48 protein-coding genes (1 of these 48 running past the window's edge) are annotated in these 57,671 nt (G+C 48.6%); 23 read left to right on the forward strand and 25 right to left on the reverse strand.

Annotated features, from left to right (window positions below; translation table 11 throughout):
- Together ACO0K2_RS17065 and alkB are read left to right on the forward strand one after the other, a co-directional pair.
- A partial coding sequence (locus tag ACO0K2_RS17065) for a hypothetical protein (protein ID WP_423021036.1) occupies positions 1-180 on the forward strand: 180 nt, incomplete at its 5' end.
- Positions 181-365: 185 nt separating this feature from the next.
- A complete protein-coding gene (alkB, locus tag ACO0K2_RS17070) occupies positions 366-1,016 on the forward strand; it encodes a DNA oxidative demethylase AlkB (protein ID WP_423021269.1) in 651 nt (216 codons plus the stop codon).
- 75 nt (positions 1,017-1,091) lie between these two features.
- Here the strand turns inward: alkB and ACO0K2_RS17075 are convergent, their stop codons facing one another.
- Positions 1,092-3,404, reverse strand: coding sequence for an NADP-dependent malic enzyme (locus ACO0K2_RS17075; protein ID WP_423021038.1), 2,313 nt, complete (start codon positions 3,402-3,404; stop codon positions 1,092-1,094).
- Between the two features lie 374 nt (positions 3,405-3,778).
- Between ACO0K2_RS17075 and thiL the strand changes: the two genes are divergently transcribed.
- The 3 genes from thiL (at position 3,779) to ACO0K2_RS17090 (ending at position 5,852) form a co-directional block, all read left to right on the forward strand.
- Positions 3,779-4,747 carry a thiamine-phosphate kinase gene (gene thiL / locus ACO0K2_RS17080; RefSeq protein WP_423021040.1) on the forward strand — a complete coding sequence of 323 codons (969 nt, stop codon included), beginning with the start codon at positions 3,779-3,781 and terminating at the stop codon, positions 4,745-4,747.
- A 26-nt stretch (positions 4,748-4,773) separates the two neighbouring features.
- On the forward strand, positions 4,774-5,268 hold the full coding sequence (locus tag ACO0K2_RS17085; RefSeq protein ID WP_423021042.1) for a phosphatidylglycerophosphatase A: 495 nt from the start codon (positions 4,774-4,776) through the stop codon (positions 5,266-5,268).
- Between the two features lie 98 nt (positions 5,269-5,366).
- A complete protein-coding gene (locus tag ACO0K2_RS17090; RefSeq protein ID WP_423021044.1) occupies positions 5,367-5,852 on the forward strand; it encodes a CinA family protein in 486 nt (161 codons plus the stop codon).
- A gap of 64 nt (positions 5,853-5,916) precedes the next feature.
- On the opposite strand, the gene ACO0K2_RS17095 is transcribed toward ACO0K2_RS17090, so the two are convergent.
- Positions 5,917-6,651, reverse strand: a complete 735-nt coding sequence (locus tag ACO0K2_RS17095; protein ID WP_423021046.1) for a flagellar basal body-associated FliL family protein — start codon at positions 6,649-6,651, stop codon at positions 5,917-5,919.
- A 300-nt stretch (positions 6,652-6,951) separates the two neighbouring features.
- Between ACO0K2_RS17095 and ACO0K2_RS17100 the strand changes: the two genes are divergently transcribed.
- Positions 6,952-7,977, forward strand: a complete 1,026-nt coding sequence (locus tag ACO0K2_RS17100) for an acyltransferase family protein (RefSeq protein ID WP_423021048.1) — start codon at positions 6,952-6,954, stop codon at positions 7,975-7,977.
- 172 nt (positions 7,978-8,149) lie between these two features.
- Here the strand turns inward: ACO0K2_RS17100 and ACO0K2_RS17105 are convergent, their stop codons facing one another.
- The 9 genes from ACO0K2_RS17105 to ACO0K2_RS17145 all read right to left on the reverse strand — a co-directional run bounded on the left by ACO0K2_RS17105 (position 8,150) and on the right by ACO0K2_RS17145 (position 17,250).
- Positions 8,150-8,749, reverse strand: a complete 600-nt coding sequence (locus ACO0K2_RS17105; RefSeq protein ID WP_423021050.1) for a lysophospholipid acyltransferase family protein — start codon at positions 8,747-8,749, stop codon at positions 8,150-8,152.
- A gap of 191 nt (positions 8,750-8,940) precedes the next feature.
- Entirely contained in the window at positions 8,941-9,552 is a 612-nt protein-coding gene (locus tag ACO0K2_RS17110; protein ID WP_423021052.1) for an AAA family ATPase, read from the reverse strand.
- A 112-nt stretch (positions 9,553-9,664) separates the two neighbouring features.
- On the reverse strand, positions 9,665-10,387 hold the full coding sequence (locus ACO0K2_RS17115) for a pseudouridine synthase (RefSeq protein ID WP_423021054.1): 723 nt from the start codon (positions 10,385-10,387) through the stop codon (positions 9,665-9,667).
- A gap of 94 nt (positions 10,388-10,481) precedes the next feature.
- A complete protein-coding gene (locus ACO0K2_RS17120) occupies positions 10,482-12,470 on the reverse strand; it encodes an ATP-binding protein (protein WP_423021056.1) in 1,989 nt (662 codons plus the stop codon).
- A gap of 24 nt (positions 12,471-12,494) precedes the next feature.
- Positions 12,495-13,316 carry a substrate-binding periplasmic protein gene (locus tag ACO0K2_RS17125; RefSeq protein ID WP_423021058.1) on the reverse strand — a complete coding sequence of 274 codons (822 nt, stop codon included), beginning with the start codon at positions 13,314-13,316 and terminating at the stop codon, positions 12,495-12,497.
- A gap of 394 nt (positions 13,317-13,710) precedes the next feature.
- Positions 13,711-14,904 carry a PLP-dependent aminotransferase family protein gene (locus tag ACO0K2_RS17130; protein ID WP_423021060.1) on the reverse strand — a complete coding sequence of 398 codons (1,194 nt, stop codon included), beginning with the start codon at positions 14,902-14,904 and terminating at the stop codon, positions 13,711-13,713.
- Positions 14,905-15,026: 122 nt separating this feature from the next.
- On the reverse strand, positions 15,027-15,485 hold the full coding sequence (locus ACO0K2_RS17135; protein ID WP_423021062.1) for a RidA family protein: 459 nt from the start codon (positions 15,483-15,485) through the stop codon (positions 15,027-15,029).
- 234 nt (positions 15,486-15,719) lie between these two features.
- Positions 15,720-16,613: a DMT family transporter gene (locus ACO0K2_RS17140; RefSeq protein WP_423021064.1), complete on the reverse strand. Its 894-nt coding sequence runs from the start codon at positions 16,611-16,613 to the stop codon at positions 15,720-15,722.
- Positions 16,614-16,653: 40 nt separating this feature from the next.
- Positions 16,654-17,250, reverse strand: a complete 597-nt coding sequence (locus ACO0K2_RS17145; protein WP_423021066.1) for a LysE family translocator — start codon at positions 17,248-17,250, stop codon at positions 16,654-16,656.
- A gap of 249 nt (positions 17,251-17,499) precedes the next feature.
- On the opposite strand from ACO0K2_RS17145, the gene ACO0K2_RS17150 reads away from it, so the two are divergent.
- Positions 17,500-18,924 carry a PLP-dependent aminotransferase family protein gene (locus ACO0K2_RS17150; protein ID WP_423021068.1) on the forward strand — a complete coding sequence of 475 codons (1,425 nt, stop codon included), beginning with the start codon at positions 17,500-17,502 and terminating at the stop codon, positions 18,922-18,924.
- An 11-nt stretch (positions 18,925-18,935) separates the two neighbouring features.
- Here the strand turns inward: ACO0K2_RS17150 and ACO0K2_RS17155 are convergent, their stop codons facing one another.
- Complete coding sequence (locus tag ACO0K2_RS17155; protein WP_423021070.1) at positions 18,936-20,018, reverse strand: GGDEF domain-containing protein; 1,083 nt, start codon at positions 20,016-20,018, stop codon at positions 18,936-18,938.
- Positions 20,019-20,491: 473 nt separating this feature from the next.
- Here ACO0K2_RS17155 and cysS point away from each other — a divergent pair, with 473 nt between their 5' ends.
- Both cysS and htpG read left to right on the forward strand, forming a co-directional pair.
- Positions 20,492-21,865: a cysteine--tRNA ligase gene (gene cysS / locus ACO0K2_RS17160; RefSeq protein WP_423021072.1), complete on the forward strand. Its 1,374-nt coding sequence runs from the start codon at positions 20,492-20,494 to the stop codon at positions 21,863-21,865.
- Between the two features lie 305 nt (positions 21,866-22,170).
- Positions 22,171-24,078, forward strand: a complete 1,908-nt coding sequence (gene htpG / locus ACO0K2_RS17165; protein WP_423021074.1) for a molecular chaperone HtpG — start codon at positions 22,171-22,173, stop codon at positions 24,076-24,078.
- Between the two features lie 170 nt (positions 24,079-24,248).
- On the opposite strand, the gene ACO0K2_RS17170 is transcribed toward htpG, so the two are convergent.
- The 4 genes from ACO0K2_RS17170 to ACO0K2_RS17185 all read right to left on the reverse strand — a co-directional run bounded on the left by ACO0K2_RS17170 (position 24,249) and on the right by ACO0K2_RS17185 (position 27,033).
- Positions 24,249-25,013, reverse strand: a complete 765-nt coding sequence (locus tag ACO0K2_RS17170; protein ID WP_423021076.1) for a carbonic anhydrase — start codon at positions 25,011-25,013, stop codon at positions 24,249-24,251.
- A gap of 209 nt (positions 25,014-25,222) precedes the next feature.
- Positions 25,223-25,624: a hypothetical protein gene (locus ACO0K2_RS17175; protein ID WP_423021078.1), complete on the reverse strand. Its 402-nt coding sequence runs from the start codon at positions 25,622-25,624 to the stop codon at positions 25,223-25,225.
- Between the two features lie 304 nt (positions 25,625-25,928).
- Complete coding sequence (locus tag ACO0K2_RS17180) at positions 25,929-26,441, reverse strand: DUF3016 domain-containing protein (protein ID WP_423021080.1); 513 nt, start codon at positions 26,439-26,441, stop codon at positions 25,929-25,931.
- Between the two features lie 133 nt (positions 26,442-26,574).
- The gene (locus ACO0K2_RS17185; protein WP_423021082.1) at positions 26,575-27,033 is read right to left on the reverse strand and encodes a hypothetical protein; all 459 of its coding nucleotides are present in this window, start codon (positions 27,031-27,033) and stop codon (positions 26,575-26,577) included.
- Positions 27,034-27,293: 260 nt separating this feature from the next.
- On the opposite strand from ACO0K2_RS17185, the gene ACO0K2_RS17190 reads away from it, so the two are divergent.
- From ACO0K2_RS17190 to ACO0K2_RS17200, 3 genes are all read left to right on the forward strand, one after another.
- On the forward strand, positions 27,294-27,797 hold the full coding sequence (locus ACO0K2_RS17190; RefSeq protein ID WP_423021271.1) for a DNA-deoxyinosine glycosylase: 504 nt from the start codon (positions 27,294-27,296) through the stop codon (positions 27,795-27,797).
- Between the two features lie 143 nt (positions 27,798-27,940).
- Entirely contained in the window at positions 27,941-28,759 is an 819-nt protein-coding gene (locus ACO0K2_RS17195) for a methyltransferase domain-containing protein (protein ID WP_423021084.1), read from the forward strand.
- 81 nt (positions 28,760-28,840) lie between these two features.
- The gene (locus ACO0K2_RS17200) at positions 28,841-30,628 is read left to right on the forward strand and encodes a GspE/PulE family protein (RefSeq protein WP_423021086.1); all 1,788 of its coding nucleotides are present in this window, start codon (positions 28,841-28,843) and stop codon (positions 30,626-30,628) included.
- On the opposite strand, the gene ACO0K2_RS17205 is transcribed toward ACO0K2_RS17200, so the two are convergent.
- Positions 30,603-31,535: an SDR family oxidoreductase gene (locus ACO0K2_RS17205; RefSeq protein WP_423021088.1), complete on the reverse strand. Its 933-nt coding sequence runs from the start codon at positions 31,533-31,535 to the stop codon at positions 30,603-30,605. The two genes, ACO0K2_RS17200 and ACO0K2_RS17205, sit on opposite strands and share 26 nt — an antisense overlap.
- Positions 31,536-31,547: 12 nt before the next feature.
- Here ACO0K2_RS17205 and ACO0K2_RS17210 point away from each other — a divergent pair, with 12 nt between their 5' ends.
- Positions 31,548-32,573, forward strand: a complete 1,026-nt coding sequence (locus ACO0K2_RS17210) for a CDP-6-deoxy-delta-3,4-glucoseen reductase (RefSeq protein ID WP_423021090.1) — start codon at positions 31,548-31,550, stop codon at positions 32,571-32,573.
- 452 nt (positions 32,574-33,025) lie between these two features.
- Complete coding sequence (locus tag ACO0K2_RS17215; RefSeq protein ID WP_423021092.1) at positions 33,026-34,216, forward strand: acetylornithine transaminase; 1,191 nt, start codon at positions 33,026-33,028, stop codon at positions 34,214-34,216.
- Positions 34,217-34,308: 92 nt separating this feature from the next.
- Here ACO0K2_RS17215 and ACO0K2_RS17220 read toward each other — a convergent pair whose 3' ends face one another.
- Positions 34,309-36,084 carry a glycoside hydrolase family 44 protein gene (locus tag ACO0K2_RS17220; RefSeq protein WP_423021094.1) on the reverse strand — a complete coding sequence of 592 codons (1,776 nt, stop codon included), beginning with the start codon at positions 36,082-36,084 and terminating at the stop codon, positions 34,309-34,311.
- A 265-nt stretch (positions 36,085-36,349) separates the two neighbouring features.
- Between ACO0K2_RS17220 and ACO0K2_RS17225 the strand changes: the two genes are divergently transcribed.
- Positions 36,350-39,721, forward strand: coding sequence for a S41 family peptidase (locus ACO0K2_RS17225; protein ID WP_423021096.1), 3,372 nt, complete (start codon positions 36,350-36,352; stop codon positions 39,719-39,721).
- A gap of 213 nt (positions 39,722-39,934) precedes the next feature.
- Positions 39,935-41,866: an AI-2E family transporter gene (locus tag ACO0K2_RS17230; protein ID WP_423021098.1), complete on the forward strand. Its 1,932-nt coding sequence runs from the start codon at positions 39,935-39,937 to the stop codon at positions 41,864-41,866.
- A 1,161-nt stretch (positions 41,867-43,027) separates the two neighbouring features.
- Here the strand turns inward: ACO0K2_RS17230 and ACO0K2_RS17235 are convergent.
- The 4 genes from ACO0K2_RS17235 to ACO0K2_RS17250 all read right to left on the reverse strand — a co-directional run bounded on the left by ACO0K2_RS17235 (position 43,028) and on the right by ACO0K2_RS17250 (position 47,538).
- The gene (locus ACO0K2_RS17235) at positions 43,028-43,852 is read right to left on the reverse strand and encodes a DUF2189 domain-containing protein (protein ID WP_423021100.1); all 825 of its coding nucleotides are present in this window, start codon (positions 43,850-43,852) and stop codon (positions 43,028-43,030) included.
- A 228-nt stretch (positions 43,853-44,080) separates the two neighbouring features.
- Positions 44,081-44,656, reverse strand: coding sequence for a TMEM175 family protein (locus ACO0K2_RS17240; RefSeq protein ID WP_423021102.1), 576 nt, complete (start codon positions 44,654-44,656; stop codon positions 44,081-44,083).
- A gap of 129 nt (positions 44,657-44,785) precedes the next feature.
- Positions 44,786-45,385 (reverse strand): response regulator transcription factor, encoded by a 600-nt coding sequence (locus ACO0K2_RS17245; protein ID WP_423021104.1) that lies wholly within the window; start codon positions 45,383-45,385, stop codon positions 44,786-44,788.
- On the reverse strand, positions 45,382-47,538 hold the full coding sequence (locus ACO0K2_RS17250) for an ATP-binding protein (RefSeq protein ID WP_423021106.1): 2,157 nt from the start codon (positions 47,536-47,538) through the stop codon (positions 45,382-45,384). Before ACO0K2_RS17250 ends, ACO0K2_RS17245 begins: the two co-directional genes overlap by 4 nt.
- Positions 47,539-47,747: 209 nt before the next feature.
- Here ACO0K2_RS17250 and ACO0K2_RS17255 point away from each other — a divergent pair, with 209 nt between their 5' ends.
- On the forward strand, positions 47,748-49,121 hold the full coding sequence (locus tag ACO0K2_RS17255) for an MFS transporter (RefSeq protein WP_423021108.1): 1,374 nt from the start codon (positions 47,748-47,750) through the stop codon (positions 49,119-49,121).
- A gap of 84 nt (positions 49,122-49,205) precedes the next feature.
- On the opposite strand, the gene ACO0K2_RS17260 is transcribed toward ACO0K2_RS17255, so the two are convergent.
- Together ACO0K2_RS17260 and ACO0K2_RS17265 are read right to left on the reverse strand one after the other, a co-directional pair.
- The gene (locus tag ACO0K2_RS17260; protein WP_423021110.1) at positions 49,206-50,396 is read right to left on the reverse strand and encodes a lactonase family protein; all 1,191 of its coding nucleotides are present in this window, start codon (positions 50,394-50,396) and stop codon (positions 49,206-49,208) included.
- Between the two features lie 450 nt (positions 50,397-50,846).
- On the reverse strand, positions 50,847-51,227 hold the full coding sequence (locus tag ACO0K2_RS17265; protein ID WP_423021112.1) for a tautomerase family protein: 381 nt from the start codon (positions 51,225-51,227) through the stop codon (positions 50,847-50,849).
- A 200-nt stretch (positions 51,228-51,427) separates the two neighbouring features.
- Here ACO0K2_RS17265 and ACO0K2_RS17270 point away from each other — a divergent pair, with 200 nt between their 5' ends.
- The 6 genes from ACO0K2_RS17270 (at position 51,428) to ACO0K2_RS17295 (ending at position 57,230) form a co-directional block, all read left to right on the forward strand.
- Positions 51,428-52,348, forward strand: a complete 921-nt coding sequence (locus ACO0K2_RS17270; protein WP_423021114.1) for a substrate-binding periplasmic protein — start codon at positions 51,428-51,430, stop codon at positions 52,346-52,348.
- A gap of 224 nt (positions 52,349-52,572) precedes the next feature.
- A complete protein-coding gene (locus tag ACO0K2_RS17275) occupies positions 52,573-53,241 on the forward strand; it encodes a hypothetical protein (RefSeq protein ID WP_423021116.1) in 669 nt (222 codons plus the stop codon).
- Entirely contained in the window at positions 53,238-53,915 is a 678-nt protein-coding gene (locus tag ACO0K2_RS17280) for an ABC transporter ATP-binding protein (RefSeq protein ID WP_423021118.1), read from the forward strand. The genes ACO0K2_RS17275 and ACO0K2_RS17280 overlap by 4 nt, the downstream gene beginning before the upstream one ends.
- Positions 53,912-55,144, forward strand: a complete 1,233-nt coding sequence (locus tag ACO0K2_RS17285) for an ABC transporter permease (protein ID WP_423021120.1) — start codon at positions 53,912-53,914, stop codon at positions 55,142-55,144. The genes ACO0K2_RS17280 and ACO0K2_RS17285 overlap by 4 nt, the downstream gene beginning before the upstream one ends.
- Before the next feature lie 13 nt (positions 55,145-55,157).
- Positions 55,158-55,913: an outer membrane lipoprotein-sorting protein gene (locus ACO0K2_RS17290; protein ID WP_423021122.1), complete on the forward strand. Its 756-nt coding sequence runs from the start codon at positions 55,158-55,160 to the stop codon at positions 55,911-55,913.
- Positions 55,914-55,916: 3 nt separating this feature from the next.
- Positions 55,917-57,230 carry a hypothetical protein gene (locus tag ACO0K2_RS17295; protein ID WP_423021124.1) on the forward strand — a complete coding sequence of 438 codons (1,314 nt, stop codon included), beginning with the start codon at positions 55,917-55,919 and terminating at the stop codon, positions 57,228-57,230.
- Between the two features lie 13 nt (positions 57,231-57,243).
- On the opposite strand, the gene ACO0K2_RS17300 is transcribed toward ACO0K2_RS17295, so the two are convergent.
- Positions 57,244-57,671, reverse strand: partial view of an HD domain-containing phosphohydrolase gene (locus ACO0K2_RS17300; RefSeq protein ID WP_423021126.1) — the final stretch only. It continues 682 nt past the right edge of the window; only the last 428 of its 1,110 coding nucleotides appear in the window; its start codon lies off the right edge, out of view; the stop codon is at positions 57,244-57,246.

A 57,671-nucleotide genomic window follows, 5' to 3' on the forward strand; every position in this document is an offset into this window, starting at 1 on the left:
ACGAAGCGTTGTGTTCGTTTGCAGCAGAGAAGCGAGATTATGCAGCACTTTATTTACCCTGTCAACTCCCTGACTGCTTTTGCTGTTCTTTCTGATCAATCTTGTCGCTTTCGCGACAACTTCATCACTCAGAACAACCGGAGTTGCTGGCTGCTGCTTTCTTCTAACTTCCCGTTTTAGCGGGAGGCGAACTATAGCAAAGTCCGCCCCGTTTAGGCAAGTGAAATTTGAAAATCATTTACCACAATGATTTTCAAGACCAACACGCCTTGGTCAAAAATAAATGCGCCTCCAGCGGCATTCCTCAACTTCCTCTACCATATGAAAAGACATATTCCCTTCGTAACGCTATGACATCCACACCTATCACGCATTCGCTTTTTGATGAAGAACCTGATGCTTCGCGGACGGAGGTTTTATTTCCCGGAGCAGTACTCTTGCATCGTTATGCACTCAAGCTAGAAAGAACATTTCTAGATGAGTTAGACACATTAACGAAGATATCCCCCTTCAGACAAATGCTTACGCCGGGCGGAAGGAAGTTCGGCGTGCACAATACGAGTTGCGGAGAAGTTGGTTGGATATCCGATGCACGGGGTTACCGCTATGTCTCAATAGATCCTTTGAGTGAACAACCCTGGCCGACGATGCCGCAGGAATTCCAGCAGCTAGCAACGGACGCTGCCGAAGAGGGTGGGTTTAAGCATTTTATTCCGGATAGCTGTCTCGTTAATCGCTATGCACCTGGTATTAAGATGTCCCTGCACCAAGATAAAGATGAAGCCGATTTTTCGCAGCCAATCGTTTCTGTTTCCCTCGGCATGTCCGCCACCTTTGTGTTTGGAGGTTTGCAGCGAAGCGATAAGCTAAGGCGCATCGATTTACACCATGGCGATGTACTGGTCTGGGGCGGTCCAGCTCGCTTATTATTTCATGGCATTCAGTCAATCAAAGATCAACCGCATCCAATCATGGGGGCACAGCGCATCAATCTCACCTTCAGACGCGCAAAGTAATCAACCCGTCTCCATCAAAAAAATAAAGCCGGAGCGCACTAAGCGACTCCGGCTTTTTATGGCATCTCGTCGAAATTAACGCTGCGCTACAGCATCAACAACGCACAACGCTGTCATGTTAACGATGCGACGTACCGTCGCTGACGGAGTGAGAATGTGAACAGGTTTTGCACAGCCAAGCAAAATTGGGCCGATTGCTACGTTGTTACCGGCTGTCGTTTTCAGCAGGTTGTAAGCAATATTAGCCGCATCAATATTTGGCATGACCAGTAAGTTTGCATCACCTTTGAGGTTGGAATTTGGCATCATTTTTTTACGGTATGCCGCATCCAACGCCGTATCACCATGCATTTCACCATCCACTTCCAAATCCGGTGCATCACGTTGGATGATCGCTAACGCAGCACGCATTTTCTGTGCGGATTCGCTGTTGCTTGAACCAAAGTTAGAGTGCGACAGTAACGCTGCCTTTGGCAACAAACCAAAACGACGCATTTCCTCAGCGGCCAGAATCGTAATCTCAGCGATCTGTTCTGCTGTTGGGTTCTCATTCACGTGCGTGTCGACCAATACCAACTGACGATCAGGCAAGACCAAGCCATTCATTGCAGCGTAGACATTCACACCTTCACGCTTGCCTAATACCTGATTGATATAGTTCAGATGCAAGCCTGTTGTACCGAATGTACCGCAGATCATGCCGTCAGCATCGCCTTTATGGATCATCATCGCACCGATTAAGGAGTGACGACGACGCATTTCGAGTTTTGCATACTGCTCGGTAACACCTTTGCGGCATGTCATCTCGTAATACGCTTGCCAGTATTCACGATAACGCGGATCAAATTCAGGATTGATCACTTGGAAATCAACGCCAGGACGAATACGCAGACCGAATTTTTCGACGCGCTGTTCCAGAATATGTGGACGCCCGACCAAAATCGGTGCCGCCAGTTTTTCGTCAACAATTACCTGTACCGCACGCAATACACGCTCTTCTTCACCTTCAGCAAACACGATGCGCTTACGTTCCATCGGTGCTTTTTTTGCGATTTGGAACAATGGCTTCATGAATGTGCCGCTGTGGTAGACAAACTGCTGCAGTTTTTCTACGTAGGCTTGCATGTCTTTGATCGGACGCGCTGCAACACCGCACTCTTCCGCTGCTTTTGCAACAGCTGGTGCGATTTTGATCATCAGACGTGGGTCAAATGGTTTCGGAATCAGGTATTCAGGACCAAAAGACAGGTTACTGATGCCATACGCTGAAGCAACGACGTCCGATTGCTCCGCCTGCGCCAATTCAGCAATCGCATGAACAACAGCAATTTCCATTTCACGGGTAATCGTAGTTGCACCACAATCGAGAGCGCCACGGAAAATATACGGGAAGCACAGTACGTTATTGACCTGATTAGGGAAATCAGAACGCCCTGTCGCCATGACAGCATCGTCACGGACTGCCTTGACTTCTTCAGGCAAAATTTCTGGTGTCGGATTGGCCAATGCCAAGATCAGAGGACGGTCCGCCATTTGTGCGACCATATCCTGCTTGAGGACGCCAGCAGCCGACAAACCGAGGAAAATATCTGCACCCGGAATAACTTCACGCAACGTACGCGCTGGCGTGTCTTGTGCAAAGCGCTCTTTATCTGGATCCATCAGTTCTGTACGACCTTTGTACACGACGCCAGCCAAATCGGTGACGAAGATGTTTTCGATCGGGAATCCAAGATCAACGATCAAATCCAGACACGCTAAGGCAGCAGCGCCAGCGCCGGAGACAACCATTTTTGCTGTTTTGACGTCTTTTCCAACCACCTTCAGACCATTCATGATGGCCGCGCCAACGATAATCGCTGTGCCGTGTTGGTCATCATGGAAGACAGGGATGCGCATACGTTCGCGCAATTTACGTTCGATGTAGAAACATTCTGGCGCTTTGATATCTTCCAGATTGATCCCACCAAAAGTAGGCTCCAACGAAGCAATGATATCAACAAGCTTATCTGGATCGGGTTCATTGATCTCGATATCGAATACATCGATACCAGCAAACTTCTTGAACAACACGCCCTTACCTTCCATCACTGGCTTAGAAGCGAGTGGTCCAATATTGCCCAAACCCAATACCGCCGTACCGTTAGTGATGACGCCCACCAGATTACCGCGCGCTGTGTATTTAAATGCAGCAGCTGGATCGGCGACGATTTCTTCACAAGGTGAAGCGACGCCTGGAGAGTACGCTAGTGCCAGATCACGTTGATTCGTCAATTGTTTAGTCGGTGTAACACTAATCTTGCCCGGTGTCGGAAACTCGTGATATTCGAGTGCTGCCTGACGCAATTGTTGACGTATTTGTTCTTTTTGATCTGCTGACGAATCCATGAAATAGGCCTTTTTTCTATTTTGCTGACAAAAACTGTAGTTGGTTTGTGATTCTATCAGAGGGAATCTTCTAACTTTATACGTATTTGTACGGTTTCTATGCTTTTAGTGCATAAGAATATGCATCTGGGTACATACATGATTATCAAATTTATCATAAATAAGCACCGAGTTCGTATGAAAGCCGACGCGCTGCGAACCCTTGCCGGTCCCCCTTCAACAATCCAGCGCTTACGCCACCTACCGAGGAGCACTATTTAAACACAGACTAGTGACAGCAGTTTTACGTATGAAACGAAACAGAGTCCACTTTTTTCGGTTGAATCCTAAAATCAGTCTCTGGACACAGCGACTTCCTTGAGTACAATGCCTGCATGCTCTCCGAATTCGACTTAATCAAGCGCTATTTTGCGCAACACAACGCGCCAGACAATCATTTAGCCCTCGGGATTGGTGATGATTGCGCCCTGCTCCATATGACGCCAGGTATGCACATGGCGATTTCCAGCGACATGCTAGTGTCTGGCAGACATTTTTTCCCAGATGTGGATCCATACACATTAGGGCACAAGTGCCTAGCGGTCAATTTATCCGATATCGCCGCCATGGGAGCGAAGCCCATTGGGTTTACGCTGGCCTTCTCCCTACCAGAAGCTGATCCAGCATGGCTCGAACAATTCTCACAAGGACTCTTTGCATTAGCGGATGAGCATCAATGCCGCCTCATCGGTGGAGATACAACCAAAGGTCCACTTACTATTTGCATTACGATTTTCGGTGAGCAACCTTTAACGACAGCACTCCGTCGGGATGCAGCTCAGCCTGGGGATGACATCTGGATCTCAGGGACGCTGGGTGACGCACGACTCGCTCTGGCTGGATACTGGCGCGAGCTAGAGTTAAGCCAAGAAGATCATGTTCGCGCTGCAAAAAGGATGCATCTACCAACACCCCGAGTGGCGTTGGGCATGGCATTACGTGGCATTGCGCACGCAGCGTTAGATATTTCCGATGGTCTCGTCGGCGATCTCGGACACATTCTGGAGCGCTCGCATGTCGGTGCGACATTGTTTATTGATTCGCTGCCAACTGGTCCCGTACTACAACATTTTCCGATTGCATTACGTCGACAGTTCACGCTTGCTGGCGGAGATGATTATGAACTTTGCTTTACAGCACCACCTGAGCATCGAGCTGCGGTGATTGCTGCCGGCGTTTCGTCCCACACCGAGGTGACGCGCGTTGGACGTATTGACGCCGAGCATGGACTACGCTTCCTTGATAGCCAGGGCAGTCTGGTGTCGATGTCACTTCAATCATTTGACCATTTTCAAAGCCCATGACAACGTCTACTACGCAACTACGTCCAATGATTCGCAAACCTTCAATCGGCTTCATGCTGAAACATCCGGCCCACATCTTGGCACAGGGATTTGGTAGTGGTTTATCACCGGCGGTGCCCGGCACGAGTGGTACGCTGCTTGGTTGGTTAATGTTCGTCGTATTTACTCAGCGTTGGCCATCGTTCTTTACTGCAGGCCATTGGGGCTGGATTATTTTTGTTGGTTTCTTTATTGGTGTCTGGGCTTGTCAAATTACAGGTAAGAATCTCGGCACACCGGATCACGGGAGTATGGTGTGGGATGAAATCATCGCCATGTGGCTGGTGCTTCTTTTGCTCATGCCGTGTAACTTCACCACCCAATGCTGGGCCTTCTTCGTATTTCGTTTTTTTGATATGGTAAAACCACCGCCAATCCGCTACTTTGACCAACGTTTTAAAGGTGGTTTCGGTGTGATGTTTGACGATATTGTGGCTGCTTTTTTTACCTTGCTTTGCTTTGCCTTATGGCGACAGGGGTAAGACTGGTCACCACGTTTGGAGTGAACAAGACTTTAAATGCAACACACATGGTGGTAAAGTAAGTCAGCCCATCCAATAACAACGACAGGAGAGACATCATGCAGAAAGCTACTGAACTCGCAACCCAGATCGGTGAAGTACTTAAGTCAAAAAAACTCCTGCTTGCGGTTGCAGAGTCTTGTACAGGCGGCGGAGTTGCTTACGCTATTACTGAAGTAGCAGGCTCATCCGAGTGGTTTGATTGTGGCTTTGTCAGTTACTCTAATTCGTCGAAGACAGAATTACTTGATATTCCAGCAGCACTGATCGCACAACATGGTGCTGTCAGTGAAGAAATCGCTGCTGCCATGGCGGAAAGCGCGATTGCGCATTCCGAGGCAAAGGTCTCGCTATCGACCACAGGAATCGCAGGTCCAACAGGTGCAGTCCCCGGCAAACCTGTCGGTACCGTTTGTTTTGGCTGGGCGGTCGGCGGTATCACACACACAGAACGACTCGTCTTTAGCGGTGATCGTCATGCCGTTCGCGAACAAACGATTGTGCATGCGCTGGACAAATTACTACGTTACGTCAAAGCGTTATAAGTTCTGCCCTGTCAATCTGGCGGCGCTCAGCGCTGCCAGGTATCCTCAGCCAAAAAAGCGCTTACTACTCTCGGGTCTGGGTGAGTAATTGATCCATTAATACGGACTGAATTTTATCCGTCTTCATTTCTCGGTTTAATTCCGTGCGTAGCTTTTCACGAACAGACTCAAATCCCTTTTCAGAATGCAGATCATTGGGATCGATTCTGGTTAAGATAATAGGGAATAATTCGATCAATTTTGCCTTATTGTCAGCAAGCCAGTCTCGATCTTTACGTTCAACCTGGATCGTCACTTTGATACGGATCACCTGTCCATCAAAATTTGTCACTTGCTCTGGCAACATCAGATAACTCGGTGTATTGGTGCTGTCCCGCACTGCGCCTACATAAAAAATCACACCAAAAACCATCAAAAATCCAGCGAGCGCCACCAAAGCTGCATAGAAGGCGAAATTATCTTTTTTCTGACCAGTTTTGGACTTACTCTTATTGTCTCTTGAACGACTGACGAGTGGCTCGGCAGAAGAAGACACACCTGAAGTAACAGGCGTCGTGCTCGGTGTCACTGGAGATTCCACTACTTTCGAGGGCGCAATGGAAGACACCGCCGATGCCCCGGCTTCCTCAGTAGGGAGCGGAGGCGAAGGCAAGTAAGCATCAAGCAAATCAGGCTGCGCTTCAACATCAAAATCAAGATCGAAGAAATCGACAGGTTCCGCTTTTGACGACGTGAACTTGACATTTTCAAAGTCTAATTTCGAGCTCAGTAATTCGCTTTTATTTTGATCATTCGGCATAGATACTAATTGAACAATGAATTCAATGGCACATTGTAACCCATGAGTATTTCCCAAAAGAAATCTCTAATGCGACAACAAACGCTATTTTTTGGTTCATATCGGCGCAAACACCCACAATCACTTCCACAGCATGCCGCACTATTGTGTAGCAATCATGACATGATATTCACGCACCGGCGAGAAGAGATACAAAAATAAAATCGACATCTCAAGCGAATACGTTACAAACAGAATACGCTAGGTACTGCGGTTTAGCTTATGATGTGCTGTTTTTTTATTTGCTCATCGTATTTCTCAATGCCCCCTCAAGCTACCCTCCCGCATCGCAACACTGCTTTAGATAATATCAAAGGTGTCCTGATATTTTTAGTCGTCTTTGGTCATTTTATTGAACTTCATATCGCGACCGATGCGTTTTTGAGACCAATCTGGATTTTTATCTACGCATTTCACATGCCCATGTTTGCACTGGTATCAGGGATTTTTTCGAAAAAATTACTCGACCAGCAAGCCGCAAGAAATTTGATCAAAACGATCGTTACGCCACTCATCGCGTTTGAATTGATCTATGAATGCACCGAGTACGTATTAATGGGGAAATTGAGTGTCTACGCAGGGTTGATCGCTCCCTATTGGATGCTTTGGTATCTAATGAGTCTCCTCTGTTGGAGATTGCTATTGCCATTATTTGCAAGCATGCGCTTTCCGCTCGTGGCAGCGTTGGGACTATCGCTGCTGACCACCTACTCAGAGCATGCAGGTTACCTGCTCAGTGGTTCTCGCACGCTGATCTTTTTTCCTTACTTTTTGTTGGGCTCTATCATGGGGCAAAGCGTCTTTTTATCCGAGAAACGCGATGGTCGACTCATCGGTCTTGCTCTGCTGACGATCGCCGCTGCTGTTGTTACAGTCTATTCTCTGCCGCCATTGTTTGATTATCGTTGGCTGTACGGTAGTTTCTCCCTCAATCGCTTGGGTATGGCTAACCTCACCGGAACACTGTATCAACTGCTGCAATATGGCGTATCAAGTACGTTAGGGATCGCCGTGCTGTATTTACTAAGCCGTCAAGATCTCAAGTTAGCACGTATCGGTCAACAATCCATGTACATTTTTCTCTGGCACGGTATGGCGCTCATTATTCTTCAATCGACAGGTGTGCTTCCATCGATTCTGCACATGCCTCCGGCGGCAAGGTTATCCATTTCACTTTTGTGTAGTGGCCTGATTGTGTTGATTGCCGCGCACCCGTATTGCGAGCGATGGACGCAACGACTCATTTTGAATCCATTTTCACGATTACTCATAAAAAATACGGGTTGAAGATGAACGTTGAATCAGACAACAGACCATTGAGCGTGTTTATCGACCTGTCATAAACAGCAAGTCAATCAGCTCACGGCATCGTCTTGCACGTTCAAGATCAAAAAAAAGCCTTGTCTCTGGAGAAAGAGACAAGGCTTCATTCATCGATGGAGCGAATAGACTGAAAAAGTTACTTCGTCTGGATCGTTGACGCATCAAATTGTTGTGGATTTTTGCCGCGGATACCGCTGTAGAACTGTCTAATTTCGTCCATATCAGCCGCCAGATCGCCTGTTGGCATGAACATTTTTCCAATACCAGCCACCTTACGAGAAAAATCCAGATAGCCAAGTGCAATTGGCACACCTGCGCCAAGCGCGATGTAATAAAAGCCGGTTTTCCAATGGGTGACTTTTCCGCGCGTTCCCTCCGGAGGAACGATCACCGTGAGACGTTGATTTGCATGAAAAGCATCCACCGTACTTTGCACAAGATTGCCAGACCGGCTACGGTCCACAGCGATCCCCCCTAACCAATGCATCACGTGCCCGACAACGGGTGGAAACAATGACGCCTTTCCCATCCAGTAGACACGTAATCGCAAGGCAAAGCAGACCATTAAGGTGTACGGGAAGTCCCAGTTACTTGTATGAGGGGCGGCGATAAGGACATACTTTTCCTCCGTTGGCGCCTTTCCCTCGATGCGCCAGCCAAGGAGTCGCAATAGAGAGACAGACATCCAGCGTCCCAGTGTGTTGATAATCGGTGTTTCAAAAATAGTTAGATGCATGCCGTAAGTCTTTGATATAAAAAGATAAATTCGCTCCCCTTCAGAGCGAGACGGCATTATAGGGAGATATCGCGACGCTGGGTGATAAATTCTGTCAACGATGGCAGGTCGGCGTCGTTTTTTCAACGTCACGTTAAGATTTAACGTCGCATGTCGACAATCGAGATATCAGAAAACCAGAATTTGTTTGTCTATTTGTTGATCCATGTGAGGATATCGTTCCATTGCGCGATGTCTTTTTCGACACGCGAGGGGGCAACGTCCCATATTGTGGCACCATGTGCCGCCAACTGAACGTAATTTTGCGTATCACGGAGATAGCCAACAAGGGGTAATCCAAGTTGCTCGATGTAATGTGTCAATTGGTCTGCGGCGCGGCTGCGGGCATTGACACGCATACCGAGAATGCCGACTTCACAGCGTTGTTCACGTTTCGCGAGCTTTTTCAAAAACTCTTCTGTTGCCAGAATATCAAAAATAGAGGGTTGTAATGGGATAACGACCTTATCAGCCAATTTCAACACCGCATCCAGCTTATTTCCTTTGAGACCTGCCGGCGTATCAAGGACGACGTGTGTCGTACCTTTGGGAGGTTTCGCAATCGCATTGGCATCGATTTCCCACGCGGAAATTGGTGAGAAACTCTCGGGCCGCAATGCCAGCCAAGTACGCGACGACTGCTGGGCATCAATATCGCCCAGCATCACTTTGTGTCCCTGCGCGGCAAAATAACCTGCCAAGTTAGTGGCGAATGTGCTTTTGCCCACACCCCCCTTTGGATTTGCGACAACGATCACTGGCATACAAACATCCTCCAACCATGTTAAATAAACATATCTCGATGTTTCAGAATCTTGCTTGTTGAGGCGAATGACCGTGTTACAGCCCTTCTTCTATCTTGAAGATGGGGTCGACTCAGGCCTCCGAAGGCACCAGCAAAGCCATTTGCTCCGACGTCAGATAACACCACTCGCCCTCGTCGAGGCCCAGTGATTCAAGCGTCAACTGTCCGATGGCGGTGCGTTGCAACGCAGCACAATGGTTGCCAGCTGCCGCCAGCATACGCTTGACCTGATGGTACTTACCTTGCTCCAACACAATTTCTATTAGATTCGTATCCAATTGGCGACACCATTGTGCAGCCAAGGGGGCCGGCTCATCATGCAGTTGCACACCAGAAAGCAGGGCATTGACGAGCTCTGGTGTAACGGGTTCTGCGGTTGTCGCCTGATACACTTTCGGAATGTGCCGTTTAGGTGACGATTGGGCATGAATGAAAGGACCATCGTCCGACATCAGCAACATCCCTGTCGTATCATGGTCAAGTCGACCGACGGGCTGCACGTCGCGCCAGCTAAATTGCTCAGGTAACAAGGTAAGGACGCCTGGATGATGACTTGGCTTACGGGAACATTCAAAATTTGCCGGTTTGTTGAGCACAATGTACACATGCTCGCGATATTCCCACTCTTCATCAAAGATGTGAAAGCGCAGACCATCCGTTTCGATAGTCAATTTATAATCATCAACGACTTCGCCAGCAATGCTGACCTCGCCATCGGAAACAAGTTCACGGCAGTATTTGCGCGAACCAAAGCCCTGCGATTGCAGGATACGATCTAAGGATAATTTACTCATACTGCAACTTTATCAGAACATGGTCGAAGAAAGCTAGCATGAGTCAAGGCTTGATTGGAACGGGAGCGCTTAAGTTGAGAGGAAATGAGCCTTTTTACAAATGCGTTTTCTCTTCGGAATTTTTGGCGACCCGAGGCAAAGTAATGGTGAATGTAGTGCCCTTGCCGACAACGCTATCGACAGCAATATCGCCACCCAGCACGTCTTTAACAAGGTTGTAGACGATATTGAGTCCTAGACCACTCCCCCCTTGTCCGAGACGTGTCGTGAAGAATGGATCAAAAATCCGCCCTAAATTATGAGGAGAAATGCCATTACCGTTGTCGGTGACGGTCATTTCGATGGTATCCGCATCCAAGAAACACGCCGAGATGCGCACGGTGCCACGGCTCTCACTGTCGAAAGCATGAATGAATGCGTTATTGATTAAATTCGTCGCCACCTGCCCCATGGCGCCAGGATAACTATCCATCATCATTTTTTCAGGAATGTCTGACACGACTTCGTGTTTCGTCTTACGGATCATTGGCCCCAAAGTTGTGACCAGCTCATTGATCATGTCGTGAAGAGCAAACACGCGTCGGTTTGCGCTAGTACGATCTACTGCGACCTGTTTAAAGCTCGTGACGAGCTCAGACGCTTTACTGAGATTGCGTAACAGAAGATCCGTACCCAATTTGGCGTTTTTAAAATATTCTTCCAGTGACGACTTCCGCAAGCCGCGAGCAAACTGGATCAGTATCTCGTCTGTTTGCTGCTGTAAAGTACTCGCTACTGTGACACTCGTTCCGATTGGTGTATTGAGTTCATGCGCAACACCCGCCACCAGCGAGCCGAGTGCAGCCATTTTTTCTGTCCGCAGAAGCTCTTGTTGCGCACGCTGAAGATTTTCAAGCACGACTGTTAATTCGCTATTCGCTTCCTCGAGTTCATGTGTCCGCTCCGACACGCGACGCTCCAGAGTGACGTTCATGTTCAAAATATCTTTTTCGTTTTGCCGTTTTTCAGTAATGTCTTCCTGAACCAGAATCACCAGCGGTTCTTCGCCGATACTGATCAAACGACCTGAGATCTGGCACAACAACGTCTTATCTTTGGCGCCACAACGAAGCCATGTTTCAAATGCCTGTAACTCACCATCTCTCTCAAGCAATCGTAAGGCTTGCACAAAATCATCCGGATTTCGCCATAGATGTTCCTGCATGTCGAGGTTGCCTAAAATGACATCGGACGACCAAGCGAATTGTCTTACCCACGCATCATTGACATCGACAATCTGGTAATGTCCCTTTTTACGCAAGACACTCATCGCAACCGGCGATGCCTGGAAGATCGCAATAAACTTCTCTTCCGTATCACGCAGCGCTTGCTCCACTCTCAAGCGCTCCTTGAGTTCTTGTTGCAAAAGAATATTTTGATCATCACGTTGGGCAATCAGTTCACCAAGATTGAGCCGCATCTGGTTTAAACCATGTGCCAAGTTACCGATCTCATCTTGACGTTGCCATGCAAGAGGCTCATCAAGCTTACCGCTTGCAAGTCGAACAGTCGCGGAATGCAGTTGCTGAATCGGTCGAACAATACGACGATCAAAGAGAAACCAGATCAATATAAAAGAAAAAATAACCTGCAGTACGAGCCCCACAGCGAGTTTATACACATCATCGAGCAAGTCACGATCAACATATTCCGTCGTCAGTTCGAGCTTGACCTCACCGATGACTTTCTCTTCGAGGTGAATCGGACGCTTTTCTGTTAGCACGCTGGCATTGGTGTGGCGAACCTTATCACTTCGCACAAATGTGTTGCCCGATTCATCCGTCACCACCACACTGACGACCTCACGGTTGCGCATGACGGCTTGGACAAATTGTTTTGTGACTTCTCTATCAACGTTCCAAAGAGGAATCTCCATTGCCTTGGCGAGCATGTCTGCATTTTGCGCCATCGGCCCACGCACACGCAATTGCAGCTCGCGTTCATACCGCGACAATGTCACAAAATAGCCGAACACCAGCGCGGGCAAGAGAATGCCCAACGCGACACCTAAAATAGATATCTGCCTGAGAGAAAGTTTCCGCAAAATAGGCCTCAAACCGAAAATCAATTACTTTGATTGCTGCTTGCGCCACAATTGAATATTCGATGTGACGAGCTTATCCATCAGCCCTTGCTTCCCCAATACGTACAACGCCTTAGAAATACGCCCTCGCATTTCTGGCGTGTTACAAGGCGATTTATAGGACATCGTTAAATATAAATTCTCGTTGGCCACCGGCGTAGACATTGTTTTTAAATCGGTCATATTCATCTTCGCCACGTAAGCGAGGCCGGGATCTTCTTCGTAGATCAAATAATCTGCACGTGATAAATTTAACATGACTAATGCTTGTTCAAGGCTGGAAACGGTCACGATCTTCAGCGACTCTTTGGCATACCGGTCGAAGTCCTCACCAAAGCTATTGTTAATCACGGTGATTCCATTTTTACCACGCAAATCACTCCATTGATGAAATGCTAATTTACTCTTTTTATTGGTCCAAATCGCCGTCCGCGTCACGCGGAATGCTGGATAAAAATAATCCATATAATCGAGCCTCGGCAACGTGAAGAAAGCCCCAGCAAGTAAATCGACCCGACCTACGCGCGCCTCTTCCTGCACGCGTGCCCATGGTCCAACATATTTCACTTCAATGGGCACACCAATTTCTTTGGATAACGCCTGCATCAATTCGGCATTGGCACCGACAAGGTGATTGTCGTCTTGCGTATCACGCCACAAGAACGGCGGATACTCAGGATTACCCGTCGCAATCAACTTCTTACATGTTTCCTGCGCGAAGCAATTATCTGAAACAACGTAGCTAAGGAGCAATACAAAGGCACTGAGAACGCGCACCGACTTCACAGCATTAAAATAGTGCCTCATGCGATTTTTCCTTTATTTGAATAAATAAAATTTTTGAATCAGTCTACCGCCTCGCTTAATAGTAAGCAAGACGACATTTCCCGCTCCCAAAAAAATGATCGTTTGAATTCCGTTGGAGAAATAAAAAGAAATGTCTGAATGTTATCTTTTTAACGAGACAACGAGATTAAATAAACAATTCAGCAGAATTCTCGAGCAAGAAACGCAGATACGCATCGACGCTGTGGTCAGTGATCGATGGCATTATTTTAAAAAAGTGAAGGACATTTGATTTATATTAAAACTTGAACGCGATGCCATCTACGCGTTATTACTTATTCAAGACACAAAAATTACATCAATAAAAAAACCCGCTAAGCGCGGGTTTGAGAAAACGAATCAACAACAATTCGCGTCAAATTTTAGCTTTGATCAGTTTTCCTAATTTTTCAATGCCTTCGTTGATACGTTCTGGTGAGACCGTAACAAAAGATAAGCGCAATGTATTTTTTGCAGCTTCATTGGCATAGAAAGGCCCGCCAGGAACAAAGGCGACATTTTGCGCGATCGCCTCATCAAGCAACGATTGGCTATCGATATGTGCTGGCAATGTCACCCAGATAAACATCCCGCCTAGAGGACGCGTCCAAGTGACACTCTCTGGGAAAAATTTTGTCATCGCTTCCAACATGACGTTGCATTGACTCGCGTATAAAGAACGAATGGTAGGAATGTGCTCCGCGAGAAAACCGTCTTTGATCACTTCGTACACAACCATCTGCGTCAACTGTGCTGTATGCAAATCTGCCGCCTGTTTAGCCTGCTCTAATTTTCTAATCAACGGTGCAGGACCAACAACGTAGCCCAAACGAATTCCTGGTGTCAGTACCTTGGAAAAGGATCCCATATAAATAACGCCATCAGGATTCATATTCAACATTTTTGGCAGCGGCTCTCCGCTGTAGCACAAATCACCATACGGGTTATCCTCGATCAGAGGAATTCCCATTCGGGCGCATGTATCGACCAACTCCATCCGACGCTCAATCGATAAAGTACGTCCGGTTGGATTTTGGAAATTGGGTAATGCATACATCAACCGAGCACCCTCGCCTTTGGCGGCGACAGAAGCAGGAATCAAGCCGTGTTCATCCGTATCAACAGATTCAAATTGCGGCTGGTAGACAGAAAAAGCCTGGAGCGCGCCCAGATAACTCGGCGTTTCGACCAAAATTTTGCTGCCTTCGTCGATCAATACTTTACCCAACAAATCCAGCCCTTGCTGAGAGCCTGACACCATCAAAATTTGCTCAGGCAAGATTTTGCAATCCGGTGTCGACAAAGAGTCGGCGATAAATTCACGCAATGGCGCATAGCCGTCAGTCGGACCGTATTGCAGTGCTGATTTGCCTTGTGTAGATAATACTTTATCGAACGCTGCTTTCATGCGCTCAACAGGAAATGTATCTGGCGATGGCAAACCACCAGCAAAAGAAATTACTTCCGGACGCATGGTTACTTTTAAGATCTCACGAATCACTGAGCTTTTTAACTGCTCAGCCCGTTCAGAGAATTTCCATTTAATAGGGGTAGGATGTTCAAGTTTCATGCTAGTCTCACTGGAAGTCATGCCATCGCTGGCCATTATTTTTTTGTATGTTTTATCGCGATATCACGCGAGTACTTATCTGTCGGCAATCTGTGTGACGGACGCCCGTCACATTGATCCGTTTAGGCAAGCTCAACAATCATTTCAATTTCAACACAAGCGCCCATTGGAATCTGTGCGACACCAAATGCCGAGCGAGCATGCTTACCTTGATCGCCGAACACTTCCGCGATCAATTCCGAAGCGCCATTCGTCACCAAATGCTGCTCAGTAAAGTCAGGAGTGGAATTGACCAAACTCATCAGTTTCACAATACGTTTTACACGGTTTAAATCACCACCGCATGCCGCTTGCAACGTGGCCATCAAATCGATCGCAACAGCGCGTGCAGCCAGTTTGCCTTCTTCAGTGCTGATATTTTTCCCAAGCTGACCAACCCAGACCTTGCCATCTTTTTTGGCAATATGTCCGGACAAAAAGACGGTGTTACCGGTTTGCACGTACATAACATACGCAGCAGCAGGTGCAGCAACAGCAGGCAATTCAATATTCAGTGCTTGAAGTTTTTCGTAAAAAGACATGATCAATCCCAAATTGTATGGTGGCAAAGCCAACCAGCGTGGTAGGTACAAAGGTGGCAGCTACGAACAACGAAGGCACAATCATTTTTCAATGAACTGGCAACTTGGCCGACCATAGCATGCCATTCTCTGGCGTGTAGCTCTCTATTGTATGCCTGGCTTTGCACGATTCATACCCCCAAAATAACGCGCTCTTACTGATTTTATTTGGTGGCATAAGGTTTTAAGCCAGTGCTAGCGATGAATCTTCATTTGCCGTCCGAGGGCGACAGTCACAATGACAGCCAAAGCAAAACCAACATGAACGACGCTTAATGATTCCCCGACGATACATGCCGCACCGAGTAAGCTCAAGAATGGTTGTAATAACTGCACCTGACCAACTCTTGCAATTCCCCCAATGGCCAAGCCTTTGTACCAAAACAGAAATCCAATAAACATCGAAAAGACTGACACATACGCAAATCCTCCCCACGCCGCCAGCGATGCGTGTGCCCCAAAAGTCCAATACGACCAAACGCTTAAGCTCAAGGTTACCGGAAAAATGAGAATCAGCGCCCAAGAAATCACCTGCAAGCCTCCCATCGTTTGGGCGAGGCGACCACCTTCGGCATATCCCATCGCCGCCAAAATGACAGCGAAAAACAAGGCGAGATCAGCCCATTGTAAGCTTCCCGCCCCTTGAATCAGTGCAAATGTGAGGACGAGTAAACTACCAAGCACCGCCATCAGCCAGAAGCCGATGGATGGGCGCTCATGAAATCGTATCGCAGCAAATAACGCCGTCGCTAAAGGCAGAATACCCAGCACAATCGCACCATGTGCCGCAGGGACATAATGCATCGCCAAGGTACTAAAAAGAGGAAATCCAACGACAACGCCACAGGCGGTAATGAACAATGACGCGAGCTCTTTACGCTGAGGAAGTCGTGCCTTTTGTATGTACATTAAATAAGCCGCTAGAAGCGCTGCAACAACAGCCCGTCCCATTGCAACGAAAATAGGATGAAGTTCCGCCACAGCCAAGCGGGTAAAGGGTAACGTTAGACTAAAAATAGCGACGCCCACAAATCCGAGCCACATACCCTTGAGTTCTAATCGTTGTTGTTCTGTTGCAGTCTCTCTCATTGATGTTCCATTCATCTCATTCTAACTACATCAAATAGACTCAAAGAGTACACATCCACACCGCCGTCATCGCGAGCGATACGCCCATGACGATATTGAATGTACGCAAGCGACGGCCAATCAATAGCCAGTGACGAAGCTTATCGCCCATCCATGCCCACGCCAGGATACTGAGTCCACAAGGCAAGGCGAACCCCACACTCATCCAGCCCATGCGAGAGAAGAATGCAGTTTGTCCGATCGCATAAGTCGATGTGGTTGCTACGACCATCATCCATGCTTTGGGATTGACCATTTGAAATGCGGCAGCTTGCTGAACACTTAACGGATGCACAGTTTTACTGTCAGATAAACTCGCCGAAAAACAAAGACGCCACGCCAATACTAGCAAGTAACCATTACCAGCGATTTTCATGAATAAAACAAGGTAGGGATGGCCGGACAATAACGAGGCGCCCCCTAAACCAATGACCCATATCATCAGCACAAAACCTAACGGCACCCCCATCACTTGCGGCAATGCGGCCCGCAACCCATGATTAACACCGGTCGTTGCCGCGATGGCCACATTAGGTCCTGGCGTAAATGAGCCGATCCAAGCAAACAACGAGAAAGCGATAAATTCAGTGAGGGGCATAGCGTCTCCGACATACATACCAAGAGAAATGTGCTCTCTCAGTCGTAGATAAAACCATTGATATGGGATGAAAAAAGGGCGTTGCATTCACACATCGCAAGAACCGTCACGTGCACTCTTTTTCATCAGCGTTTGTGCTATCCTAAACGCAAACACCAATACAGTACCAATACAGTAAAAACGATAATCCACACACTGCTCTGGTCACTTCTCCAATACACACACGACAGACATGAAAAGCGAATCGATATGATGCCGACGCCGACCTTTTATATTTCACGGGACTCCGGTGACTCGCTGGTGGAGCAAATTGTTGCCGCAGTAGCGAACCGCATCGACGACAAGCTACTCAGAACCGGTGCACGTATGCCTTCAATCAGGCAATTCGCCGACGAGCAGCACGTGTCACGCTTTACTGTTGTCGAAGCGTATGACCGGCTCGTGGCAAAAGGGTATCTGGAGTCGCGTCGTGGGGCTGGCTTTTTTGTCCGTGAGCGGGCATCGATGTTGACCAATACACCTGTCGCTCCTCAAGCAACAACTGGCACACAACAAATGGATGTGGTGTGGCTAGTCAGAAATATGTTTCGGCAACTTCCACCGCAAAAAATGCCAGGTTCCGGCGTATTGCCACACGACTGGCTCGATGGGGAACTCGTTGCCAACGGCTTACGCGCGATTAGTCGTCTGAATCAAAATTTATTACTCCACTACGGTACACCGCAAGGTTTTCTTCCTTTACGTCAGCAGCTACAACTCAAATTAGCTGAACTGGAAATCGCGGCAGCACCGGAACAAATCGTGATGACAACCGGTGTCACCCAAGCGCTCGATCTCGTCGCACGCGAGTTCACCCGTCCCGGCGATACGATCTTTGTCGATGATCCGGCATGGTTTCTGATGTTTGGGTCGTTTGCAATTCTGGGGGCCAAAGTCATTGGTATTCCAAGACTCCATGATGGGCCAGACGTCACTAAATTGGCGGAGCTAGCCGCCATTCATAAGCCCAAGCTCTACATCATTAATTCAGTGATGCACAATCCAACTTCAACGTCACTGTCTGCAGCGAAGGCGTTTCAGGTATTAAAAACCGCCGAGCTCCACGATTTCATTGTGGTGGAAGACGATATTTACTGCGATATGCATCCAGGAAGTGCCGTACAACCAGCAACCCGCATTGCCTCACTGGATCAGCTTCATCGTGTTATTTATCTGGGAGGATTTTCAAAAACATTGGCAGCCAATTTGCGTGTTGGCTTTATCGCGACGTCTCCGGACTTGGCCATCCGTTTATCTGATCGGAAAATGTTATCCACGCTCACCACGACAGAAATCGGAGAGCGTGTGGTCTATAAAATTTTATCTGAAGGTCATTACCGAAAACACGCCGATCGCATACGGGTCAAACTGGACGGCGTCAGAGATGACATCACCAAACGTTTGGAGCACATCGGTATCAAAGTCGATTACCGCACACCGGCTGGCATGTTTTTATGGACGGAAACAGGTGTCGATACGAATAAACTGACTGAAAAAGCACTTGAGCAAGGCTACTTGCTCGCACCGGGTAGTCTATTCTCTCCGCATCAAGCGCCATCGACCAAAATGCGGATCAATATTGCAGCGATGTCCGATCCTGGCGTATGGGAATTTCTGAGAAAAGAACTTGGTTAATATAGTGCTGCTCAGACAACTTGAAAGTACGACACTTTACCCGCCCCCCGCGCATCACCCGCGCGATGCAATAAGGAAGAAACGTCATCTCCCTCGGTCATCGTTGCCACACCAATCGTAGCGGCAATTTTAATTTCTTTCCCAGCGACGGTAACGGGAATGGAAACAACGGTTGAGTAGGTTCGCTCGGCGATCTTTTGGGCATCACTCGCCGCAGCTTCGGGCAGCAACACGCAAAATTCGTCGCTACCGTAGCGTGCCAAACTATCATAGGATCGCATGACGCGTTTGATACGGCGCGTCACTTCCACCAAGATAATATCGCCCGTTTCTGGCCCGTATTCCTCATTGATTTTTTTAAATTCAGCGACGTCGAGTACCAACATCGACATGGGTTTTGTGAGCCGTTGATGGCGTTGTAATTCGAGGGCGGCAAGTCGCATAAATTCGCGCCAGTTCGCGACGCCCGTCACGGGATCAATACTCGCTTGTCGTTCAAGTTCTTTCTCGGCACTTAATAATTTCCGACGATACCAATGAACATAACTCGCAATTGCATGGCCGGTCACCGCGCTTGCCGGCAATATCATTGCAACGACAAGAGGATAGGCGTAGTACGGTGGGTGTTTCAACGCAAGCAGCAACAAAGAAGCGATGACAAAACTGACGACAGGTACACGTAAAGTGGGCAAAGGCACTGGCACAACAATGAAGGTCATCAAGCATCCCCAGATATCAATTAGGTAATGTCCGAAGTAATCGCGTGGCGTACAAATATTACTTATTAGTTGTACCAGCATCACCAATACAACCCATCGCATCAAGTACTTTGTGACGATTGGCGCCGCTTTGAGTACCTTCAGTTGCTGTAAAAACCAACCAGAGTACAACACGACAACAACGCGCAACAGAACGAGAAAAGCAGTCACCACCGTTGATTGATGAAATAACACATCAATCACCCCCAGCGGCAACATCGCCCACATCAGTACACGTACCACGAGAGAAGCTTGCGACAGATCTTGTTGCTGAAAAGCATCGCGGTATTTATCGACAGATACTTCTGAATAAGTCGTTTGCATAATGGTAGACATCCCAATGAGCTTTAATATAAAAGCAATGTTTTTTTTACGATAGCACTTTGCAACGTCTGTGTGGTTATCAAGGAGCAAAGCGTTTCACATCGCACACACACTGAATGAACGCCTCATGCAAAGCGGATCAATGCCCCGTGAGAGACAGGCAATGACCTCAAACGAGCTCATGTGATCGATCTTAAAAACTTGCTTTTTCGTACAGAAAAACGTCGTTTTTTAGGAAGAAAGGGCATATCTATGCTACATTCTCATTCACTTTTTGAAGCGTTCACTATGCACACCATGCCTTCCACAGGTCACTTTGCCGATTTATCAACAGGTTTATCACCTGTAGGCGGCGCTCGCACGCAGCGTTGCTGTGACGACTACCGCTGTTGAATTTGCATATACCCTCGCTGGTTGGCATAGCGCCTACCGCTCAAGCGCATCAATCTCATCATTTCTTCATTTAATTTCACTGTTAAACCAAGATGGACATACTTCTTTACGATAACTGGGAACGCCGCCTGCGCCCTTTCACACCTTTGCGTAACGATTGGGTTGGCTTGTATTGCTGCGGCCCCACCGTCTATGACTACGCGCATATCGGCAATCTGCGGACCTATCTGTTTGAAGACATCTTGCGCAGAACGTTGGAGTGGAATGGTCATACAGTGCGTCATGTCATCAATATCACTGACGTAGGTCACTTAGTGTCCGATGGCGACGATGGCGAAGACAAGATGGAAAAAGGTAGTCGTAAAGCGGGCGAATCTGCTTGGCAAATCGCAGAACGGTTCACGATCGCGTTTAAAGCGGATTTACAGCGTTTGCACATTCTCGAACCAAGCATCTGGTGCAAGGCCACGGACCATATTGCCGAGCAAATCGACTTTATTTCCTGCATCGAAAGTAAAGGTTTTACCTACCGCACTACCGATGGTATTTATTTCGACACCAGCAAACAAGACGATTACGGCTATCTGGCACGAATCAAGCGCGACGCGATCAAAGCAGGTAGTCGCGTCGAGCTGGGTGAAAAACGTAATGCAACGGATTTTGCTTTATGGAAATTTAGTCCAGAAAATGAACATCGCCAGATGGAATGGGATAGTCCATGGGGCCGTGGTTTCCCAGGATGGCACATTGAATGTTCAGCTATGTCAGCGAAATACCTGACACCATGGTTTGATATCCATTGCGGCGGCGAAGATCATATTTCAATTCACCATAGCAATGAAATTGCCCAAAACCAAGCGTGCCATGGTACGCGCTTGGCCAACTTCTGGATGCACGGGTATTTCTTGCAAATCGATTCCGGCAAGATGTCGAAATCCAGCGGTGATTTCCTCCGCCTACAAACATTACTCGATCAACACATTGATCCGCTGGCTTACCGCTATTTATGCTTAAGCGCACATTATCGCAGTCAGATGCAATTCAGCTTTGAAGCCTTGCAAGCAGCACAAACGGCACTGCAACGCTTGCGTGAGACATTCTATGCATGGCCAGCAGGCGGCACCGTCAATGCCGAATGGAAAGAAAAATTCACGACGTTTGTGAATGAAGATCTCAATGTGCCACGTGCGCTGGCACTGGTGTGGGAAATGTTGAAATCCGATGTATCGGACGCGGATAAAAAGGCGACCGTAGCCGAGTTCGATAAGATTTTCGGTCTAGGTCTGGCAACATGGGTTCCACAAGCCCTAGAGGTTCCGGCTGAAGTGCAGGCGTTAGCAGAACAACGTCAGGCTGCACGTGCGGCCAAGAATTGGGCAGAAGCTGACCGTTTGCGTGCCGCATTGCATGCGCTTGGATTCGAGGTCGAAGATAAAGCGGGCAGTATGAACATTAAGCGGTTGTAAAGGCGGGCGTTTGTAAGGAGGACGTTGCTTTTTGACGTTTCTCGTCAAAAAGAAGGACACGGAGGGCGGGCACAACCCGCCCTTCTCTTTTTGCGCCGCCCATGCTTCAGATGCAAATCTTGAGTTCAATTGCGCCCTCCTCCTCCCTTCAAACGAATCAAACCACACTCATCTTGAAATCTTTCACCCCGCCCCCATGTCGGGTGGGTTAGTTTTTTATTCAGTTGAAACACGCATCAACCATGCTGAACGCTGCTGAATCTTTTTTAAATACGACCTTCCTAACCTAATTTCCGAGGAAAAACATGTCAGAAAAACAAACTCTGGGCTTTCAGGCCGAAGTCAAACAGTTATTGCAATTAATGATTCACTCCTTGTATTCCAACAAGGAAATCTTTTTGCGTGAATTAATCTCCAATGCATCTGATGCATCTGACAAACTGCGTTTTGAAGCCATCAATAACGCGGCATTGTTCGAGAACGATCCAGAATTGCACATCAAAGTCACCTTTGATAAAGCAGCACGGACGATCACTATTTCTGATAACGGCATTGGTATGAGCAAAGCCGATGCGATTGAGCATCTGGGCACCATTGCAAAATCTGGTACCAAAGAATTTTTTGGCAAATTGTCTGGTGACCAGCAAAAAGATGCGGCAATGATTGGTCAATTCGGCGTTGGCTTCTATTCTGGCTTTATCGTTGCAGACCGAATTACCGTTGAATCACGTCGTGCCGGTGCAGCAGCAAACGAAGGTGTCCGTTGGGAATCCGAAGGTGCAGGCGACTTCAGCGTTGAAGACATCACCAAAGCAGGCCGTGGTACTGACATCATCTTGCACCTGCGCGAAGGTGAAGATGAGTTCTTGTCTGCATGGAAATTAAAATCCGTGATTCGTACGTATTCTGACCATATTTCTCTGCCGATTAAAATGCAGAAAGAAGAATGGGATGAAGAGAAAAAAGAACAGGTACTCAAAGATGAATTTGAGACTGTCAACCAAGCGAGTGCCTTGTGGGCACGGAGTAAATCTGAGATTACTCCAGAACAATACGAAGAGTTCTACAAACACGTTTCCCACGATTACAGCGCACCACTGACCCATACGCACAATCGTGTTGAAGGTCGTAGCGACTACACCCAATTGCTGTACATTCCATCCCGTGCGCCGTTTGATCTGTGGGACCGCAATAAGCGTGGTGGCATCAAGCTCTACGTTAAACGCGTCTTCATCATGGACGATGCTGAACAGTTAATGCCGATTTACCTGCGTTTCGTCAAAGGTGTGATCGATTCTAACGATTTGCCACTGAACGTTTCCCGCGAAATTCTGCAAGAAAGCCGCGATATCAAAGCGATTCGTGACGGATCGACCAAACGTGTTCTGGGTATGCTGGAAGATCTGGCGAACGCAGAAGGTGATGAAGCCGCAGCAAAACATGAAAAATACGCGACTTTCTGGAAAGAATTCGGCCAGGTACTGAAAGAAGGTATCGGTGAAGACGCAAGCAACAAAGACCGTATTGCGAAGTTACTGCGTTTTGCCTCAACACACAACGACAGCGATGTACAGAACGTGTCTTTGGCTGACTACCTGTCTCGCGCCAAAGAAGGTCAGGACAAAATTTACTACGTCACCGCAGAGAGCTATGCGACGGCAAAAAATAGCCCTCACTTAGAAATCTTCCGTAAGAAAGGTGTCGAAGTATTGTTGCTGACTGATCGTGTTGACGAATGGATGCTGTCTTTCCTGACCGAATTCGAAGGCAAAGAATTGGCGTCTGTGGCAAAAGGTGGCTTGGATCTCGGCACATTGGAAGACGAAGCCGAGAAGAAACATCATGCAGAAACTGAAACCGAGTTTAAAGACTTGGTCGAGAAGATGAAGACAGCGTTGGCAGAGAAGGCTAAAGACGTTCGCGTCACATTCCGTCTGACCGATTCCCCAGCGTGTCTGGTTGCTGACGAGCATGATTTATCCGGTAACCTCGCACGGATGCTCAAAGCAGCGGGCCAGGCAGCACCAGAATCCAAACCGATTCTCGAAGTCAATCCTGATCATCCTTTGCTGCAAAAGCTGAAGTATGAAGAAGCACAATTCAATGACTGGTCACACATCCTGTTTGACCAAGCATTGTTAGCGGAAGGCGGCACGCTGGCCGACCCAAGCAGCTTCGTTAAACGATTGAATGAGATGTTGCTGAGCAAATAAACGCTTCATCGATTCCGTCGCAAGACAAATAAGCCCAGAAGCTTTGTGCTCGCTGGGCTTTTTTTATCGATACAATGCAGAGGCTTTTTGGTAGAGCAATGAGTACTTCAATGCGTCGAAAATCGGCGTCATTGCAACACATTGCACATCACCTACCACCGATGATTGCGTTATTCACTTTCCTCAACGACGCGGCCATGTAAAGGTTGCACTGGACGCGCGTTCATGCTGTAGAGTTGCTTAAATAAAGCCAGCTGTCCGCGCGAGATACTCTGGGGATGCTTCAACACAAACCAACGAACGCCATCACTACAAGGCGGAGTAGTCAAGGACCCCATAAATTGATAGTAAGCAAGCTTCTCAGGCAAGAGCTTTGCTGGATCAAAGTGAGCGACATGCAGCGACGAGTTAATTGCTGGAAATGTCGAAAATAGTGGTGCAAGCGTTGTATTTTCTTTGCCGAGCTTAAATAACACGGCAACGACAAATAGTTTCCCTTCTTTATCCTTATGAACAAAATGCGCCACCATGGGATATCGCACGCCATCAATTTCTTCCTCACTCGGGGTATGAAAATGAAATTGTAAGAGTGCTGCCTCATTGGCTCCGACCTTCAATGCACTTCCCTCTGGAAAATCGACTTGAATGGTATGGCTATTATTGACTAACTCTGCGGGACCCGCCTGATAAGAAAAATTCAGCACAGGTAATGTCGCTTTTGCGACCTTGGACTTCACAATATTGATTGGCGATTGTTCTTTACTTGTTTTACACGTGGCGTTAGCTGTTTCTAGTTCAGCCCATTTATCAGGTGCCGTCTTGCCGCTATAGCTCCAAGTGGCAGGAACTCCTTGTGCTATGGCATTCGCCGATAAAAATGACAGCACCAGCGCCACCATCTTGACCGCAGAGATACAGTGTTTATTCAATTTCATTCTCCATGAAAATTATCGATCGGAATTCAGAGTGTAATTTTCAATTTCAAAAAGTCGATTCCGTTAAGAAAAACAGAACACTTTTTTTAATAACTGAAACGTAGAGATATGGAACACAGAATAAAAAACCCCGCGATAATCACTACCGCGGGGTTATTGATATGATGTATCTTTGCCGTACAACCAGCGTCGCGTTCTCTGCTGGTTTGCTACCAGTTCACATCCTTCGCGACATCTTTCCAATTCAAACTTTTGGCCAGTTGAATAAGATCAAACCCCTCCGTCAGCGGATTGCGTTCCTGAAACCAAACAAACGTGGCTGTCGACATCAAGTAATGCGGATTATTAGCAGGTTCATCACTGCGCAAACTCACCGCACAGGCATAAGGAGGTAATGCGACACACTGTGTCGAGGAGTTGGTGTCGTTGAGAAACAAATACGGCGGATAATGTGGTGCAGCGCTCTGCACATCCTTCACGAATTGCAAAACGAGCTCTTGATTGACGCGTTGATCTTCTACGCCTTCAATAAAACCTGCATAAATATTCTTAACGAAAATTTTTTCGATTTCTTTGACGCTCTTTCCGCACTGAAAAACGATCTCGTTCATGGTGTTTGCCTTCATCACTTTAGGTCAACGCATGGAATACGGTGGACATTCGCCTCCCATTTCCTTGCCAAACAAAGAAGGTAGGTCGAAGTCTTTAGTGGCTGCTTAAAGCTCACGTAGAGCCCGCTCAGAGGCCGCGTCAAGATCCCAAATAAAAGGATCTCCAACATCGAAATATAATTGTTTTTATGCAAAAGAACATCAATTATTGCATTTTAAGCCACATCCACCCATAAATAAAATGCAACAGACAAAAAAAAGGGCGAACAATCAAGATGTTCGCCCGATATGTTTCTAAACAGCATTACTTCACTGGGAATTGCTGATTCTTCACTTGCTTTCTGAACCAGTCATCCAACATTTTTGCTTCGTAAGGAAAAGGACTGTTACTGGTGTTAAATGGCCGTGTCATCATAAAACTCATATCAGCGATATCTTCTTTTCCTTGCGCAATCACTGCCCCCTTCGCATCGATCATCGTGTAATTGAATGACATCCTTGGCCAGTAGATATCTTTGACAATCCGAATATCTCCACCGCCTGGGCGCATGCCCGGACGCACGTCGCCGGCCAGATCAACATCTGTCACTGTGACGTTCCACGTCACATCATCAGGCAATTTTTTGGCTAAATCGGCAAAGACCTCACCCAGACTTTGAAATACCTCCTCTCTAAATCTTTCCCGCGTCTCGTTACTCGGGCGAATATCGGTGTAATTATCAGGGTCCTGCCACGTCAACTTGACCTCGCCAGCGTTGGCGATGGGGTAGGCAAAGCAGCCACAGGCCAAGGCGAATGCAATACAGTATTTTTTCATCTCAATTCTCCTTCATTCCGTTCAACGACCACCAGAACGGATACGGGTGTCCCGAATAAAAAGGACGTCCTAAAAACAAACAGCCAGACAAGCTGGCTGTTTGATTGATGCAAATAACATCAACAACCAGAACTTAGTGGGTCACACGCGTCGTTCTACCGTTGGACAACAGACGTACACGGTCACCGACATTAAATCCTTCATCAGCATCTTGTGTAATGGCTTTGATATCACCGTTGTCAAGACGCACGGTGATTTCAAGACCAGGCTTCTGACTGGTGTTGTTTTCAATTTTCTGACCAATGATGCCACCGGCTACTGCGCCAACAATACCTGCCGCGATAGAGCCGTTACCACCACCAATACCAGAGCCAGCAGCAATACCGCCCAACGCTGCACCAGCCACTGTACCAACACCGGTCTGGCCTTTATCAATCGTCACGTGGCGAACAGAATCCACATACCCAAAACGGACTGTTTGTTCGGTTTGCGTTTGTCCCGCACGATACACATTGCCTGAGTTGGAGGGCGTAGAGCACGCTGCCAACAACACAACGGGAGCTACTGCAGCTACCATCAATAATTTTTTCATCGCTATCTCCTTGATTCCAGCATTCAAAATAATGCGTCGGATCGTATTTAACACCATCTTAAGAGTCCTTGCTTAACAAAAAGTTCCCGTTTTTGTAGCGTTCTTTAACGTTCTAGAGTATTTACTTACAATTACGCGTATTATCGCCGAAGATCATTGAATCGCAGACATCTCACTGCCCCCTGCACCTGCACCTGCCCATGCCACCACTACTTTCTTCCACCACCGAACAACTGCAGACGACACCCCACGACAACCCGGTGTTGTCCGGTTTCCCTGCGGTCATTAACGATCAGACCCATACCCTCATTTTAGGCAGTTTTCCCGGCGAGGCCTCGCTACAAGCACAGCAGTATTATGCATTCCGGCATAACCAGTTCTGGGGTCTGCTCTCTGCGACATTAAACACCGATTTGGTTTCGCTATCGTATGAAGAGAAACTCCATTGCCTGTTATCACACGGGATCGGATTGTGGGATGTTTTTGAACGCTGCCAACGGAAAGGAAGTCTGGATTCAGCCATCCGCGCAGGACAGATCAATGATTTTGTGGGGCTCAAGAAGCAATTCCCCACGTTACGGCGTGTTTGCTTTAATGGTAAAACAGCCGCAAAAATTCAGCACTATTTTCAATCGCAAGGCTATCAAACGCTGGTGCTTCCCTCTTCTTCACCAGCAAATGCCATGCTGAGCATGGAACAAAAATGCGCATTGTGGCGACAATTAGTGCAGGATGATCGTACCACCCTATCCGATAGGGTTTGATAACGCAGCCGTTCGCTAGCGGTCATCCTGCAACGGAAGAGATATCTCCTTACGAGGGATTTAACTCATCGCCATTACGTTTTTTGTATTTTTTACATGTTTTGTTTTTTGCGTTATAGAGACGCGGAAGGTAAAATACACCTATGCTAATCAAACGAAAATCCATCGAAGCCGAAGCGAACCATCGCTCTGGCCCCAAGGCTGCTGCAGCCAAAAAATCACCACGTAAGCCTAAATTTGCGCCCGTCACCCTGTCCGAGCTCGACGGTGTGCGGTTTTTACATTTCGGTACGGAATGGGTACAAGGCGCGATGCGTCTACGCAAGCCTGACAGTATCGAACTAGAATACGCACAACAAATGATGCTGTGGATGCTCTTCAACAAGACCCCAGAACACATCGTTCAACTAGGCCTCGGCACTGGCGCGCTGACTAAATTTTGTTACCGTCATTTCGAAGAAGCACGCGTCACCGCCATTGAACTCAACCCCTCCGTCATCGCCATTTGCGAGAGCATGTTCAAACTACCTGCTAACGATGATCGTCTGCAAGTAGTCGAAATGGATGCGATGGATTTTGTCATGGATGAAAACAACCGTGACACGATTGATGCATTGCAAGTCGATCTTTACGATGCGACAGCAAAAGGGCCTGTACTTGACACCCCAGAGTTTTATGAAGCCTGTGCAGCGTGCCTCAAAGACGATGGCATCCTGACGGTCAATTTATTTGGCGATCACCCAAGCTACGCAAAAAATCTCAAAGCATTACGCTTTGCGTTTGCCGAAGTCATGTGTCTGCCGGAAGTTCATGATGGTAATGTGGTCGCCATTGCTTTTAAGCAGAAACAAACTCTGGATTTTCCCGCTTTATATGAACGGGCCAGCGAAATCAAAGCAGAGACAAAGCTCCCAACAAAATCATGGGTCAACGGCTTAAAAGCTGCGTGTGATCCCGCGTAACAACGATGACGATCGTTGTCGACAGATGCCATCGCTTTTGATATAAATCGGTGAATCTCACTATCCGCCTGCCAGGAAAAAATGAATACAAGCACAAGTACAAAGCGTCATTTGGGTCTTCAACAGATTTTTACCTGGCTCATGGAGGATGGCATCGTCAAAAAAGAAGATGCCAAAGCGAAGTTTAACGAAGCACAAGGCATCCTTAAAAACGGCCCCGTCAGCATGCATCCGCTCACCGCAGCGGCACAAACGAAATTGGTATCGGCAAAGCCACCTCAACAGTTGCTGACACTCGATTGGCTAACAGAGTGGGCAGCCCGCAAGGTCAATTTACCGTTCTACCGCATTGATCCATTAAAGATCGACTTCACCTCGGTGTCCGATGTGATGTCGGCAAAATATGCAACGCGGTTTAATATTTTGCCTGTAGAAACAACGGGCAACACCGTCGTCGTCGCAACGACCGATCCGTTTAATCTCGAATGGCAAGAAGAAATCGCCCGGATTTCACGCAAAGAAATTCGTCTCGTCTTGGCAAACCCGCTAGAGATCTCGCAATACATCGTCCAATTTTTCTCGCTGGCGAAGTCCATCAAAGACGCCCGCAAGATCAACACCAACGATCTTGGCTTGCGTCAAAATCTGGAGCAGTTAGTCGAACTGGGAAAAGCCAACAAACAACTCGATGCCAACGATCAACACATTGTGAATATTGTTGATTGGCTGTGGCAATTTGCCTTTGATCAGCGGGCATCGGATATTCATCTAGAGCCCAAACGGGATATGGCCGCCATCCGTTTCCGGATTGATGGCGTGTTACATCAAGTCTACCAGCTCCCTGCCAGCATCATGATTGCCATGGTGGCACGGATTAAATTACTCGGTCGCATTGACGTGATTGAAAAACGTCGTCCGCAAGATGGTCGTATCAAAACGCGCACCGCTGACGGGCAGGAAATTGAATTGCGTTTATCGACCTTGCCGACCGTTTTTGGCGAGAAGATGGTCATGCGTATTTTTGATCCCGAGGTGGTTGTAAAGACCTTGCCCGAGTTGGGTTTTCCGCCCAATGATGCGATTCGTTGGGATACCCTCACAAAAAAGCCCCATGGCATTATCTTGGTGACGGGCCCCACAGGCTCCGGTAAAACCACGACCCTCTACACCACTTTAAAATCATTGGCGACGGCAGACGTCAACGTATGTACCGTCGAAGATCCGATTGAAATGGTAGAGGCTTCGTTTAATCAAATGCAGGTGCAGTCGGCGATTGATTTGAGTTTTGCGGATGGTATCCGCGCGCTGATGCGACAAGATCCTGACATTATTATGGTCGGCGAAATTCGTGACCTCGAAACAGCAGAAATGGCTGTGCAGGCAGCGCTGACAGGCCATCTTGTGTTGTCGACGCTGCATACCAACGATGCGCCTTCCGCCATCATGCGATTGCTTGAGTTGGGCGTTCCTTACTACCTGCTAGAGGCCACGATCATTGGCATTCTGGCGCAGCGCTTGGTCCGCACCTTGTGTAAGTACTGCAAAACGCCCGACGGTGAATTGCCAGATCCTGTTTGGCAAAGCTTGTCTGAAGAGTGGGAATTGCCGAAACCAAACGTGATCTATCGTCCAGTGGGTTGCCCAGAATGTCGCCAAACGGGCTTCCTGGGTCGGACTGGTTTATACGAATTGCTCACCGTCACACAGCCATTTAGCAAACTCATTACCAAAGAAGCTGACATTCATGCGCTGCGGGTACAGAGTATCAAAGATGGCATGAAACCTCTACGCATCGCTGGTGCCGAAAAAATTATTGAGGGCGTGACGACAGCGGATGAAGTGCTCAAGGTGACTTCGTCGTTGGTGTAGTCGCGAAGGTAGCAGCGACGGTAGCAGCGACGGCAGCAGCAACGCCCTCAGCGACCGTCGGATACTGAAAGCGCATACCAAGTTCAGATGTAATCCGGCGATTTTGTATGCGACGCGATTCCGACATAAATGACAGCAACATCGGCGACACTTGTTGCGCCAGTTCGTTGCGTGGCAAACGTGGTGGGCGAGGCAAGGCAAAAGTATCAGCGACGAGATCAAAATAAGCCGCCATAGTGAGATCACTATCATCTACAGCGTTATAGACGCGCTGGGGTAACGCACGAAACAGCGCCAATTTGATTAACTGAGCAAGATCATCGGCGTGAATATGATTGGTGTAGACATCGTCGGCGTCTGCTAATGCTGGTGTGCCTTTTTGCAAGCGCTCGATCGGCAAACGATCAGCGGCATAAATCCCCGGAACACGTAAAATTGCAAGGCGGGAATGCGATTGCCGCGCCCATCTGCGTAAGTGCTCTTCTGCCGCAACGCGTCGAATGGCTCGGGCATTTTGCGGTTTTACCGGACGTGTTTCATCGAAGGAGGCGCCGCCGCAATCGCCATACACCCCTGTCGTGCTGATATAAACAAGCCTGCTCTTGTCAGGTAAAATGGCGGTCAGATTTTGCGTGCGCTGGTCTTTCACCCCTTCTGAACGCGGTGGCGCTAAGTGAACACAATACGATGCCAATCCGGAAAGTCTTGCCAGACTGGCAGCATTATCCAGGTTTGCAACGAGCGGAATTGCGCCTGCTGCTCGCAGTTCGGCACACCGTGCCGGTTGACTGGTAAGCGCGTAGACCCGAAAAGAAGCACGCAATAACGGCAACAAACGCAGTCCCACATCGCCGCATCCAACGATCAGCAAGCGTGGCCTGCCCCATTTTTTAAACTGTTTTTTCATGCTCAGGATTGTATGACTTTTCAAGTAACTGTGACCCCTAGTGGTCGTCAATTCAGCTGCGAGGCTGACGAAACCGTATTATCCGCTGCTTTGCGCGCCGGTGTTGGCTTACCGTATGGCTGCAAAAACGGTGCCTGCGGCTCTTGCAAGGGCAAAATTACCGCAGGTACGGTTGTACACGGCAATCACCAGCAACGTGCACTACCAGAGACGGAAGAAGCGCAAGGGATGTCGTTGTTCTGTTGTGCCAAACCACAATCAGATTTAACGATTGAGGCGCGCGAAATTGTCGCCAGCGGTGATTATCCGATCAAAAAAATGCCGACCCGCATTGCCAAGCTGGAAAAGCTGTCCGACGACGTGATGCTTGTCAAATTACAATTGCCAGCCAACGAACGTCTGCAATACCGCGCCGGTCAATACATCGAATTCCTGTTACGCGATGGCAAACGCCGTAGTTACAGTATGGCCAATGCCCCACATCTCGACGAACATATTACCTTGCATATCCGTCATATGCCCGGCGGTGTGTTCACGGATCAAGTCTTCTCGACGCTCAAAGAGCGCGACATCTTGCGCTTTGAAGGCCCACAAGGGAGTTTTTTCCTACGCGAAGACAGCGACAAGCCGATCGTGTTGCTGGCGTCCGGTACGGGCTTTGCGCCGATCAAAGCACTCGTTGAACACCTGATTCATACGCAATCCACCCGTCCAGTGAGTTTGTACTGGGGCGGTCGTCGTCCAGCAGACCTGTACATGAACGACCTGTGCCAGGAGTGGGCAGCGCAATTATCTGGCTTTACCTACGTACCCGTGGTCTCCAATGCGACGCCTGAAGATCAATGGTCGGGTCGTACGGGCTTTGTTCATCAAGCGGTGATGGCTGATTTTCCGGACCTCTCGGGTCACGAGGTCTATGCGTGTGGCGCACCGATCGTCGTTGAGTCTGCACAGCGCGACTTTGTTGCCCAATGCGGCTTACCAGCCGATGCGTTCTTTGCCGATTCGTTCACTTCTGAAGCTGATTTAGCGAATTAATCCCATCACCAGACCCGCTTCTCACGACAACGGTTGCGTCAAACCGTCAGGAGTGAGAGGCAGGTCTGGTCAATGTGCAACACGTGGTTTTCGGTTAAGATCTTTTTGTTTTGACAAGTGCGTGTTGCATTGATTTTTTTCGCGGACTTTGCAAATTTATTTTGACGCACCGCGCAAAAAGTCCTACTATCCGCCTTATGAAAAATTTTCCTGACATGTCCTCACCGAATATCGTGCGACGTCGCCGCTCGTTCAACGAGCCTGGGCGGATGTGTTAGTGTACCTGCGCGTCAGATGAGACGGCAGCACCAAACCTAAGCCACAGGCCATCTCCTGTGGCTTTTTGCTTTTTTAGGGCTTTATTACCGTTTAGTTACGGTTTAGTTACGTTTTAGTTTCGCATTTTTTGCTATTTTTTTATCCACCTCTGGAATGACCCTAGGAGTCTTGAAATGGAATTCAGTCAGTACAACGTTAATTCTCTGATGTACATCACGCCACGCCCGGAAATCGTCTTTACTGAAGGCAGCGGCATGTGGCTGACGGATAATAATGGCAAACGTTATCTCGACTTCTTGCAAGGCTGGGCTGTGAATTGTCTCGGCCATAGCCCCGCCGTCATTACCGACGCGCTCATCGCACAATCTAAAAAACTGCTCAATCCTTCACCTGCGTTCTACAATGGTCCAATGGTGGAATTAGCTACCCAATTGACTCAGCACTCTTGCTTTGATCGCGTGTTCTTCACTAACAGTGGTGCAGAAGCCAATGAAGGTGCCATCAAGCTGGCGCGTAAATGGGGTCAATTAAACAAAAATGGCGCATTTGAAATCATTACCTTTGACCACGGTTTCCACGGTCGTACACTGGCAACCATGTCGGCTTCCGGCAAACCAGGCTGGGACAAATTATTTGCTCCACAAGTCAGTGGTTTCCCGAAAGCCGACCTCAACGATATCGCGTCTGTTGAAGCATTGATCACGGACAAAACTGTTGCCGTGATGTTGGAGCCTGTCCAAGGTGAAGGCGGCGTGATTCCTGCGACACGCGAGTTCATGCAAGCGTTGCGCGCATTAACACAAAAGCACGGCATTCTTTTGATCGTGGATGAAGTCCAGTCAGGTATGGGACGTACTGGCGAATTGTTCGGCTATCAATTGTCCGGTATCGAACCTGACATCATGACGCTGGCAAAAGGCATCGGCGGTGGTGTTCCTCTGGGTGCATTGCTCTGCCGCGAAGCAGTTGCTTGCTTTGTTCCTGGCGACCAAGGTGGTACCTACAACGGTGGCCCGCTGATGACAGCCGTTGGTCTTGCGGTGTTAAAAGAATTGACAGCACCTGGCTTTTTGGATTCGGTCAAAGAAAAAGCACGCTATCTGAGCGATGAATTGAATAAATTGTCTGCTGAATTTGGGTTGCAAGGTGAACGGGGCGAAGGCCTCTTGCGCGCCTTAAAACTGGGCGACAACATTGGCGCACAAATTGTGGAGGTCGCACGTAACATGGAACCAGTGGGCTTGTTGCTGAACTCCCCACGTCCAGATTTGCTGCGCTTTATGCCTGCATTGACCGTCACAAAAGAAGAACTCGATCAGATGTTAAGCATGCTGCGCGAAGTACTCAAGCAAGTGAAAAAATAATCGATCAAGGCATCCTTCCTGCCATAAAGAAAGCCTCGGTGACGCACTGCCACCGAGGCTTTTTTGCTCTTAGCTCACGAAACATTGCCTCTTTATTTCAACACAAAATGCATCACAGACAAGGCGGGTAAAACATAGCTAAAGCTGTTATTAGCCACACTGGCGACACCTTTTCTCGGTGTGACGTTCTGACTTGTGCTATCCACACCCCATGCTTGAACCGTTTTAAACGTAGTGGGATGTTTAATTTGGATGCTGGATGAGAGTGCTGTTGAAAGTCGATTAATCGCAATAATGTGTAATGTCGATGGATCTTTGGCGCTCACTGCGGCGTAGACGGTACCGTTGCCATTGTTGGTCGATACCGCCTTCACCGCCACTTCAGGAAACACGGACTTATTTCCATCGTAATTGCGATACACCTTAAATCCGGCGGCAATATACCCTTCCACATCACCAAAATAACTGGCCATGTAGACGCCCTGCTGTCCAAATGCCCCTAATGCATCGGCTTGTGCGATGGCACCAGTCACATCGGTCTTACCGCCAAAATCATATTCAGTCACGGCGAGCTTGGTACCGGGATAAAAATCCGCCACAGACTGTTTGAGTTTCGGAATCAACTGTAATCCACGCCCATCGGTAAACCCATACCCAGGCTGCGTGATCCACGTTGGTTCAACGTAATTGGCGTCCCATAAACTACGCGACGCCTGAACTCGATCAGTCGGTGTTGAGGATGCCTGTGGGTAATAGTGAAATGAAAACGTATCCAGCAAACGGTGACCCGCAGCGGCCGATGCCTTCCGCATTTTATCGAGGTAGACGTTCGCAAACGTCATGCCGTTATAGCGATAACGGTCCCCTGTTTTATTGGTGAGATAAGGTTCGACGTTGTAAGTACCCCAATCAGCAGGCTGCCGCGTTTGCGTGCCATCCCACACTGCCCACAAACTGAATAATCCCAGATAGCCACTGACCACCGGCCCATAGGTTTCTGCCTTTCCATCCATGCGTTTCACGGTGGTTGCCAAATTGAGATTTTTTTGCAAGACATCCGCCACCGTGGTCAGTGTTGGATATAACAGTGGGTGTGTGCCGTTACCGTATTGCGTTGGCCATAAATGCCAGAGATCCGGTTCATTATCGAGCTCATAAGCTTTGACTCCTTTGGTTGTTGACGCAGAGCCGAAATTTTTTAACAAAAAATGAATTTCTTCGTCGATGTACACATTACCATCACCAATAGCGGGGGTCAGTGTCAAGGGACCAGCACTGGCTGGTTTATCGTTCACAATCGTCACCCAGCGATTGGTGTCAACATTGGAAGGACCAGGCGCACTTTGCCAGAGTTGCGACCCGTTACAGGAACCAGGTGGATTGAGGTTCACAATATCTTTGGGAAGCTTGCCCGCCGCGGGCAATTGCAGCAATGAATACGTTCCTAAAGAAATTGACTGTGTTTGAAACGATAGAAGCGCAGCCCCCGGCGCATAATAAGCCAAGCCAGCATTGCTGTTCGGTTGACCGGCACCCGCTGTGTAACTCACAGCAGCATTCGACGAATTACACCAATCCATCCCCGAATTACTGACACCGTTCTCCCAGTTATAGCTGGTCATGTCATTGCCCCCTAACCGACGGGAGGTTAAGTTAAGTGATTGCAGATTGGCGAGTCCCCCTTGGTTATCGAGGCCGGCACGCCCCGTTCCATCGGCATACGCGTTGTATCCGTAGATCAGAGGGCTAATAGGTGTGCGTTGTGACTGGGTGTCGATACTGAAAGTCACACTTTGTGCTTGTGACAGCGCACATTGTGCTGAAAAATTGATGATGACAAGAACTTTAGCGAACGTCGTGGGTCTCATTGCATTCTCCTGAAAATGAGCTCAGCTTGGTTGCACATCCAGACGTCGCATCCGGACCGCGTATCTTTGCTCTGACAGACACTAAATATTTCCACATGGAAATATTTGTGAGCGAATGACGTTTTATGCTAAAAGTTTCCGTATTTCAACAAATCTTACAATTCAGTAACATTTAACCGAGTTTGGTGCGAAAATTGCTATGCGTTTTAACACTATTCCTGACCGCCTCATCAAACCCGATCCAACTAATTCACTGAGACAAACCATGAAACAACACCGACTAGCGATCTTAATGAGCCTTTGTTTTGGACTTTCCCAACAACCACTCGCTCACGCTGCTGCGGCGGCCACTATGCAGGCGACAGGCCAAGCTTCGAATGCCGCTGCCTACTACCGGTTTCCCGGCATCCGTGCGGACACAGTGGTTTTTACTGCCGAAGGTGATATTTGGAAGGTTGGGAGTAACGGAGGACAAGCGCAACGTTTAACAACCCATCCTGCTGCAGAGTTGTATCCAAGTCTCTCTCAGGATGGTCAATGGCTGGCATTCTCTGCAGCATACGAAGGTGCAACCGAAGCTTACGTCATGCCTGTCAACGGGGGATTACCGACCCGTATCAGTTTTGAAAATGACGTCGTCACGGTTCTTGGTTGGACGGCGCAAGGCGAAGTGTTGATCAGCACCCAAAATAGTACAGGCCCCGGTGCACACCGCATCATCGCCGCGATCAACCCGAAAACGATGGCACGTCGGGTGTTTCCCGTCGCGGATGCCAACGAAGCCAGTCTCGATGACACAGGTCGCTTTTTGTATTTCACGCGCTTCGGTCTCCAGATGACGAACGATAACGCCAAGCACTACCGTGGTGGTGCCACTGCACAGCTTTGGCGATATGATCTGCAAGGGAATGCTGAAGCGGTCCACCTATTTGCCTCCGACACGAGCAACAATAAACGCCCCATGTGGTGGCAAGGCCAGCTCTACTTCATCAGCGATCGCGACGGCAACTTTAATATCTGGCGCGCCAACCCTGATGGTTCTGCACCTCAGCAATTAACTCACCAAACCGCATGGGATGTCCGTAACGCCGCATTGGGTGATGGCAAAATTGTCTATCAAAGTGGTGCAGATCTGCACGTCCTTGATCTTGCCAACAGTGCCGATAAAACGCTGTCTATCCAACTGGTATCAGACTTTGATCAAGAACGTCAGCATCTGATCAAAAATCCCCTCGAGTTTTTGACCAATATCGACGTCGCAGGTAAAGGCGATAAATTACTCTTTACAGCACGAGGTCGCGTCGCAATAGCGAGCACCGGAAAGCATCGCCGCATTGATCTTGCAATCCCCCCTGACGCACGGGCGCGCAATGCCGTTTTTTCTGCGGATCAAAAACATATCTTCGCGATCGTGGATACCACGGGTGAAAACGAAATCTGGCAATTTCCTGCCAATGGCATCGGACCAGCAGAAAAGCTGACAAAAGACGGGTCAGTACACCGATTCCATCTCTACCCGTCACCGGATGGAAAATGGCTGGCACATACCGATAAACGTGGACGTTTGTGGCTGCTCGACTTGGCCACAAAAACGAATCAGATCGTTGATGATGCAGGTAAAAAAGGCATTCCCGAGTTCGACACCATCGTCTGGTCTACGGATAGCCGCACCGTAGCGATTGTCAGACCCGATACCTCAGCACAACGTCCTCAAATTGGATTGTATTCACTCGCTGATAAACAATTGCGCTTTGTGACCAGCGATCATTATGAATCACGCTCACCCGTTTTTTCGAGTGATGGACATTGGCTGTATTTTCTCTCGGACCGCCAGTTTAAGGTGACCAATAATGCACCATGGGGCGACCGCAACCTTGGCCCTGGTTTTGATAAACGTACCGGTGTTTTCGCACTGGCTTTGCAGAGTAAACAAGTTTTCCCATTTAAAGCGGAAGACGAATTACATGCTGCCAATGACAAAGACAAAGACAAAGACAAAGACAAAAAAGAAAATAAAAAGAGTGACGCAGCAGGTGCAGATAAAGGAGAAACCGCATCGACAAACACGAAGACGCCACCCGCCATCGATTACAACGGTCTCACTACACGTCTGTATCAGGTGCCCTTGGCGACCGGCAACTATCGTTATTTAGCGAGCGATGATAAGCGCCTGTATGTCTTCGACCAAGATGGTCAGGATGAAAAAGGGGATGTGAAAACACTCGCTATCAGTAACACGACACCGAAAGTGGAGACTTTTGCGAGTGGCGTGCGCTTTTTTGATGTGTCTACTGATAAAAAACATGTTGTCTACCAGACGGCATCGCCTGTCGGCCCCGTTGCCGATGATTTTGTCATCGTTGACGCGGGAGCAAAAGCGCCTGGCGATCTGAGCCAATCAAAAGTCAATATCAAGGACTGGAGTTTTATCGTCGATCCGCGCCAAGAATGGCGTGAAATGTTCAATGATGCGTGGCGTATGCATCGTGACTTTTTCTATGACGATCATATGCGTGGTGTCGATTGGAACGCCGTCCGGCAGAAGTACGCACCGCTTGTGGAACGCGTGACCGATCGTGCCGAGCTCAATGATGTGTTGGCGCAAATGGTCAGCGAAGTCGGCGCATTGCATTCACAGTTCCGTCCTGGTGACCAGCGAAAAGCAGCTCCTGAAGGCGTACCAGCGGCACTGGGTGCGGTGTTAAGCCGTACCAATGAGGGTGTCAAAATCGAGCACATTTACCGTAGTGAACAAGAGTTGCCGGCGGAAGCGGGTCCTTTGGCACAGCCTGATGTCGATGTCAAAGAAGGCGATACGATTTTGGCAGTCAATGGTCACGCCGTTACCGCTGCACGTGATATTGCTGATCTCCTGATCAATCAGGCGGATAAGCAAGTACTACTGCAAATCAAACACGAAAAACAAGCACCGCATGACGTCATCGTGACACCAGTTTCGATGAAGAAAAACGCCGATCTCCGCTACACGGATTGGGAGCAAAGTCGTCGTGAACGCGTCAATCAGGCATCAAACGGTAAGATTGGCTATCTGCATCTACGCGCCATGGGACCGGAGGATATTAATACCTTTGCCCGCGACTTCTATAGCAATATTGAACGCGATGGATTAATCATTGACGTCCGCCGTAACCGTGGTGGCAATATCGATAGCTGGATCATCGAAAAGCTATTGCGTAAAGCTTGGGCATTCTGGTCCAACCCTGTTGCTGCGCCGTCAACCAATATGCAGCAAACCTTTAGAGGCCATTTGGTGGTGCTCGTCGATGAGCTCACTTATTCCGATGGTGAGACATTCGCCGCAGGAATCAAGGCACTGAAATTGGCACCACTGGTCGGCAGACGCACGGCTGGAGCGGGTGTATGGCTATCGGATGGCAACGCCCTGTCAGACAATGGCATGATCCGTGCCGCAGAAAATGCGCAATTTAGCATGGATGGCCAGTGGTTAGTGGAAGGCATTGGTGTCATCCCCGACGTCAATGTTGAAAACCTGCCGCATGCGACATTTAACGGCCAAGATCAGCAACTAGAGACAGCATTAAAGATGTTGCAAGATAAGTTGCAAGCGGAACCCATCAAAGCCATGGTTCCGCATGCATATCCACCATTGAAGTAATCCTTGCCACCAAGGATCAACCAAAGGCGGATCTCATCATTAAAAGGTCTCTTGTGCCATTGGCCAAGAGACCTTTTTTGCACATGGAGCACGTTGACCTGTTAAGGTAGCGTCATTTAGAATCAGTTGCAGTTCATCACCCCTATTCATGGTGAAACGGTCCCTCCTCTTCCTTCAAAAAGGTGGTCGTTTCATTCTATTGCGAAGGTCGCTATGTCCCATACCAATCCGCCAGAAAAAAACACTGCTGCCACACCAGCACCCTCCAGTCATCTTGCTGGCATTCTGGGTACAGCCGTGGTCCTCGCACTTTTGTATTTTGGCAGGGACGTGCTGATCCCGATTACGCTTGCCATTTTATTGAGTTTTCTCGTCGCTCCGATGCTGCGAGCAATGCGCAAAGTCGGTATTGGTCAAACCACCTCCGTTTGGATAGCCGTCTTGGTGCTGACCTTAGGCATTGCTGCGGCAGGCACTGTGATCGGGACGCAGTTGGTCAAACTAGCAAGCAGTCTCCCTCAATACGAAGAGACAATTCACGATAAATTAGCCACGTTGCGGGAACTCACTGATGCGCAATTTGACTCTCTGAGCGGGCACGCAGACAAAGTTTTCAGTGATCTCACGCGAAAAGATCCTGAACAACTCAGTAATGCAGAAAAAATGAAATCCGTCGCCGATAAAAATCCAGACGCGCCGGTGCTCGTTGAAATTCAGGAGCCTGCGTTAAGACCGCTCCAGTTATTACAAAAAATCATGGCGTCCGTCTGGCCTCCGATCGAGATGGCGGGCATCGTCTTGATGGTGCTGATTTTTGTCTTGCTCGAGCATGAATCGCTCCGTGACCGTCTCATTCGGCTCATCGGCAACAACGATATTCGCGCCACCACGATCGCCGTCAATGACGCGGGCGAACGTTTATCACGCTTCTTTTCATCGCAATTTGCGGTCAACTTTGGTGTCGGCTTCTTGATTTTTGTTGGGCTCAGCATCATTAGCCTACCGCACGCCATTTTGTTTGGCACGCTCACTGCGATCCTGCGATTTGTCCCTTATGTGGGTGTTTGGCTAGCGGCTGGGTCAGCGATTCTGCTGGCTGCAGCGATTGAACCTGGATGGGGTCTGGCGGTCATCACGTTTGTCATCTTCTTTTCTATCGAAATGATTGTTGCCCAGTTGGTTGAACCGCAGTTGTATGGGCACTCAACGGGACTCTCGCCTCTCTCTGTCGTTATTGCTGCTATTTTCTGGAGTTGGATCTGGGGACCAGTGGGACTGGTCGTTTCCACGCCACTCACGCTCTGTCTTGTTGTGGCAGGAAGATATATCCCTGCGCTGCATATTCTAGAAATTTTATTTGGTGAAGTACGCGCACTAACACTTGCGCAGAATTTTTATCAACGCGCTTTATCCGGTGACGCCACCGAAATTATTACGGCTGCTCGCGCATACATGAAGCGTAAATCTTTCGCGAGTTATTGCGATACAGTACTGATGCCAGCACTCCATTTAGCAGGACACGATTTGGAAGAAGGAAAAATTCATCCAGACGAAAAACTACGTCTTGGGATGGCAATTGGTACGGTCATTGAAAGCCTCGATGGCAAAACGCATACGTGGAAAAAATCAGAGCATGCGACTTTTCTACAAGACATGTCACTAGGAAAACACCTCCGCGCCCAACGCGAAAAATTAAGTGGCCCTCGCCAAGGATCGCTCGATGTCCCGCCAGGCAGCATCGTGTTATGCGTTGGATTGACTGATGTTGGCAACGAGCTTGCGACGGAAATTCTCGTCCGGGTACTGCGCCATCATCGTATCGATGCACGTCATATTTCACCCGCAGATTTAACGGCGCCACCACCGCCTGGAGCAAAGCCGGAGAGTATCTCTGTTATTTGCGTTGTCAGCACATCGCCAGAGAAAGAAGCCGAACAAAGTAGCTTGTTGCTGTCTGACCTGAAACAACGCTTCAGCAATATCAACCGTGTTCTTGTCTTGTTGCCTAGTCCGTATGAACACACCCACTTTCATTCTGAGGAAGAAAAATCCATTACCTACGCCGATGACGTCGCACGATCGTACGAATCCGCGCTCAATATCTGCATCGCGAGTTTACATCGAGACGTGTCGTACGCGGCGTAGCTATTGCATCCGCTGTGCTCCCGCCTGCGCGGGAGCGACGAGAGATTGCGGGAATGACGGAGAGAGAATTTACGACCTACTCGTTCGTCATACTCCGCGAAAGCGGGGTATCCAGTGCGCGCAAGCGCTTTCGCCGTGTATTCACAATTCAACTCCGAAATAGGCGCTAACGCGCCACTGGGCTCCCGCCTGCGCGGGAGCGACGGGAGATTGCGGGAATGACGAAGAGAGAAATTACGACCTACTCGTTCGTCATACTCCGCGAAAGCGGAGTATCCAGTGCGCGTAAGCGCTTTCGCCGTGTGTTCGCAATTCAACTCCGAAATAGGCGCTGCCGCGCCACTGGGCTCCCGCCTGCGCGGGAGCGACGGGAGATTGCGGGAATGACGGAGAGAGAATTTACGACCTACTCGTTCGCCATACTCCGCGAAAGCGGGGTATCCAGTGCGCGCAAGCGCTTTCGCCGTGTGTTCACAATTCAACTCCGAAATAGGCGCTACCGCGCCACTGGGCTCCCGCCTACGCGGGAGCGACGGGAGAAATTACGACCTACTCATTCGTCATACTCCGCGAAAGCGGGGTATCCAGTACGCGGGAGCGACGGGAGATTGCGGGAATGACGAAGAGAGAAATTACGACCTACTCGTTCGTCATACTCCGCGAAAGCGGGGTATCCAGTGCGCGTCAGCGCTTTCTCCGTATATTCACAATTCAACTCCGAAATAGGCGCTGCCGCGCCACTGGGCTCCCGCCTGCGCGGGAGCGACGGGAGAAATTACGACCTACTCATTCGTCATACTCCGCGAAAGCGGAGTATCCAGTACGCGGGAGCGACGGGAGATTGCGGGAATGACGGAGAGAGAATTTACGACCTACTCGTTCGCCATACTCCGCGAAAGCGGAGTATCCAGTGCGCGGGAGCGACGGGAGATTGCGGGAATGACTGAGTGAGAAATTCCGACCTACTCGTTCGTCATACTCCGCGAAAGCGGAGTATCCAGTGCGCGTAAGCGCTTTCGGCGTGTGTTCACAGTTCACCTCCGAAATAGGCACTGCCGCGCCACTGGGCTCCCGCCTGCGCGGGAGCGACGGGAGGGAGAGAGAGAAAGAGAGATTGCGGGAGCGTCGAAGAGCGATTGCGGGAGCGACGACATCAAATACTTATCGTCTATCTGCCTCAGTCCCCACCACCTCTTTATACGCATGCCACGTCGCATGACCAATGATCGGCATCAACACAATAAAACCAAGATTCCAAGTCAAAAAGCCAATCACGACACTGATCACAATCAACAGTGCCCAAACCATCGTTGCAGGTGCATTAATAAATAACGAGACAACGCTGATAATCATCGCCGTAATCGCATCGGTATCGCGATCTAACATTAATGGAATTGATACCCAGCTAATGGCAAAAACAATACTGGCAAAAATAAACCCAATGCAGGCATAAACGAGTACAAATTCGAGATGGTCTAAGGAAAATAACTGTTCTAAAAACCCATGCATTGTCGGCATGCCTTTGTTATAAAACAGGGCGAAAATAATCAGCGAAGCACGTGCCCATACCATCAGCACCACCGCGAGGACGAGCGCGAGGACGCCGATATTGCTCCATCTGCCACGCATTGAGAAAACACTGCCCAGCATGCCTGAACGCAAGTTTTCGATGCGTCGGCTAATGTCATATAAACCAAGCGCCAGCAATGGTCCGGCTAGCAAAAATCCACAACTCAATGCCGAAACATATTCAGGCGCATTGTGTAATACGAGATTGAGCACCAATCCCATGACGGCAAAGCAGACACCATAAAAAATACTGCTTCCACCCGAGGCTTTGAAATCAGAAAATCCCAAACTCAGCCAGCGAAATGGTCGAAACATCGCAACACGTCGAATCGGAGGGAATGGCGATTCGGTATCGATAATCGTTTTAATGTCAGGTGGTGCGCTATCACCTTCCCTGCCCTGCGTGAGATCGGACATGTTGTCTCCATTCGTAGATCATTCTTGGAATATATTTTTACGAATTACCACGTACAGCGACTTCATACTAGAGCAGTCCTGTGTGTATTGACAATTGATTTGCATCAAAATACATCAGTCATCGACATTGCACTGCAAAAAAGAAAAACCCGGCACAGTAGAGCACTGTCCGGGTGAGATGTGTCGAGATCAACCGCAGGTGAAAGGTCTAGTGCAATGCTTGGGGGCTTATTCTTCTAGCGCACGCTCAATTCGGCGGTCAGGAATCAACCACATGATCGCGGCAGCGACATACAAGCCCATAGCAACACAAGGCTGGAGATACGACACCCCAATCGCAGTGAGGTAGATGACCGGTGATATTTTGCCTTTCAAATCGCTACCAACCGCTTTTTTCAGTATGGAGTCCGGCCCCTGACTTGCAATGATGCAATGCTGCAAGATAAAGTAGGCAATCGCCGACATAAGCAAAACAAGGCCATACAAGGCCGTCGGATTGGCAGTGAAGTGATTTTCCCCCACCCATCCGGTCGCGAACGGAATAAGCGAGAGCCAAAACAATAGATGCAGATTGGCCCACAGAATCCCACCCGTAACACGACGGCACATATGCAGCATATGATGGTGGTTATTCCAATAAATGCCGACGTAGATAAAACTCAGCACATAACTCAAAAAGACGGGGAAAAGCGGAAGCAAGGCACTCAAATCACTGCCGTGCGGTACTTTCATTTCTAGTACCATAATGGTGATCAAAATAGCGATGACACCATCACTGAATGCCTCTAATCGATTGGTATGCATCAGATAACACTTTTTTTCATCAGGAAAAACAAGCGACCAACATGGCGCGCTGAACGCATTGCTGCCAGCGTCCATCGTTCGCGCTAAGGTATCTCAGAACGAGACACCTTTCCATCCTACCATCCGACCTCACTCCAGCCAACTGTATGAAGTCAGCCACCGGCTCAGCTCATTGGCATTGCCGAGGTTTAATTTATCAAAAATATGAGACCGATGCGTTTCAACGGTGCGCGGTCCTGTTGGCGGAATAAGTTGACGGGCAATATCTTTATTGGAATACCCAAGCGATACAAGGCGGGCCACCTCGCGCTCGCGCACGGTCAGCTCGCTCCAGCGTTGCAATGCCTGCATCCGAGCGTAGGCCTCGTCGATGGCACCAGGCAATTTTTTTAATAATTGTTCGACGTCTGGTTTCACAATCCAATCGTAGGCACCTAACCGAACCGCCTCGAGTGCCGTTGGAATATCGCCGTGACCAGACAAAAAGAGAGTCACAAGTGGGCTGTGACGAAGCTTCAATTCTTCTAAGACCGATAAACCGCTGATGCCCGCCATTCGCAAATCTAGCACCACGCAACCTGGCTTACGATGATCGACGGTTGCCAGAAAAGACTCACCCGACTCAAACGTTTGAACGGGCAAGCCCTGTGAAAATAACAGCATATGCAGCGATCGGCGCAGCGCTTCATCGTCGTCGACAACATATAACATCAACGGTACATCGTTCATTGGCTTATCGGTAAAGTAAATAAAAAAACAGCGCCACCCTCTTCACTGTGATCAACAATAATGCGACCACCATGGGCTTCAATCACGGTGCGACAAATATTTAATCCAAGACCCAAGCCATCCTGTTTGGTCGTAAAAAAGGAGTGAAACACTTGTTCTGCTAAATGAGGAGGAATACCCGGTCCATTATCTGCCACACGCACTTGAATCGTACGCTCAATTTGTGTGAGGCTGACGGCTAAGCGATGATGAGATGGCGGTAAACTTTCCATAGCTTGCATGGCATTTTGACATAAGTTGATTAACACTTGTTGCAGGAGTACGCCATCCCCTCGAATCGATGGAAGCGCGGCATCCATCTCGACGCTCACGACCGTTTGTGTTTGCTGTATTTCATGTTGCAGCATCGCCAGCGTATCAGTGACGACGGTCTGCATGGAGACCAATTCATACGCACGACGCTGTGGATTAATCAATGCTCGGACGCGTTTGACGATTTCACTGGCGCGTTGAGACTGCGCGACAATATCCCCCAAGGCGGCGTCTAACATCGGTGGAACACGATCGTTTGCCAGCGCTCTCGCAGCCAGCGCAAAATTAGAAATGGCCATCAATGGTTGATTAAGTTCGTGGGCCAGCGTTGACGCCATTTCGCCTAAACTCGCAAGACGTGCGCTACGCTGCAACTTCCGTTCTTGCTCATGATGACGATCTTTAATCTGCTTTTGCACCGTGATATCAACGATAGAGCTCATCCATCCCTGTCGCGTTCCATTTGAATCAATTAACGGTGCTGTGTAGACCATAATGAAGAGGTCATCACCCATACGGTGACGGATGCGAGATTCAAAACCATGGGGTGTAGAACGACCGTTTAAGAGCTGCTGATTGTTGCGCCAGTGTTTTTCTAATTCTTCCGGATGCCAATAAGGATAAGGAGGCAAACAACCTAAAAGTTCATCTTGCGTATACCCAACCATGTCGCATAGTGCATTGTTCACGTAGATGATCTTCCCTGCATCATCGCGCGCAATCATCCCGACCAATAAGGCATCTTCCATGGCCTTGCGAAACGCCTGTGCTTCTTGCAGATCATGCGTTCTCTCCAGGACACGCTGCTCTAATTCGCGTCGAGCATGCTGTTGTTCAATGAGGCGACGTTGATGCAACCGCCAATAGAGAATACCCAGTAGCAGCACGACGCTTAATAGACTCGCGATCATCAATGCTTCCAACTTAGCTTGCTTCACGTCTTCGACATCACTGGTCACAATCAAGGTCCAGCCCAGTTCAGGTAGATACGTTTCGGTGGCAAGAAACGAGCGCGTGTGGTCTTTGATGGTCGTGTGCAAAACAAATTCTGGCGTCTTGTTTGCTTTTTCTAATTGCCAAGGTAATAGCGCAAATTGTCTGGAAGCGCCATATTGGCTGTGTGTTTTCAACCAAGTCACATCGGCTGCAGATAAGGCTTCTTTGCTTTGGTAAAGCCATGCTGGAACAGAACTCAGAAACACAATGCCGCGACGGTCCAGTAAAACAAGAGGGTCCGTACTTTTAGACCACACGTTCTCTAATGCCTCCAAGCTCACTTTCGCCACCATGATGCCAATCACCAGCGACTGGGACATCACGGGCTTGGCAATAAACAACCCAGAGGTGCCCGTGGTCAGTCCTAGTCCATAAAACAAGCCAGTACGACCAGCCAGTGCATCCTCAAAATACGGGCGCTGCCGGTACGACTGACCGACAAAACTCTCAGGGCTATTCCAGTTGCTTGCAGCGAGCGTGACGCCATCAACGCCGATCACATAGAGGGCAGCAGCACCGGTCTCTGTCCGTAACCTTGAAAAATAGTCATTCACCTTTGCTTGTAACGCTGCGTTGCTGGGTTCACGCAGCAAGGAAATCACATCAGGATGCTGGGCAGCCGCAAAGGGTAGATAGTCATATTTTTCAACGATTCCCCGCAAGCCTAAGACCTGCGCCTTGGCGGTCTGTTCGATCGCACGCGTCTTTGTCGTAATTTCCCGCGATTCCATCCATCGTCCAGCACACACAATCAATACTAGATTGGCAAGCATAAACAGCCCCCACTGCACATAGCGACGCCATGACACAGGAACATGTGAAGAAGAGAAAAAAGGAAACGTCATACTCAATGCGTGTTTATACCAACCAAAAATAGGGTTCAACCCCAGCGCAAGGATCATAGCGAGACTTCGTCAGCGTGTGGTTGCTTATTTGCTTTCTCCGTAAAACTACGGAGAGCGGGATGGTGATTCACGCGGATTCACCGATGCGCACTTTTCTGAATAATGACATCACAGAACATAAAACAATGATTCCCCCTTGGAGACACGCAATGACATCAATAAATGCAGACTCAATCTCAAGTACAGCTGAAATACAACAACGTTCAGCCGCCATAGAGACGAAAGAAGCGATCAGCTTTAGTCGGCTTCGAGCCATTCTGATTGGTTCAGCAGGAAATCTCGTGGAGTGGTTTGATTTCTACTGTTATGCGGCTTTTTCTTTGTATTTTGCCAATTCCTTTTTTCCGGCACAAGACACGACAGCCCAAATGATGTCAACAGCCGGCATCTTCGCTTTGGGCTTTTTTATTCGTCCAGTTGGTGGTGTGCTGTTTGGCTACGTGGGTGACCGCTACGGCCGCCGCACGGCATTGATGGCATCCGTGCTGCTGATGTGCTTTGGCTCATTATTGATTGCCTGTGCTCCCACCTATGCAATGATCGGTATCTGGTCACCATTGTTACTGTTGCTAGCACGCATGATCCAGGGATTGAGTCTCGGCGGCGAATACGGTGCGAGTGCCACGTACTTGTCTGAAATGGCAGATTCAAAACACCGCGGCTTCTATGCGAGTTTTCAGTATGTCACGCTGATTGGCGGCCAATTATTGGCCCTGTTGTTACTCCTTGCTTTGCAACATTATTTTTTAACTGCGGAAGCATTGCGTGAATGGGGTTGGCGCATTCCCTTTGTTGTCGGCGCGGGTTTGGCGTTACTGGCGTTGAGGATGCGTCACGACTTGCCAGAGACGCAGTCTTTCCAAGCAGCACGCACCAAAAAAGCAAAGCTAGGCGGTTTGCGTCAGTTAGCACGTTATCCGAAGGAAGTCATGCTGGTGATCGGACTCACAATGGGCGGAACACTGGCGTTTTATGTGTACACAACCTATATGCAAAAGTTTTTGCGTTTATCCGTAGGGCTCACTGATGCACAAACCACAGCCGTATCAGCCGGTAGCTTAATTTTTGCGATGTGCTTACAACCCCTCTACGGCGCCTTATCTGACAAGATTGGGCGACGTCCACTGCTGGTCGGTTTTGCCGCCCTCGGTACGCTACTGACGGTTCCTTTACTCACCGCCATCCGGCACGCTGACGGGCCTTGGGAAGCCTTTTTCCTGATTGCCTGCGCTTGGATGATTGTCTCTGGCTATACGTCGATTAATGCATTAGTCAAAGCAGAAATGTTTCCTGTCGAAATCCGCACCACGGGCGTCGGTGTTCCTTATGCCTTCGCTGTGTCGATTTTTGGTGGAACAGCCGAATATATTGCCTTGTGGTTCAAATCATTAGCGCTTGAAAGCGGTTTTTATTGGTACGCAACGGCTGTGATTTCTTGCACCCTGCTCGTCTGCTGGAGCATGCGTGATACAGGAAAAACATCACAAATTAATTTAGACAATACACAGACCACCGAAACATAAACCAATAAAAAAAGCCCGGGGGCTGGTCCATCCACCCGGGCAACACAAACAGATCGTCGATGAGATCGTCGAAGAGATTGTCGATTAAATACCTGCCAAACCTTGCATACTGATCTTCGTCACGGTATTCATCAAAACAGGGCTCCCCACTTTCGTTAAGGTACCATCGCTGCCGATGCTATAAGCAATCACTTCATCATCCGCTAAATACGCGGTGTACAAAAATTTTCCATCAGGGCTGATCCAAGAATCTCCCGCAACTTTTGCAGAGTCCTTCGCCTCTGTTGCATTTTTCAATGTGAGTGTACCGTTACTTGCGATGGTATAAGAAGAGATAGGACCACTGCCGTTACCGACATAAGCAAACTGACCATTTGGTGTGACAACCAGCCAGCAAGGACCGGCCTGTGCGCTCGTCAATGGTGTACCAATTGGTGTCAATGTCCCACCGTTCACACTGAATGCTGCCAATGCTTTGTCTGCAATATCCGTTGAGAGATATAAGGAATTATTCACAAAAGTACCTGCGAATGGTGAGACGATTCCCGACGTATTGAGTGTGCTACTACCTAATGTACCATCGGCATTCACCGCATAGCTGGCCACCGCATTGGAACCTGTACCAGTGCTCACATACACAAACGCACCATTTGGCGATAAGGTAACTTGGGTCGGACTCACTGGATTACTTGCATTGGCTGGCACGGCATACGCACCGATGAGTGTCAATCCACCATCACCATTCACGTTATACGCTTGCAGTTTTTCAGAGCCACCTTCAAAAGAGACATAGAGATGTCCATTATTGAATGCAAGACTCGTTGGGAATACCCCAGCAGTCGTATTAACGCGTTTCAGTGTCAGATTGCCAGTAGTAGGATCAATCGCAAAAGTGGAGACGGTATTGTTACCTGCATTGACAGCAAATAACGTGGAATGATCGCTTGAGATCACGACACTATTTTGACTAACCAATGAATCAGGAACAGACGTATTTGTCGTGTCACCAAATTTCACGCCGTTCGTGCCAATACCACCCGTAAATACACGATTCTGTACCGTCAACGAACCATCTGCATTCCGCGACATATGAACAATCACGTTCGCTTGTTCGTTCGTTTGTGTATAGAGTTGATTCATCGCGACGGGCGCCGGCGGTGTTGGAGTTGCCGCTGGTGTCGTTGTCGACGATCCACCGCATGCGGATAAAATTCCTGCAGCCGTGAGAATGGTAACAATCGTAATTTGCTTGGTATGAATGACAAAACGCGACATAGTGACTCCTGAATAAGAATATGTGTGATAGAACAAAAGATGCTTCGGTCAATTTTTAAATTAAAAAAAAATCGCCAAGACAAAACAATCTGAAGCACACCGACTCACTCCCTCACCGCGCTATGTATTACAAAAAATTAGCGTGAGTTTGCCCTATCCAAGTTACACGTCATGTGCAATGGAGTCCTTGTGTAGCAAGAAAATTTCATCTTGCTGTTTGGTCGAGGTAGTAGAAAATTACTTACAGATTTTTTAAAAAAAAATCTCAAGAAAAGAAAATAGCGCTAGCGAATAGCCACTACAAAGACCCATATTGCCCCGACATAAAAAAATCGTGCGAGGTGACTAAAGGTAGGAAATGAAATAGATGAAGAGAGAAGGAAGAGATGCGATACAAAAAATACGCAAAGGATGTCGTGGCTAATGACATCCATCGTCATTGAAACACCATCAAGTATGAATCAAACGACCACCTGCAAAAGACCAATTTTCCCAAGTCGTTTCTTTAAATACCACCATCACATTTTCGGGATGAATATTTTGGTCACTCAGACGGAGCATCAGGCTTTCGAGTAATTTCTTTTTGACCTTCACACTACGCCCCACTGACCACAACACTTCGATGAGAACAAAATTCTCGTCGCGATCTTGCTTCGCATCAGGATAACGCGGATCGTACCTAAAGTTCACGGCATCGAGTTCGATTGCTCGTTGAAATAAGTCGTCGACAGGGACACCTGATTCGACCAAGGCACCGTGCACTGAATCGAAAACGGCATTTTTGAAATCGACCGTTTTGGGACGGCGCAAAGTAATGGTAATTAAAGGCATCGTTGTTCTCCCCTCAATCAGGTCAGGTCAGTTGTTTGTCACAGGCAACATAAAGTTTTACTACATGATAGAAAATAAATGACACCAGAAAATATCTATGACAATAATTAACAAGGTAGAGATACAACCAGATGAAAGCAACGGCGTCATGATCGTTACTTGTCTACTTTTCGTTGAGAGGAGTACACTCTTGTTTAGCGATGAACGTTTTTCATGCTGAAATAGCATCACCGCCTTTCGTTTTTGCGGCCTTACTTCAGCAAGAAAGCGCCTATCCATTCATTACTCGCCCATCAAAGCATCACAAAGGCAGCATGTATTTATTTACATCTATTAAAACGGGCGTCGTTTCTGCTGTATTAAGCATCTTATTGATATGGTCAATTGGGTGCGCTGCACAAACCCCTGGTTCGAATCTGACTGTCGTGACTGTCATTACGGCAGAGTCTCGTGATGAAAATGGTGAACTAATACCGCTGCGCCCAGAAAACCAAAAATTATTAGACAATGTTAGCCGTATTGCAGGTATTCGCTTCGATATCCGACGTATGCCCATCCCCCGACTGCTTGATGCAGTGAAGCAAGGTGAAGGTATTGGATATGGGATTTCAAAAACAAGTGAGCGCTCAACGTATCTGGCTTACTCCGATCCTGTGTTTACCGACAATGTCTGGCTCATCGTGCGTGACGATGCCGGCATTGAAAACTCCACACTCGCGGATTTGAAGGGAAAGTCGATTGGTATCGTGCATGGAATCCGTTTCAACGATGAAATTGATAGCCAACGCAACGTTTTATTCAAAGTGGAAGAAGATCCTGCGCAACTCGCATCTCGCTTAAAAAAGCTACTTTCAGGACGTATGGATGCGATGCTCTTTAACTCGCGTGCACGCAGTGCCAAAGAGCTAGAAAACGAACTCATGCAGTATATGCAAGACAAGAATATCCGCGCAAATACACAAAATAAACCAGGCATTAAAGTCATTGCCCGACCGTTTCTCGCTGACGACGTTTATTTCGTCACGGCGCTCAATGCAGACAAGACTATCATCAATAGAATTAATCTCGCTATGGCAAAGGCCCGTAAGATGGGTGACATGCCGCCGCTCGCCAAGCCATAAAGCATCTGCAATATTGCCGAAAAACAAATAAAATCCCCTCTGCTCTTTTCGCTACTGCATTTCCCCTTCTCCTTCAACGATCAGCGACATCCATTCACGCCAGAATGTGACGACTTCACGCCGCATATCGACCACTAGTCGCATTGTCATCGCACCTGTAATTAATTGCCTTTAGCCTTCTCCTGTCCTATCTCTCATTTGCATAGGCTTAACAGGAGATCAACATGAAAATCAGCTTATCCAGCAGAGGCATCCGTCTCGTTCTTATTCTTTCCACTTTACTATCGATCACTGAATCGGCCTCTGCATTTTCTGAAACCGCCTTCCAAGCGAGTTTTCAGAAATTCACCACGATGTCGGGTGATCAAGCCATCGAACAATCTGCAGAAGAATTTGCGCAATTACTTGCTTCAGAACCAACGAATCCCTTACTCATGGCCTATGCTGGTGCCTCTACAGCCAAACTGGCGACGACGACGCTCTTTCCTTGGAAGAAAATGTCGTATGCGGAAGACGGTCTCGCAAAGTTAGATAAAGCATTGCAACTGACCACCCGTGCCGATGCAAATTCAGCAACACACACGGTGGCAATGCACGGTACGGTGCCAGTCACGCTGGAAGTCAAATTTGTCGCAGCCACAACTTTTCTGGCGGTACCCAGCTTTATGCATCGAGCAAGCCAAGGACAACAGCTGCTGAATGACATTTTGCAGCAATCACAATTTCCCACGACCGCCATCAGTTTCCGCGGCGCCGTCTGGTTACGCGCAGCGCGTCTGGCGATCGATCAACAGCATCCAGAGCGGGCAAAAGACTACCTCACGTCAGTGATACAGACGAACGCACCACAAGCTCCCGTCGCTGCGCAAATGCTCAAAGGATTGCCATCATGAGCCAAAACGCCATTATCGAACTGCGCGCCGTTCACAAATCCTACCGCCTCGGAGCCCATTTGGTGCAGGCATTGCAAGGAGTCGATTTACAAGTGTATCCGGGTGAACTGCTCGCTCTGACAGGCCCCTCAGGCAGTGGCAAAAGCACCATTTTGAATTTATGCGGACTCATTGACCGTGCCGACCAAGGCGAGGTAATGATTAATGGTAAAAACATCGCTGACATGAACGATCAACAATTAACGCTTCAGCGTCGTGACACGATTGGATTTATTTTTCAGAGTTTCAATCTCGTCCCCGTGATGACGGTGGCAGAGAATGTGGACTATCCCCTGTTCTTAAAAGGGGTCTCGCGGTCTGAGCGTCAGGCGCGCGTCGCCGCACAACTCAAAGCTGTTGGCCTCGATGAACATGCCCATCATTTGCCGGATGCGCTGTCTGGCGGTCAGCGTCAACGCGTGGCCATTGCACGGGCACTCATTAAACGTCCTTCGATTGTCATCGCTGACGAGCCGACTGCCAGCCTCGACTCGCACACGGCAGACCAAGTATTGGACCTCATGCGGGAGCGCGGACACGCAGAAGGTGCCGCATTCATCATTGCCAGCCACGACGATCGACTAACTCGCCGTGCTGATCGCATTGTTTCTCTTCTGGATGGGAAATTACAATGAAACGACTCACAGACAATCTCACCTGGATGAAATTTGCCTTTCATAACAGTTTGCGTAATCGTCGCCGCTCGATCGTGACAGTGGCAATTGCGGCGCTGGGTACGGCAGGTATTTTATTAGCCGGCGGCTTTGCCTACTCTACTTACGAAGGCTTGTCTCAGGCTGCCGCCAGAACAACAGGACATCTCATTATCGGCACGCCATCCCACTTCGGCACAGAAGAAGACGTTCCGATGCAGTTTGGCATCGACAATGCCCCCGCTCTCGAACAACAACTCCTCGGCGATCCCGCAGTGCGTTACGTCTTACCGAGAGTAGATTTTAGTGGATTAATCAGTAATGGCGACAAGTCCACCATCATGCTGGCGATCGGCATTGATCCACAGGCAGAGTTTGCTGTAAAAGGGCCATTCTTAACCGTCAAAGAAGGCGACATCTTGCAGGCAAACGCTGCTGAAGCAGAAATTATGCTTGGCGACGCCTTAGCGAAAAGCATGAAAGCCAAACCAGGCAGCGATCTGACACTGATGGTCAGTACCGTGGATGGTGCGCTCAATGCCATGGATGTCAAAGTCAGAGGAATTGTATCTACCGGCATTCCAGATATCGATAAACGTTTGGTCTACACCGACATCCACACCGCACAGAAAATTCTCAATACGCAACGCGTTTCTAGTCTCGGCGTTTTTTTAGAGAATATGCAAGCAACGACGTCTGCACAACAGCGCATCAGCCACTTATTACCCGCGATGAAAGTCGAAACGTGGTTAGATGAGGCCTTTTTTTACAAATCCGTTCGTGCACTTTATAACCGTATTTTTGGCGCATTGGGTCTGATCATTAGTGTCATCGTGATCTTTGTCGTGACCAATGCAATGGCGATGGCAATCATCGAGCGCACCCGAGAAATCGGCAGTTTGCGCGCGATGGGAACCATGTCCTCAGAGCTGATTCGTAGCTTTACATTTGAAGGCATGTTTTTAGGTGCGGCAGGTGCGGTCACAGGTGCTGTCATTGCCATCACTGTTGCCGTATTGTTGATGGTTTTTCCGGTGCAGATGCCACCGCCACCAGGCCGATCAACAGGCTATCCACTTCTGATCACCATCGATGCTGCCATGTATGTCGTTACCCTATTAGGCATGATTGGCTTATCCATGTTGTCTTCAGGTTTCATTGCACGTAAAACGTTGCAGCAAACAATCGTCAATGCACTCGCCCATAACTGATCAAGGAACTATCATGTTCAACACTCAACATCTACGACGTACATTGGCCTTTTGCCTGCTCTCACTGAGTATCAATACGCTAGCGCAAGCAGAGGACATCAATCGCTTATTGAAAGCCGCTGATCACTTCCGACTGGGCGAAGAAAGCATGCAGGTAGAAACGCTGATCAGCACGTTTAATCACGATGGTAGTAAAGAAAAAGAACGCGCATACCTTGTCTATAGCCGCCCGCATCGTCAGTCTTTAGTCCTAATGCAAAGCCCAGCAGAAAAAGGGCAGAAAGTGTTGATGTTGGGCGATGATTTCTGGATGCTGCTGCCAGGCAGCCAACGACCTTTACGCATCACGCCGATGCAAAAACTGCTCGGCGATGCGTCGATTGGAGATATTGCCACCACAACATGGGCGGATGACTACGACGGCACCATTGTGGGCGAAGAGCAATGCGATGCTCATCCTTGCTTGCATCTGAGTCTCAATGCCAATCGCAAGTCTGTCGCGTATCAACACATCGAGCTATGGATTGGAAAAACACTACACGAGCCACTCAAAGCAGATCTGTATGTGCAGTCAGAAAAGCTCGCCAAGCAAGCCCGCTTTGTCTTGAACAAGGCACAAGCGCCGACGGAAGTCAGCCAAATGATTTTGCTTGATCAGTTGAGTAGCCATAAAGAAACGCGTGTTCAATATGTCAGCAGAAAATCAAAGGTGATACCCGACCAATGGCTCAATCCCATGTTTTTAGCCAAGAATCCAAGTATGGAGTAAGCCATGGATATCCGTCATCAACATTCGTGGCACGCTGGGACCGCTGTGTTATTGCGGAGTGTCTTACTGGTATGCTCTTTCTATGCCCCTCTGAGCTTTGCAGACGACGCAGAGACTTGGCAATTCAGTGGTCAAATCCGCCCACTATGGACAAGCGCCCAAAGCACTGGTCACGATCCCGTTTCATCTGCGAATGCGCTCTTACCAGGGCTCATTCCAGTGATGAGCGATAACGCACAAGTACAGACAGAACTACATGTCATTTCACATGGCATCACCGCCATTGGTACGCTGCAGGGACAAGCCTTTGATACTGACACAAAACATGAACTGACCAACGGCACAGCGTGGCTCAATGAACTCTATACAGGCTGGGGAAACGGCGCGTGGCAATTCAGTGTCGGCAAAAAAATAGTGAGCTGGGACGTGGCTTATGGCTTTCGTCCTAACGATATGATTCAACAAGAAAAGCGACAAACCTTCATTACCAGCACCTTGATCGGACGACCTCTGGCGATGGCGGATTATTTTGATGCGGATAATGCTGTCAGTGTTGTGCTCGTAAACCCAAGACAAAACAACACCACCGATCCAAGTATCGAACCGGCATTGGCCGCACGCGCCTATCATCATGCAGGCAATCTCGACTGGTACGGCTTCGCCCGATACGGTGAGCAGACTCGCATGAGTATCGGCACAGCGGCAGCGTGGGTCGTGTCTGAATCCATCGAGCTCCACGCTTCGTATCGTTACAGCCAAAAAATGGGGCTACTCTCCTTGCAACAGCGTCCTACGTTATTGAGCAACACATTCCTGAGCAACACATCGCCTTGGCAAACGCAACTCACTGATCACATTCAGCAAGCAGTGATCGGCACAACATACACGACCGAAGATCAACAAAGTATCATTCTCGAAGCGTGGTGGGATGGTGCTGCCCCATCCGATGCGCAATGGACCGAATGGAACCAACGTAATCACGCCTTGAATGCGATCGCGTCGACCACCCCATCGCTACAAAGACCCGTGGCCTACAACCTCGCTTGGCAGGCACAATTATTTTCGGCAGCGAATAACGTTCGTCGGAAGAATCTCTATGCGCGCTGGAGTTGGCAAAGTGGAGTCTGGACGACCGCCATTGATACGCTCTACACACCAGAAGACAAAGGACGCGCAACAAGTGCTAGTCTTGAATGGCAAGGCGACCGTTGGCATCTAGAGGCAGGCGTACGCATCTATGGCGGTCCCGCCAATGCGATCTTTGCGCAGCTACCACAAAAAAGAATTGTGTATAGCGCTGCCACATGGGCGTTTTAAATTGCGATGAGACTTACTGTTGCTTCATCATCAAATTACGTACGACATCATTAAAGACCGTGACCATATCCGGATCAAACTGCACATGAATATTGGCATTGATTTCCGATACCGCTTGCATCAAGCTCTTTTTGTATCCACGGTCTGAACGTTCGGTGGTGATCGAGCAAAACGTATCGACGATGGACAGCATACGTCCACCGGGATGAATCTCTGTTCCTGCGATACCGTTTGGATAGCCAGTACCATCAAAAAATTCATGATGGTCCAATACCATCCGCGCCGCATCCTCCCAACCGCCAAAACGCATTAAGAGTTGGCTACCAAACTGCACGTGCTCTTGTAGAATTTTTTGCTCTTCACGAGACAGCGCGCTTTCTTTGTTATAAATCGACTGAGGTATCAGGCACATCCCCACATCATGCATCCACGATGCCGCCT

Source organism: Undibacterium sp. MH2W (assembly GCF_049340215.1).
Lineage (GTDB): Bacteria > Pseudomonadota > Gammaproteobacteria > Burkholderiales > Burkholderiaceae_D > Undibacterium.

Coding starts and splice junctions, on each gene's coding strand:
- ACO0K2_RS17075 (WP_423021038.1), bottom strand. CDS start 3,404: ATGGATTCGTCAGCAGATCAAAAAGAACAAATACGTCAACAATTGCGT.
- thiL (WP_423021040.1), top strand. CDS start 3,779: ATGCTCTCCGAATTCGACTTAATCAAGCGCTATTTTGCGCAACACAAC.
- ACO0K2_RS17085 (WP_423021042.1), top strand. CDS start 4,774: ATGATTCGCAAACCTTCAATCGGCTTCATGCTGAAACATCCGGCCCAC.
- ACO0K2_RS17090 (WP_423021044.1), top strand. CDS start 5,367: ATGCAGAAAGCTACTGAACTCGCAACCCAGATCGGTGAAGTACTTAAG.
- ACO0K2_RS17095 (WP_423021046.1), bottom strand. CDS start 6,651: ATGCCGAATGATCAAAATAAAAGCGAATTACTGAGCTCGAAATTAGAC.
- ACO0K2_RS17100 (WP_423021048.1), top strand. CDS start 6,952: ATGCCCCCTCAAGCTACCCTCCCGCATCGCAACACTGCTTTAGATAAT.
- ACO0K2_RS17105 (WP_423021050.1), bottom strand. CDS start 8,749: ATGCATCTAACTATTTTTGAAACACCGATTATCAACACACTGGGACGC.
- ACO0K2_RS17110 (WP_423021052.1), bottom strand. CDS start 9,552: ATGCCAGTGATCGTTGTCGCAAATCCAAAGGGGGGTGTGGGCAAAAGC.
- ACO0K2_RS17115 (WP_423021054.1), bottom strand. CDS start 10,387: ATGAGTAAATTATCCTTAGATCGTATCCTGCAATCGCAGGGCTTTGGT.
- ACO0K2_RS17125 (WP_423021058.1), bottom strand. CDS start 13,316: ATGAGGCACTATTTTAATGCTGTGAAGTCGGTGCGCGTTCTCAGTGCC.
- ACO0K2_RS17130 (WP_423021060.1), bottom strand. CDS start 14,904: ATGAAACTTGAACATCCTACCCCTATTAAATGGAAATTCTCTGAACGG.
- ACO0K2_RS17135 (WP_423021062.1), bottom strand. CDS start 15,485: ATGTCTTTTTACGAAAAACTTCAAGCACTGAATATTGAATTGCCTGCT.
- ACO0K2_RS17140 (WP_423021064.1), bottom strand. CDS start 16,613: ATGAGAGAGACTGCAACAGAACAACAACGATTAGAACTCAAGGGTATG.
- ACO0K2_RS17145 (WP_423021066.1), bottom strand. CDS start 17,250: ATGCCCCTCACTGAATTTATCGCTTTCTCGTTGTTTGCTTGGATCGGC.
- ACO0K2_RS17150 (WP_423021068.1), top strand. CDS start 17,500: ATGATGCCGACGCCGACCTTTTATATTTCACGGGACTCCGGTGACTCG.
- ACO0K2_RS17155 (WP_423021070.1), bottom strand. CDS start 20,018: ATGTCTACCATTATGCAAACGACTTATTCAGAAGTATCTGTCGATAAA.
- cysS (WP_423021072.1), top strand. CDS start 20,492: ATGGACATACTTCTTTACGATAACTGGGAACGCCGCCTGCGCCCTTTC.
- htpG (WP_423021074.1), top strand. CDS start 22,171: ATGTCAGAAAAACAAACTCTGGGCTTTCAGGCCGAAGTCAAACAGTTA.
- ACO0K2_RS17170 (WP_423021076.1), bottom strand. CDS start 25,013: ATGAAATTGAATAAACACTGTATCTCTGCGGTCAAGATGGTGGCGCTG.
- ACO0K2_RS17175 (WP_423021078.1), bottom strand. CDS start 25,624: ATGAACGAGATCGTTTTTCAGTGCGGAAAGAGCGTCAAAGAAATCGAA.
- ACO0K2_RS17180 (WP_423021080.1), bottom strand. CDS start 26,441: ATGAAAAAATACTGTATTGCATTCGCCTTGGCCTGTGGCTGCTTTGCC.
- ACO0K2_RS17185 (WP_423021082.1), bottom strand. CDS start 27,033: ATGAAAAAATTATTGATGGTAGCTGCAGTAGCTCCCGTTGTGTTGTTG.
- ACO0K2_RS17195 (WP_423021084.1), top strand. CDS start 27,941: ATGCTAATCAAACGAAAATCCATCGAAGCCGAAGCGAACCATCGCTCT.
- ACO0K2_RS17200 (WP_423021086.1), top strand. CDS start 28,841: ATGAATACAAGCACAAGTACAAAGCGTCATTTGGGTCTTCAACAGATT.
- ACO0K2_RS17205 (WP_423021088.1), bottom strand. CDS start 31,535: ATGAAAAAACAGTTTAAAAAATGGGGCAGGCCACGCTTGCTGATCGTT.
- ACO0K2_RS17210 (WP_423021090.1), top strand. CDS start 31,548: ATGACTTTTCAAGTAACTGTGACCCCTAGTGGTCGTCAATTCAGCTGC.
- ACO0K2_RS17215 (WP_423021092.1), top strand. CDS start 33,026: ATGGAATTCAGTCAGTACAACGTTAATTCTCTGATGTACATCACGCCA.
- ACO0K2_RS17220 (WP_423021094.1), bottom strand. CDS start 36,084: ATGAGACCCACGACGTTCGCTAAAGTTCTTGTCATCATCAATTTTTCA.
- ACO0K2_RS17225 (WP_423021096.1), top strand. CDS start 36,350: ATGAAACAACACCGACTAGCGATCTTAATGAGCCTTTGTTTTGGACTT.
- ACO0K2_RS17230 (WP_423021098.1), top strand. CDS start 39,935: ATGTCCCATACCAATCCGCCAGAAAAAAACACTGCTGCCACACCAGCA.
- ACO0K2_RS17235 (WP_423021100.1), bottom strand. CDS start 43,852: ATGTCCGATCTCACGCAGGGCAGGGAAGGTGATAGCGCACCACCTGAC.
- ACO0K2_RS17240 (WP_423021102.1), bottom strand. CDS start 44,656: ATGCATACCAATCGATTAGAGGCATTCAGTGATGGTGTCATCGCTATT.
- ACO0K2_RS17245 (WP_423021104.1), bottom strand. CDS start 45,385: ATGAACGATGTACCGTTGATGTTATATGTTGTCGACGACGATGAAGCG.
- ACO0K2_RS17250 (WP_423021106.1), bottom strand. CDS start 47,538: ATGACGTTTCCTTTTTTCTCTTCTTCACATGTTCCTGTGTCATGGCGT.
- ACO0K2_RS17255 (WP_423021108.1), top strand. CDS start 47,748: ATGACATCAATAAATGCAGACTCAATCTCAAGTACAGCTGAAATACAA.
- ACO0K2_RS17260 (WP_423021110.1), bottom strand. CDS start 50,396: ATGTCGCGTTTTGTCATTCATACCAAGCAAATTACGATTGTTACCATT.
- ACO0K2_RS17265 (WP_423021112.1), bottom strand. CDS start 51,227: ATGCCTTTAATTACCATTACTTTGCGCCGTCCCAAAACGGTCGATTTC.
- ACO0K2_RS17270 (WP_423021114.1), top strand. CDS start 51,428: ATGAACGTTTTTCATGCTGAAATAGCATCACCGCCTTTCGTTTTTGCG.
- ACO0K2_RS17275 (WP_423021116.1), top strand. CDS start 52,573: ATGAAAATCAGCTTATCCAGCAGAGGCATCCGTCTCGTTCTTATTCTT.
- ACO0K2_RS17280 (WP_423021118.1), top strand. CDS start 53,238: ATGAGCCAAAACGCCATTATCGAACTGCGCGCCGTTCACAAATCCTAC.
- ACO0K2_RS17285 (WP_423021120.1), top strand. CDS start 53,912: ATGAAACGACTCACAGACAATCTCACCTGGATGAAATTTGCCTTTCAT.
- ACO0K2_RS17290 (WP_423021122.1), top strand. CDS start 55,158: ATGTTCAACACTCAACATCTACGACGTACATTGGCCTTTTGCCTGCTC.
- ACO0K2_RS17295 (WP_423021124.1), top strand. CDS start 55,917: ATGGATATCCGTCATCAACATTCGTGGCACGCTGGGACCGCTGTGTTA.